Source organism: Janthinobacterium sp., from assembly GCF_009923995.1.
GTDB lineage: Bacteria > Pseudomonadota > Gammaproteobacteria > Burkholderiales > Burkholderiaceae_D > Janthinobacterium.
In genome coordinates, this window is sequence record NZ_RFSK01000042.1 from 1 (window position 1) to 54,018 (window position 54,018).

Sequence of the window (54,018 nt, forward strand, 5' to 3'; positions counted from 1 at the left end):
CGGCCTGGGCCTGTCCATCGCGCAGACGGTGGCCCTGGCCCACCATGGACAGCTGTCGCTGCGCAACGGCGAGGAACGGGGACTGGTGGTGACGCTGGTGCTGCCGCGCGCCGGCGGGCAATGGCGGCCGGAGCACGCATAGGCGTAGCCTGGATACGGCATCACTGCGTTGGCATGGCCAGCACCCCGATCACCAGCGCGCGCATGCCCAGGTCGAACTCGGCCTCGATGGCTTGGTCGTCCTCGTCTTCCCACGCCTCGCCGGCCGGCGCATACACGGTGTCGGCCAGGGCCACGCAGTGGAAGGCCACGGTCGACAGCAGCCAGCGGGCGCGCTGCTTCGGCAGTTGGTAGGCGTGCGCCACCTGCGCCTGGTGGGCGTCGATACGGGCCAGCATGGCCGGCGTCGTCGCCTTGCGGCGCAGCAGATATGGCGCCAGGCCCGGATGCGACTTGACCAGCGCGCGCAGCGAGGCGCTGAAACGCAGCAGGTAGTTCTGCAGCTCATCCGCGCCGGGCGCCGGCAATTCCCAGCGCGCAAATATTTCCTCCGCCACCAGCAGCTTGAGCGCGGCCAGGTGCGCCACGTGCTTGTACAGGGCCACGTGGCTCACGCCCAGCACGGCGGCCACGCCGGTAAACGTCATGGCGGGCAAGCCCATGGCGATGCCGGCGTCCGCGATGCGCGCGCGCGTGATGCTGGGGGGACGCCCGGGACGGGGCAAAGTGGGTGAAATAGTCATCGTGATTGTCCGTGGCGGCAGCTGCGTTGTCGTTTTACGGCAATTAGTTTAGCATGATGAAACTAATTACCCAAGACACAGGAGTATTTACCATGGCAACACCCCCGGAACAACCATCGGGCGGCGCCCTGCGCAACGCCGAACATGACCGCAGCCTGCATGAAGTCACGGCCAGCGTCACGGCCATCGCGCGCCCCGTGCCCAGCGTGCTGCGCGTCACGGCCACGCTGGACCGCTCGGGCGACGATCCCCACTGGGCGCTGCCCAACGTGGCCTTCCGCATCCATCTCGACGGGCCAGCGTATGACGGCGCCTCGCGCATCTACACCGTGCGCAGCTTCGACGCGCCGGCCGGCGCGTTCACCTTCGACATCGTGCTGCACCACCACGCCAGCCCGATGATGCGCTGGGGAGAAAGCCTGCACACGGGCGACGTCTTCCGCCTGACGGGGCCGCGGCCGCAGTTCACCGTTCCTGCCAACGCGGACAAGAAAATTGCCCTGTTCCTGGACGAGACGGGCATCCCCGCCCTGCATGCCATGCTGCAACAGTGGCCCGCCGGCGCGGCCGGCATCGGCTGGGTGGTGACGGACGACGCGCAGGCCTTCGACGAATTGCCCGCCGTGCCGGGCCTGGCATTGCAGCGCCTGGACACGGCCCACGTGGCGCCGGACGGGCCGCTGGCCGCCCAGGCCCGGGCCTTGGCCGACCCGCGCGATTACACCATCTGGGGCGCCGGCGAACGCGACGAGATGCGCGCCATCCGCCAGCACTTCCGCAACGTGGCAGGCCTGGACAAGGAACGGGTGCTGGTGGCCGGCTACTGGAAACGGGGCGTCAGCAATACGGACATCGACGCGCGCCGCAAGCACAGCTTCGAGCAGCTGATCGCCAACGGCGGCACCCTGGCCGACTTCGACGACCTGGCCGTCGAGGTGTAAGCGGCGCCAGTCGGGGCGCGTGCTAGCGGGCGGCGAAGTCGAAGCGCCACGCGTCGTCGCTGCGGTGCAAGGTGACGTCCACTTCGGTGGCCGTCACCGGCATCGCATATTGCGTCATGTCCGGGAAACTCTCCAGGCTGTAGGTCTGGCCCGCCGCCGGCCGCATGGCCACGACGAAATACAGGCTGGGCAGGTATTCGAAGCCGACCGTCATGTGGGCATCGACATCGGGCATGCTCGCGACCGGCCGGTCGTTCACGTACCAGTTGCAGCAAAATGGGATGAATGGGCTCGTCTCGTTCATGACGCCGCACTGCGCCGGCGTCAGCTTCGATTGGGCCAGCGAGGCGGCGGCCGGCTGCAGCAGCGGCGACAAGCCATGCGGGCTCACGGCCGACAGCAGCTGGCCCGGCGCGATGACGTGGCGGCCCGAGACGATCTTGTTGCCCGTGATGCCCAGACTGTTCACGTCGGCCGAGATCCTCTCCTCGTAGCGGAACGATTCGGTGGCGCCGGCCGACCCCGTCAACACCTGCCAGGCATGGCTGCGGTAATGGCCGTGCGGGTTCTGCAGCTTCAGGAACACCAGCACGGAGTTGCCTTGCAAATCGTCTGCTTCCACGTTGTAGCGGACGTTGAATTGAATGCCCATTGCTTGCTCCCTGCCTGGAATCTGCACGAACTCAATAAAGACAGCGCCGGAGGACGAGTCCACGATTTCCTCCGGCGCCGGTGGTCACGGCCCATATTCGCCCAGCACCAGGCCCGGCAGATGCGGGGCCTGCGCACGGCACCGGCGGACGATGGGCGCATTCGCCGTGCCGGCGACAGGATGGCTGACAGCGGCGCTGGCATCGGTGAGCTGCCTGACCGCCGTCACCGGGGCGCCACTCGGCGCGGCACCGAACAACGGCCGGGTTTGTTCCTGCTCATGCTGCCCTGATGAGATGGACGATCAGCAGCAAGCTGCAAAATTGATTGCAGACAATTTAATTTTCAAATTGCAATTATATTGTATTGCATGTTTCGCAATTCCATCCAAAAGTAACGACAATGGGATGGCATTGCTCCTGACGTCGGGCAGGTGTAAGGCATGCCAACAGGCTTGGGGAAAGGAAGCGGCGCCGGCTTGACTTCTGCAGTCCAATTCATTAACTTAGCAGCAAAAACCGGCCTGCGGCAAGCGCCGGCTTGCAGTGCCACCGGCAGACCCTGTCCGCCGGCCTGCCCCACCCGGGCGCCAACTCCACGGTACGTTTTCACTTAGATGGGTCATCAGGCCATGCCGACACACGCTCCCTCCCCGGCCCATCCGCTGGCTACCGCCCTGGCCCTTTCGCTGGGCGCCGCCGTCGCCCTGGGATTGTCGCGCTTTTCCTACGGCTTGCTGCTGCCGCCCATGCGCGCCGACCTGGGCTGGTCCTACCTGCTGGCCGGCTCCATGAATACCTTCAATGCGCTCGGCTACTTTCTCGGCGCCCTGGCGACGCCCGCCCTGATGCGCCGCCTGGGCGTGTGGCGCCTGCTGATGGCGGGCTGCGTGCTGGCCAGCCTGTTCATGCTGATGTCGGGCCTCGTCAGCGACACCACCGCCCTGTTCCTGCAGCGCGTGTGCGCGGGCGTGGCCAGCGCCTTCATCTTCATCGCCGGCGGCGTGCTGGCGGCCAGGCTGGGCGCCATGCACAGCCAGCGCGCGGGCTTCTATATCGGCCTGTACTACGGCGGCACGGGCTTCGGCATCGCCCTGTCGGCCCTGCTGGTGCCGGCCGCCCTGGGCGCCGCCCATGACCACGGCGCCGCGCATGCCTGGCAGTGGCCCTGGCTGGCACTGGGCATCGCCTGCCTGCTGGCCACCGCCGTCATGGCGGCACCGGCCAGGGCCATCGGCGAAGCGCCGCGCGCGCCCGACGCGGGCCGGCGCTTCGCCTGGCGCGATTTTGCCCCCAGCCTGGCCGGCTATTTCATGTTTGGCGTCGGCTACATCGGCTATATGACCTTCGTCATCGCCCTGCTCAAGCAGCAAGGCATGAGCGCCACGCTCGTCACCGTGTTCTACACCTTGCTGGGCCTGGCCGTGGTGGCGTCGTCGCGCATCTGGGCGCGCATGCTGGACCGCTACCGGGGCGGCGAATCGCTGGCCATCCTGAACGCCGTGCTGGGCGCCGTCACCATCCTGCCCGCGCTGACCAGCTTTGTGCCCGTCGTGTTCGTCTCCGGCCTGGTCTTCGGCGCCGTCTTCTTGTCGGTGGTGGCCTCGACGACGGCCCTGGTGCGGCATAATTTGCCGCAGGAATCGTGGACGGCCGGCATCAGCGCCTACACGACGGTCTTCGCCCTGGGCCAGATCGCCGGTCCTGTCGCCGTCGGCTGGATCGCCGATGGCCCGGCGGGACTGGAGCGGGGATTGATCGCCTCGGCCATCGCCCTCTTCATCGGCGCGGCCCTGGCAGCGCGGCAAAAGGCGCTGGCGCCAGCCGCGTAGTAGACTGCCACCGTAAGCCACTCCCCCGGAAGGAAGACGATGAACGCAGATGCACGGAAAGTCCCGCCCGCCATGGATGCCGACACCCTGGCATTCATCCAGGGCCTGTTCGCCCTCGTGCGCGAAGGCGATACGCAGCAGCTGGGCGCCATGGTGGCGCAGGGCGTGCCTGTCAATTTCCGCAACGAAAAAGGCGACAGCCTGATCATGCTGGCCGCCTACCACGGCCACCTGGAAACGTCGCGCCTGCTGCTCGAGGCGGGCGCCGACGCCAACGTGGCCAATGACCAGGGTCAGACGCCGCTGGCCGGCGTGGCCTACAAAGGCTACCTGGAAATCGCCGAACTGCTGCTGCGCCATGGCGCGCACGTGGAAGGCGCCAGCCCGGACGGCAAGACGCCATTGATGATGGCGGCCATGTTCAACCGCCTCGCCATCTTCGAGCTGCTGCTGCGGCATGGCGCCCGCCTCGACGCCGTGGACAGCCGCGGCATGACGGCCGCCACGCTGGCCAGCAGCATGAATGCGCAGGAGACCCTGGCCCGCCTGGCCAGCCTGGGACAGACGGACTAGCCGCAGCGCGGCTTACTGCTTCAGCGTCCTGGCGTAGAAGCCGGCCAGCTTGGCCACGGCCGCGTCCACGTAGCGGGGCACCCAGTAGGTTTCGATGTGCGTGGCGCCCTCGATCAGGTACAGTTCCTTGTCGCCGGTGCCTGTCGCCTTGGCGAACGCGTCTTGCGTCATGTACAGGCTGTCGGCCTTGCTGCCGGCGATCATCAGCAGCGGCTGGCCGATCAGCGCCATCTGGTCGGCGGCGTCGAAGCGCATCAGGTCGAGCAGGCTGCTCACGGTGTAGCGGGCGCTCGAATTCGGATGGGCATGGGTTTTTCCATAGTATTCAAAGCCCTGGCGGTACATTTCAAACGGCAGCTTGGCGATCTGCTCGTCGCTCAGCTGCACGTCGTTCGCGTACAGGATCTTGCCGCCGGCCGCTTCCTGGGCACGCGCGTCGGACGCCTGCCGCAGGCGCTCCTGCACCGTATCGAGCTGGGAATCCATGAAGCCGTTGCGGCGCACGCGGCCCGAATTGAACATGCTCAGGGTGGCGACCGTCTTGAAGCGCTTGTCGCTCTGCGCCGCCTTCAGCGAGTAGCCGCCCCCGCCGCAGATGCCCAGCAAGCCCAGCCGGGCCTGGTCCACGCCCGCGTACTGGCTGAGGAAATCGGCCATGCCGTGGATATCCTCGACGCGGTTGGCCGGCTTGTCCACATTGCGGGGCTGGCCGCCGCTGGCGCCCTGGTAGGCGGCATCGGCCGTGATCGTGATGTAGCCCAGTTCGGCGAGCCGCTGGGCATACAGGCCCGCTACCTGCTCCTTGACGCCGCCGTTCGGATGCGCCACGACGACGGCGGGATAGCGGTGTTTCGGGTCGTAATTGGCCGGGGTATAGACATTCGCGGCAATGTCCAGATTGTTCAGCTTGTAGGTGACGGGATGGATATTCACCTTGCCCACGGCGTTTTCCGTGATGGCCCCCTGGTACGTCAATGTAAATGGATTCATCCGGTAATCCTCCGCATGCGCTTGGTTGATCGAGACGGCCACGGCCGAAGCAAAAAGAACAGACTTGATGAAGGTGGTTGTTGTCATAGGAGAATATTCCTCTTTGTAAAAACATGGTTTCAGGCGTGCGTCGCCTTGCCGGCAGGCAGACAGCGCACTTCGAGCCTTCGAGCCTGTCTGCATGGACGATTGCATGCGCTGCTGACGGCCCTAGGGGACAAGCGCTTCTTATTTGCCGCCCTGCGCCAGCTGCTCATCGAGCGCCGCCTGCGCCCGTGCCGCGGCCGCCGCTTCCCCGCTGCCGCGCAACAGCTGTATCACTTGCCGCAATTGCGCCACCGTCAAGCCGACGTTCAGGCTGGCGCGCATGTGCGAGCGCAGCTGGGCTTCCACGCCGGGCGTCACGGCCAGGGCCGCCACGGTGGCCAGTTCGCGCTCCTGCCAGCTCAGGTTGTCGCGCTCGAAGATGTCGCCAAACAGATGCGCCTGCAGGAACTGGTTGATGACGGGCGCAAAGTCGAACACGGGTCCCTGGACGGTCGCGCCGGCCACGCGGGTCTGGTTGGCGGCACCGGCCGCCAGCAGGGCGTCTCCCGTGGGAGCGGGATGGCTAGGCTCGCGGCCAGGCGCATCGGCGATGCCGCGCGCACGGCGCTGCGCGAGCACCTGCATCAGCTCGTTGAGCGCATTCAGGCTGCGGGGAAAGCCCACGTAGGCGTACAGGTGGACGAGGATTTCCTTCGCTTCGCTCACCGTCAGGCCCGCATCGAGTCCCTGGTTCAGCGCCGCCTGCAGGCTTGGCATGTTGCTCGTCGCCATGGCCGCCGCGATCAGCGGGATGGCTTGCTGGCGCGCCGGCAGCGCCGCTGCCGCCTGCGCAGCCGCAGCCGGGCCGCTGGCCTGCGCCAGCGCCAGCCTGGCGCCCGGCAGGCACAGCAGGGCGCCCGCCAGCAGGCTGCCGGCCAGGCGTCTGGTCCGCGCGCTAGGGTGCATCGCTCACCCTTTCCATCCATTGCACGCTCTTGCCATCGGCCACGCCGGTGACGGCCAGGTGCGTCATGGCGCCGCCGGGCGCCGCGCCGTGCCAGTGCTTGACGCCCGGCGGGCACCAGACCGCATCGCCGGGACCGATGGTCTGCACGGCCTTGCCCCATTCCTGCGTCAGGCCCGTGCCGGCGATCACCACCAGGCGCTGCCCTGCGGGATGGCTGTGCCAGGCCGAACGGACGCCCGGCTGGAACGTCACATACGCGCCGGCCGCCGGCAAGCCAGGGCTGGCGGCAAACAGGGGTTCGACGCGCACCTGGCCCGTGAAATGATCGCCGGAGCCGGTCATGGCCGCCTGGCTGCCCGCGCGCACGATCTGCTGGCCATCCGCGCCGGCGGCGCCAGCATGGGCGCTGGCCAGGGTGCCGCCTGCAAGCAAGCTCAGTGCCAGGGTGGTACACCGCCTGCGCATGCTGCCAGGCTGCCGTTGATTGCTCATTACCATACCTTTCACGGGGTGGGTTGCTTGGCATCGAGTATAGGTCCATGTACTATCCTCAACAATCCCGAAAAATCTGTACAAGTTAATGAAGGAAATTCACCTATGCAAGCCGGCATCTCCGAATTGACGGCCTTTATCGCGATTGCCGAACAGGGCAGTTTCCGCGCCGCCGCGCTACGGCTGGGCGTATCGCCGTCGGCACTGAGCCATGCCTTGCGCCATCTGGAAGCGCGGCTGAACGTGCGCCTGTTTAACCGCACCACGCGGTCGGTGGCCTTGACGGAGGCGGGAGAGAAATTGCTGCGGCGGGTGGCGCCGGCGATGGCCGACCTGTCGGAAGCCATGGATGAAGTGGCGTCCGCCGTGAACCGCCCGTCCGGCAGCATCCGCATCAGCGCGGCCGAGGCAGGCGCCAAGCCCCTGATCCGCCACGTGCTGCCCGGCTTTCTGGCGAAATACCCCAATATCCACGTCGAATTCGTCGTCGATACGCGCTTTGTCGACATCGTGGCCGACGGCTACGATGCGGGCATCCGCGTCCACGACGACGTGCCGCGCGACATGGTGGCCGTGCGCTTCGGGCCGGAAATGCGCTTTGCGGCCGTCGCCTCGCCCGCCTACCTGGCCGCCCACGGCACGCCCGCCACGCCGGAGGAGCTGGCCCGCCACCAGTGCATCCGTTTCCGTTTCGCCAGCGGCACGCTGTACCGCTGGAACCTGGAACGGGGGGAAAAGAACGTGAATATCGATGTGGCCGGTCCCATGACGCTGGGCAACACCACCCTGATGATCGAGGCGGCGCTGGGCGGCATCGGCATTGCCTGGGTACCCAGCTACCACGCCAGCGAGCATGTCGCCGCCGGCCGCCTGGTGCAGGTGCTGGAGGAATGGAGCCCGGCCATGCCGGGCTTTTGCCTGTACTACCCGGCCAACCGCCATCCGCCCATCGCCTTGCGGCTGTTGACGGAGGCGATCCGGGAATGGCATCAGTCCACGGCAGCGGTCGTGGCCTGATGCAGCGCCGCCGTCAGTACGAGAAGTTGGCGGTGATGACGGCCGAGCGGCCCGCGGCCACGGACGCATAGTTGCCGTAGGCCTTGTCGTAATACTTCTTGTCCGTCAGGTTGTACAGGTTGAACTGCAGGGCCAGGTGCTTGCTGACGGTATAGCTGGCCATGGCGTCAAAGCGCGTGTAGCCCGGCACGCCCGTCGTGTTGGCCGCGTTCGCATACATCTTGCCGACCGAGCTCAGGCCGCCGCCGACTTTCAGCTGCGGCAAGACGCGGTAGGTGCTCCACACGGTGGCGCTGTTGCGCGGCGTCAGCGGGAATTGCTTGCCCACGTTCTGCTGCGTGGGGCCGCCATCCTTGACCTTGCTGTCCAGGTAGGTGTAGCCGGCGAAGATGTCCCAGTCCGCCGACAGCTTGCCGGCCACGCCCAGCTCCACGCCTTCCACGTTTTGCCGGCCCGCGTTGACGGTATGGCCCATGCCGTCGGGAATGCGCGCATTCGTCTTGGCTGCCTGGAACACGGCCGCCGACAGCGACAGGCGCTGCTCCAGCACTTCCCACTTGGTACCCAGCTCGATGTTGCGGCTGCGCTCGGGCGACAGGTCGGCCGTGGCGGCGCCGATCGCGTCACCGCCCTGCCCGCCGTCGACGCCCACCGGGTTCGACGACGTACCCCACGACGCGTACACGCTGCCATTGGCGGCCGGCTTGTAGACGACGCCCAGCTGGTAGTTGGCAAAATTCACGTCATTGCGCAAGGATGTCGCCTTGACGAGCGCGTTGGCGTCCGTCGTCGCCCTGGTACGGTAGCTGTCGAAGCGCACGCCCCCGTTCAGCAGCCATTGCGCATCGAGGGTTAGCGTGTCGAAGGCGTAGGCCGACGCCGTGTCGGTGGTCGTGTCGAGCACGGGATAGGCCGGCTCCGTGCGCGTGTACGAGCCCGTCCACGGATTGGCCGGATTCCAGCCGCCGGCCGGGGTGCAGTTGTAGGCCACCTTGCAGGGCGCGCCCGGGCGCAGGTTGTTGCCGGCGCTGTCGAGCACATAGTAATTGTCGCGCTTGCTCTTCTCGCGGCTCAGCTCCAGGCCCGTCGTCACGCTGTGCTGCATGCCGCCGAGCAACATCTTGCCCGTCAGTTCCGTCTGGTTGGTGAACGATGTCATGTCGAAGATGCCGCTCTTCGCTTCCAGCAGCAGGATATCGCCGCTGCTGCCCGACCACTGCGGGTTGGTGGCGATGTAGTCGAGGCTGGTCTTCGCCACCTGCGTCACGTTGCGCAGCTTCCAGTTGCCGCCCAGGTCATGCCGCACTTCGCCCTGCGCGATGTCGGCCGTGTTCTTGATGAAGTCGCGGCTGGTCAGGCCAAAGAAGCGGCTGCGCGGCACGTCCAGCGGTTCGCCGCCGGAACGGGCATAGGGCACGGCATAGTCGGGCATGTCATGCGACTGCATGTGGTAGTAGCTGAGGATGACCTGCGTGGGGCCGCCCAGGCCGAAGGTGACGGACGGCGCGATGCCCCAGCGGCTGTAGTCGACGGCATTGCGGCCAGGCATGTTCGCCTCGTGCCACATCAGGTTCAGGCGGCCGGCCGCATTGGCGCCCAGCTGGCGGTTGGCGTCCAGCGTGCCGCGCAGATAGCCGTCGCTGCCCACACCCACGCCCGCATTCGTGAAGTCGTCCGCCTTGGCCGTCTTGCTGATGATATTGATGCTGCCGCCGACGGAACCGCGGCCCGTGTACACGGAACTGGGGCCCTTCACCACTTCGATCTGTTCGATGTCGAAGGTTTCCCGGCTTTGCGCGCCGGCGCTGCGCATGCCGTCGATGAACAGCGAGCTGCTCGAATCGAAGCCGCGCATGCTGGGATGGTCGCCGCCCGGCGCGCCGAACGCGTCGCCGCCCTTGAAGCTGATGCCCGGCACGGTGCGCAAGGCATCGCTGAGGCTGGCGGCCTGGGTTTCCTTCAGCAGGGCGGCGGGGATGACGGTGACGCTGCGGGGCGTATCGACGAGGGGCGCGGTGAACTTGTTCGAGGCCGAGGACGTCACTTGCATGCCCTGCTCGGCCTGGCCCGTGATGGTGATGGTGGGCATGGTGACGTCCGTAGCAGCCGCAGCGGCGGCATGCACGGCCAGCGGCGACAGCATCGGCATGGCGATAAACACGGCGCGGATGGCGCGGGCCATGGGAGTGGCTGGCAGCGCCACGCAATGATTCAAATACATCTTCTGGATTCTCCGGAAAAACGGACCCACGCAAAGGGTGGGCCAACTGGGTAGCGGCCGGTCAAGCCGGCCCGGCTTGCCGAACGGTGCGCGGCGCCAGGGCGCGCCTGGCATGCACCGGCATCACGCCCGCTTCGGCCATCTCAAATGAGAATGAACCGCATTATCATTTGCGAGCCCGCCGGCACGAAAGCATAGAAAAATATATTTCATAAATGTAGTATTTCCGCGACGCCTTCATGTTCCCTTCATCTTCGCTCTGCTAGGGTTTTTCGGGCGCCGGCACGTGGCGGAGGACATGGCTGATGTATCTGGACTTTTTTCATCACAATTAGATCGTAATGATTCTCATTTCGGTTATAGTGCGTGCAGTTTTCTATTTACCAACCTTGCACGCCACTGACAATGACCACTCCCTATTCCGCCCCTGCCCATCCCCTCCTCACCACCCGTCTCATCCTCGCCGGCCTGCTCGTGGCCAGCGTGACGCCGCAAGCCATCGCCCAGGCCAGGTCCGAGCCTCCCGCCACGCTGGCCACCGTGGTCGTCACGGGCCAGGCGGAAGCCGACGCCGGCGGCCAGATCGCCAAGAGCGCGCGCGCCGGCATGCTGGGCGAAAAGGACTTGCTCGACACGCCCTTCAGCGTCAACAGCTACACGAGCCAGCGCATGCTGGACCAGCAGGCCCTGACCCTGGCCGAGGTGCTGGGCGGCGACCCGTCCACGCGCTTCACGGGCCAGATCGGCGGCGTCACGGATTCCTTCTTCATCCGCGGCTTCCCCCTCAACGAGGGCAACCTGAGCGAAGTGGCCTTCGACGGCGTGTATGGCGTCTCGCCCAACTACCACCTGTTCACGGAATACCTGCAAAGCGTGGAAGTGCTCAAGGGCCCGGCCGCCCTGCTGTACGGCATGTCGCCGAACGGCGGCGTGGGCGGCGTCGTCAACGCCGTGCCGAAACGCTCGCTGCCGCGCGACCTGACGCGATTGACCGTCGACTACGGTTCCAGCGCGCAGCTGGGCGCGGCCATCGACGTCAGCCGCCGCTTCGGCGAAGAGCGGCGCTTCGGCATCCGCGTCAACGGCTTGCACCGCCAGGGCAAGACGCCGCTCGACCACCAGCGTTCGCGGGCGGAAGTGGCGGCCGTCGCCCTCGACTACCAGGGCCAGCGCCTGCGCGCCTCGCTCGACCTGATCGAGCAGTACCAGTGGATCGACGCGCCCACGCGCCCCTTCCTCGTCGCCGCGCGCCTGCCCGTGCCGGCAGCGCCCGATGGCCGGCGCAACATCGCCCAGTCCTGGGGCTGGTGGAAATCCAACGACCTGGCCACCCTGGGCAAGGTCGAATACGACTTGAACGACAGCGTCACGGTGTTCGCCGACGTGGGCGGCACGCGCTCCGACGTGTCGCGCTATTCGGACCAGACGCCGACCATCACCAGCGCGGCGGGCGACATGACGGTCACGCCCATGAACTGGAAATTCCGCGTGCGCCGCGCCAGCGCCGACACGGGCGTGCGGGCGCGCCTGCGCACGGGCGGCATCGAGCATGCGCTGGTCGTGATGGGCAACGTCTACCGCGACGAATTTGGCAGCGTGGCCGATTCCGGCAAGCTCATCACCTCGAACATCTACCACCCTGTCGCCGTGCCAGATCCCGGCATTCCCGCGCCCGCCGGCGCGCCGAAGCTGTCCGCCTCCACCCTGTCCAGCCTGGCCGTGGCCGACACCCTGGACATGCTGGACCAGCGCGTGCAGCTGACCCTGGGCGTGCGCCGCCAGCTGGTCGAATCGAAGAACTACAGCGCCGCCACGGGCGCGCTGACCACGCACTACAAGCAGGGCGCCCTGACGCCGCTGGCCGGCATCGTCGTCAAGCCGCTGCGCAACGTGTCGCTGTACGCGAACTATATCGAGGGCTTGAGCAAGGGCGATATCGCGCCGAACATCGCCGACAACGCGGGCCAGGTGTTCGCGCCCTACAAGAGCAAGCAGTATGAAGTGGGCACCAAGGCCGACCTGGGCGTGGTGCTGGCGACCCTGGCCGTGTTCCAGGTCAGCAAGCCCAGCGGCGCACTGTATGGCAAGGTGTACAGCATGGACAGCGAGCAGCGCAACCGGGGCCTGGAGTTGAACCTGTCGGGCGCCGCCAGCAAGGCCGTGCGCCTGCTGGCCGGCATCACCCTGCTCGACGGCCGCCTGGTGAAGACCAACAGCGCCGCCACCATGGGCAAGCGCCCCGTCGGCGTGCCCACGGCCATGGCCAACCTGGGCGGCGAATGGGATTTGCCGTACTGGCCCGGCCTGACGGCCACGGGCGCCGTCAGCTACACGGGCAAGCAGTATGTCGACCAGGCGAACGTGCAATCCGTGCCGTCATGGACCAAGGTGGACCTGGGTCTGCGCTACCGCACGGTCATCGCCGGCAAGGCGACCACCGTGCGCGGCGGCCTGATGAACGCCTTCGACCGCCACTATTGGGCCGGGGTGGCGTCGTACAGCACCATCTCGCAGTCGGCGCCGCGCACAGTGCAGCTGTCGGCCGCCGTGGATTTCTGACGCGGCGAACGGTCAGGCATCGCCCGGCATGGCGCGGCGCAGGCAGTAGCCGGCGCCCGCCACCGTGTGCAGCAGCGCTTCCCCGTAGCCGTGGTCGACCTTGCGCCGCAGGCGGTGCATGTGCATGTCGATGATATTGCCGCGCGGTTCGAAATCGTAGTCCCACGCCGCTTCCAGCAGCATGGCGCGCGTGACGACCTGGCCGGCGCGGCGCATCAGCAGTTCCAGCAGCAGGAATTCGCGCGGCTGCAGCTCCAGCTCGCGCCCGTCGCGCCGGGCCGTGCGGGCGGCCGTATCGACGCGCAGGCCCGCCAGTTCCAGCACGGGCTGGCGCCGGCTCGCATCGCCGCGCCGTCCCAGCGCCTCGAGGCGCGCCAGCATCTCGGCAAACGCGTAGGGCTTGACCAGGTAGTCGTCCGCCCCGGCGCGCAGGCCCGCCACGCGCTCCTCGGTGCTGCCCAAGGCGCTGACCATCAGCACGGGCGTGTGCGCGTCGCGCTGGCGCAGCTGGGCCAGCAGCGCCATGCCGTCCATGCCCGGCATGCGGCGGTCGACGATCACCACGTCGTAGATGCCTTCGCCCGCCATGGCCAGGCCCGTCGCGGCGTCGCCCACCTGGTCGGCCACGTGGCCGCTCTCGGCCAGGCCCCGTGCCAGGTACTGGGCCGAGCGGCGGTCATCCTCGATTACCAGTAGACGCATTGCGCGATTCTTTCCATAATTGCCAGGCAGTGGCCCAACATGAACGATTTTTAATCCGGGCGCGAAGCGCCTGTAGCCGGCGGCACGGCATAATGGCCAGTATATATCAGGGGCGCGCGGCGATATGCCGCCGCCACGCACAAGGAGGACAACATGGCCAGGGTGCTGGTAATCGAAGATGACGCGCAGACGGCCAGCGAGATCGACGCGGCCCTGTCCGACTATGGCCACCAGGTCGACCTGGCCGGCAATGGCCGCGACGGCCTGCTCAAGGCCGTCACCGGCAGCTATGACGTGATCGTGCTGGACCGCATGATGCCGGGCGGCCTCGATGGCCTGGCCGTGCTGTCCACCCTGCGCACGGCCGGCACCACCACGCCCGTGCTGATCCTCAGCGCCCTGTCCGCCGTCGACGAACGGGTGCGCGGCCTGCGCGCGGGCGGCGACGACTACCTGGCCAAGCCCTTCGATTTCATCGAACTGACGGCGCGCCTGGATGCCCTGCTGCGCCGCCGCGACGCGGCGCCCGCCGTCACGGGCTTCCAGCTGGCGAACCTGGAAATGGACCTGCTGACGCACACCGTGCGCCGCGCCGGCCAGACCATCGACCTGCTGCCGCGCGAATTCCGCCTGCTCGAATACCTGTTCCGCAACGCGGGCCAGGTACTCACGCGCACCATGGTATTCGAAGCCGTGTGGGATTACCGCAGCGACGAGCGCAGCAACGTCATCGACGTGCACATCAGCCGCCTGCGCAAGAAGATCGACCCGGACGGCACGGCGCCGCTGATCCACACCTTGCGGGGCTCAGGCTATGTCTTCCGTGTCCCCGACTAAATGGTGGCAAGCCGCCCCCGGCGGCCCCACGGCCCTGCTGCACGGCCTGCGGCGCGCGGCCAGCTTCCGCATGGCGCTGCTGTTCCTGGCCCTGTACGGCCTGATTTCGCTGCTGCTGTTCGCCTTCCTGTACGTGCAGATCTCGGCCTACGCCCTGGGCCGCATCGACGACTGGCTGGCGCGCGAGCGCAATGGCCTGATGCGCGACGGCATCGCCGAACTGCATGCGCGCGTGGATTTCCACGCCCGCCTCGACCCCGACAACGTGCGTCCCTTCGGCCTGTACGACGCGCAGGGCCGCCACCTGGCCGGCACCTTTCCCGGCCCCCTGCCCCCGCTGGCCCGCGACGGCCGCGCCGTCAGCATGGCGGTGCAGGGCGGGCAGCGCGAACTGCGGGCGGCCGCCTTCGCGCTGGAAAACGGCCAGACCCTGCTGCTGTCGCAGGACCTGCACGAGTTCAAGGAATTCGATGAAGTGCTGGTGCGTGCCCTGGCGTCGGCCGCCGCGCTGGCACTGCTGCTGGGCATGACGGGGGCGGCCATCATCGGCCGCGGCTCCGTGCGCCGCCTGGACGCCATCACGCGCGCCATCGAAGCCATCGTCTCGGGCGACCTGAGCCAGCGCCTGCCGCAGCGCCCGGCACAGGGCGCCAACGACGACGTGGACCGCCTCGTCATCGTCGTCAACGGCATGCTGGACAACCTCGAACGGCTGATGCGCGAAGTCAAGGGCGTCTGCGACGGCATCGCGCACGACCTGCGCACGCCGCTGGCGCGCCTGCTGGCCGGCCTGGAACGGGCCCAGCGCCGCGCCGGCAGCGCCGCCGACTACCATGAAGCGGTGCAGGCGGCGATCGGGGAAACGCTGTCGCTGCTGGCCACCTTCAACGCCATGCTGCGCATCTCCGAGGTGGAAGACGGCATCCGCCGCGCCGGTTTCACGAACGTGGACCTGGCCGCCGTGCTGGACGACGTGATCGAATTCTATGAACCCAGCGGCGAGGAAAAGCACTTGGCCATCGACTATGCGCGTCCGGCCGACCTGCGCCTGCCCCTGCGCGGCGAAGCGAGCCTGCTGTTCGAAGCCTTCGGCAACCTGCTCGACAACGCCATCAAGTTCACGCCGGACGGCGGCCGCATCGCCGTGCGCCTGTGGCGGGACGACGCCGGCTACGGCATCGATATCGAGGATACGGGTCCCGGCATTCCCGCCGCCGAGCGCGAAGCCGTGTTCCGCCGCTTCCACCGCAGCGAGGCGAGCCGCCACCTGCCCGGCAACGGCCTGGGACTGAGCCTGGTGGCCGCCGTCGCGCGCCTGCACGGCTTCAGCATCGCCATCGCCGACAGCCAGGCCGGCTGCCGCATCGAACTGCGCCTGCCCATGTCCCTGAATACCCCCGTGCCTGAAAGGATGCCCGCCCCATGACGCCCCAATCGAACTGGATCACCTTCGCCCTCGCCTCCGCCGTGTTTGCCGCGCTGACGGCGCTGTTCGGCAAACTGGGCGTGGTGGGCCTCAATTCCAACCTCGCCACCTTCATCCGCACCGTCGTCATCCTCGCCGTCATCGGCGGCATCGTCTCGCTGCGCGGCGAATGGCAGAACCCCGCCACCATCAGCGCGCGCAGCTGGCTGTTCCTGGTGCTGTCGGCCATCGCCACGGGGCTGTCCTGGCTGTGCTACTACCGCGCGCTGCAGCTGGGACCCGTCAGCCGGGTGGCGCCGCTCGACAAGCTCAGCGTGGCCCTGGCCATCGTGCTGGGCGTGGTCTTCCTGGGCGAGACCCTGACCTGGCCCGTGGCGCTGGGGGCCGCGCTGATCGTCGCCGGCTCCATCATCATGGTGATCTTCTAGGTTTTCTCCCGAAGCCGCGGCGCGCTCAGTGACAGCTAAGTCTCGCGCCCTATGCTCTCCCTGGCGCACCCCACGCGCGCCACCACAGGAGGAAACCATGTACCGCCATACCAAACTGATATTACTCGTCGTCGCCCTCGCCACGGGCGGCGGCGTGGCCTGGGCCGTGACGGGCCAGCAAGCCGCCATGGACAACGACGCCCTGGCCATCGCCAAGGCAAAAATCTCTCTCAGCCAGGCCGTCGCCACGGCCGAGCAGCATGCGGGCGGCAAGGCCACGCGCGCCGAATTCGAACATGAAAAAGGCAACTGGGTCTTCGACGTGGAAGTGGCCAGCGGCGCCAGGGTCTTCGACGTGCGCATCGATGCCGACAAGGGCGCCGTGCTGTCCTCGCACGAGGACAAGGCCGACCGCGACGGCCGCGAACACGAGCACGACGACGACTGATACCGCCAACCCGCCGGCCCGACCCAGTCGGGCCGGCCTGCCAGCTAAACTATGGAACACCTCAATTTCGCCCTGTTCGCCCTGCTCAACGGCCCGGCGGCGCCCTCCCCCGTTACCCTCGCCCTGGCGCTGCTGTTCGGCGAATGGCTGATCTGGCTGCTGCCGGCCGCCGCCATCGTCGCCTGGCTGCGCGGCGGCGAGGCGCTGCGCGCACGGCTGCTGGCGGCCACCGCCACGGTGCTCGCCGGCCTGTGCCTCAACCAGCTGATCGGCCTGGGATGGCAGCATCCGCGCCCGTTCATGCTGCACCTCGGGCATACCTTCATCGCGCACGTGGCCGATTCCTCGTTTCCCAGCGATCACCTGACCGTGCTCTGGTGCGCCGCCGGCGCCCTGCTGCTGCAGCCGTCCACGCGCGCCACCGGTGCCGCCCTTGCCCTGCTGGGCCTGCCCGCCGCCTGGGCGCGCATCTACCTGGGCGTGCATTTCCCGTTCGACATGCTGGGCGCGGCGCTGGTCGCCATCGTCAGCACCGCCTTGCTGGCCTGCCTGCCGCAGCGCATCGCGCAGGCGCTGGCGCGGCAAGGCATCCGCCTCTACCGCGCCCTGTTCGCGCCCCTCATCGCGCGCGGCTGGCTGCGTCCCTGAAGCCTATGGCTGGCCTAAGTCTGGCGCCCCACACTGGCCGCACCATCACTGAACGGAGTCCGCCATGCCCCAGCCATCCCCCGCCGCCAGCCACGCCTGGCTGAACAAGGTCCCCCACGCCACCGTGCTGTTCTGGATCATCAAGATGATGTCGACCACCGTGGGCGAGACGGGCGCCGACTACCTGAACGCCGACCTGCACTTCGGCCTGGGCGGCACCACGGCCCTCGTCGGCGCCCTGCTGGCCCTGAGCCTGTGGGCGCAGCTGCGCGCCAGCCGCTATGTTCCCGTGCTGTACTGGCTGGTGGTGGTCTGCGTCAGCGTGTTCGGCACCCTGCTGACGGACAACCTCACCGACCAGCTGGGCGTGCCGCTGGCCGCCTCCACGGGCGCCTTCTGCGCCGCGCTGGCCGCCACCTTCCTGCTCTGGTACCGCAGCGAACGCACCCTGTCCATCGACAGCATCGTCACGCCGCGCCGCGAATGGTTTTACTGGGCCGCCATCCTGTTCACCTTTGCCCTGGGCACGGCCGCCGGCGACTGGGTGGCCGAGGGCATGCAGCTCGGCTACGCGCACGCGGCCCTGCTGTTCGGCGCCCTGATCGCCGCCACGGCCGCCGCCCGTTACCTGTTCCAGGCGAATGGCGTGGCCTGCTTCTGGGTCGCCTATGTGCTCACGCGCCCCTTCGGCGCCGCCTGTGGCGACTTGCTGTCGCAGCCGGCCGGCAACGGCGGCCTCGGTTACGGCACCGTCGCCACCAGCGCCCTGTTCCTCGCCACCATCGTCGCGCTGGTGGCCTATCTGTCGGCCACGCACAGGCCTGCCGCACCGCGCTGAGGACAAATATGTGAAAATCGCGGCAGGACATTGAAGAAAGACAGCCATGCGGGTACTGCTGGTGGAAGACGACGCCATGATAGGCGCGGCCGTGCAGGCGGCGCTGCGCGACGCCGCATACGCGGCCGACTGGGTACGCAACGGCCAGACGGCGCTCGACACCCTGGCCTGCCAGCACTATGACCTGGTGCTGCTGGACCTGGGCCTGCCCGGCAAGGATGGCCAGGACGTGCTGCGCGCCATCCGCGCCAGGAACAACGTGCCGCTGCTGGTCATCACGGCCCGCGACGCGCTGGAACAGCGTTTGCTGGGCCTGGACGGCGGCGCCGACGACTATGTCCTGAAACCGTTCGAGATGGCCGAACTGCTGGCGCGCATGCGCGCCGTCCTGCGCCGCAAGGGCGGCGCGGCCGCCCCCGTGCTGGGCAACGGCAGCGTCTCGCTCGACCCGGCCACGCGCGAAGCGACGGCCGGCGGCGCGGCGCCCGTGCAGCTGTCGAACCGCGAATTCGCCCTGCTGCATGCCCTGCTGCTGCGCCCCGGCGCCATCCTCTCGCGCAGCGAGCTGGAAGAACGCATCTACGGCTGGGGCGAGGAAGTGGAAAGCAATGCCGTCGAATTTCTCATCCATGCGCTGCGCAAGAAGCTGGGCACGGCCGTCATCAGGAATGTCAGGGGCGTGGGATGGATGACCTCCAAGGGCGCGTAAGCCGCGTCGGCAATGCCCTGCGCACTTCGCTGCGCTGGCGCCTGTCCCTGTGGCTGGCCCTGGCGATCTGCTGCGTGGCCGTGCTGGCCGGCGCCTTCGCCTTTTATTCCGCCTTCCGCCAGGCGCACGCCCTGCAGGACGACATGCTGCGCCAGGTGGCCGCACTGGCCAGCCGCCAGCCGCTGGCGCCAGCGGACAGCGCCGAGGCGCAAGACGACGGCGACAGCGACAGCAAGGTGTATGTACAGCTGCTGGGGACGCACGCTGCCGGCGAACCTGCCCTGCCCGCCAATTTGCCGGCCGGTCTGCAGACGGTGCGCGCGGATGGCGAAACCTACCGCGTGCTGGTGCGCGCCAGCGGCGGACAGCGCCTGGCCGTGGCGCAGGAAACCTCCGTGCGCGATGAAATGGCGCGCGACAGCGCCCTGCTGACCCTGATCCCCTTCCTGCTGCTCGTACCCGTGCTGCTGCTGGTCGTCACGGACCTGGTGCGCAAGGTGTTTGCGCCCGTGCGCGACGCCGCCAGCGCCGTCGATGCGCGCGGCGAAGACGACTTGCGGCCCGTCGCCAGCGCCGCCCTGCCCGCCGAAATCCGTCCCTACGCCGATGCCATCAACCGGCTGCTGCGGCGCGTGGCCCGCTCGATGGACGAACAGCGCCGCTTCATCGCCGACGCGGCGCATGAACTGCGCACGCCATTGACGGCCCTGTCGCTGCAGGCCGAGCGCCTGGCCGCCACGCCGCTGCCCGCGGAAGCGCAGGCGCGTCTCGTGACCCTGCGCGCAGGCATGGCGCGCAGCCGCGCCCTGCTGGAGCAGCTGCTGTCACTGGCGCGGGCGCAACAAGCGCCAGAGGTGGCGGCCGCGCCGGCCACTTCCGTGCATGCCATCTGCCGCCAGGTGCTGGAAGAGCTGCTGCCCCTGGCCGAGGCCAGGCAGATCGATATCGGCATGCTGGCCGGCGGCGACGTCCTGGTGCAGGCCGGTGCCACCGACCTGGCCACGGTGCTGCGCAACCTGGCCGGCAATGCCATCCGCTACACGCCGCCCGGCGGCAAGGTCGACCTGTCGCTGCGGCGCGAAGGCCGGTTCGCCATCCTCGCCGTGGCCGACAATGGCCCCGGCATCGCTGCGGCCGAACGGGAACGCGTCTTCGACCCGTTCTACCGCGTGCTGGGCAGCGGCGAGGACGGCGCCGGCCTGGGCCTGTCCATCGTGCGCGCCATCTGCCAGCGCCTGGGCGCCAGCGTCACGCTGGGCTGCGCCGATGCGGCCGGCGGCACGGGCCTGCTGGCCGAAGTACGCCTGCCGGCGGCCCATTAAGCCTGACTCTCCGCCAGCGCGCCATGGCGCGCGTCGCGCCGGTGTTCCAGCGCCTTGGCGGCGCGCTCGAAGTACAGGTAGATGACGGGCGTGGTGAACAGAGTCAGCGCCTGCGACACGATCAGGCCGCCGACGATGGAGATCCCCAGCGGCACGCGCAGTTCCGCGCCCGCGCCGTGTCCCAGCGCCAGCGGCAGTGCGCCGAACAAGGCCGACATGGTGGTCATCATGATGGGCCGGAAGCGCAGCAGGCTGGCCTGGCGGATGGCGTCGACGGGCGACAGTCCCTGCTCCCGTTCCGCCACCAGCGCGAAGTCGATCATCATGATGGCGTTCTTCTTGACGATGCCGATCAGCAGGATGATGCCGATCATGCCCATGATGGACAGGTCCTGGCCGCAGACGATCAGCGCCAGCAAGGCACCCACGCCGGCCGACGGCAAGGTGGAGATGATGGTCAGCGGGTGGATCGGGCTTTCATACAGCACGCCCAGCACGATGTACACGGCCACCAGCGCCGTCAGGATCAGCCACGGTTCGCTCTTCAGGGAGCTCTGGAAGGCCTGCGCCGCGCCCTGGAAGGTGCCGTTCAGGGTGGCCGGCATGCCGCTGGCCACTTCCGCGTCGTGGATGGCCGTGACGGCGTCGCCCAGCGCGTAGCCCGGCGCCAGGTTGAACGAGATGGTCACGGCTGGGAACATGCCCTGGTGGTTGATGGTGATGGGCGAGACGCCCTGCGTCACCTTGGCCAGCAGGTTCAAGGGCACCAGCTGCTGCGTCAGCGGCGAGCGCACGAACAGGTGTTCCAGCGCCTGCGTGGACAGCTGGAAGGCCGGGTCGACTTCCTGGATCACGTGGTACTGGTTCAGCTGCGTGAACATGGTGGCCACCTGGCGCTGGCCGAAGGCGTCGTACAGGGTGTCGTCGATGGCTTGCGCCGTGATGCCGAAGCGCGACGCCGTGGCGCGGTCGATGGTCAAGGTGGCGCTGCTGGCCGACGACTGCAGGTCCGACGACACGTCGCGCAGCTGCGGCAGCGCCGCCAGCTGCTTCGTCAGGGTCGTCGACCACTGGTTCAGGCTGGCCACGTCCGTGCCCTGCAGGGTGTACTGGTACTGCGCGGCGGAGATGCGCCCGCCCACCTGGATATCCTGGCGCACCTGCATCTGCAGCACGATGCCGGGCACCACGGCCGTGCGCGCCTTCAGGCGCGCCATGACCTGGTCGGCGCTGGCTGTGCGCTCGCCGAAGGGCTTGAGGTTGATCATCATGCGTCCCTGGCTCAGGGTCGGGTTGGCGCCGATCCAGAAGTACACATTGTCGACGGCGGGGTCGCTCTTGACGATGCGCCCCAGCTGCTGGATGCGCGCCGACATGGCGTCGAACGAGGTATCGGGCGCCGCCTGCGCCAGGCCGACGATCAGGCCGGAATCGGCTTGCGGGAAGAAGCCCTTCGGGATGGCCACGAACAGGGCCGCCGTGGCGAACACGGTGGCGATCGTCACGGCCAGGGTCAGGCCCCGGTGGCGCAGCACGATGTCGAGCAGGCGGCCGTAGCCGGCCGTCATGCGGTGGAAAAAGCCCTCGCTCCACTGGTAGAAACGGCCCTGCTTCGCCTTTTCCTCGGCGCCCGGTTTGATCAGCCACGCGCACAGCATGGGCGTGACGGTCAGCGAGACGAAGGCCGACATGACGATGGCGACGCTGACGGTGACGGCGAATTCGCGGAACAGCCGCCCCACGATGCCGCCCATCAACAGGATGGGGATGAAGACGGCGATCAGCGAAATCGTCATCGAGACGATGGTGAAGCGCACTTCCGTCACGCCTAGCACGGCCGCTTCCAGCCGCCCCTTGCCCTCTTCGATGTGCCGCATGACGTTCTCGATGACGACGATGGCGTCGTCGACGACGAAGCCGATGGCGATCGTCAGGCCCATCAGCGACAGGTTGTCCAGGCTGTAGCCGCACAAATACATCACGCCGAAGGTGGCGATCAGCGACAGCGGGATGGTCAGGCTGGGTATCACCGTGGCCCACAGGTTGCGCAGGAAGGAGAAGATCACCAGCACCACCAGGCCCACCGTCAGCATCAGGGTGAACTGCACGTCGCTGACGGAAGCCTGGATGGTCTGCGTGCGGTCGCCCACGACGTCCAGGCGCGCGGCCGGCGGCAGGCTGGCCGTCAGCTGCGGCAGGCTGGCCTTGACGTTGGCGATGGTGTCGATGACGTTGAAGCCGGGCTGCTTGTGCACGTCGAGGATGATGGCGCGGCGCCCCTGCAGCCACGCCGCCTGGTGCGTGTCCTCGGGCGCGTCGAGCACCCGGCCCAGGTCGCCCAGGCGGATAGGCGCGCCGTTCTTGTAGGCCACCACCATGGCGCGGTAGCCGTTGGCGTCCGTCAGCTGGTCGGTGGCGTTCAGCACCACGGCCTTGTCCCGGCCGTTCAGGGTACCCTTCGGCGCGTTCACGGTCTGCGTGCCGATGATGCCGCGCACGTCTTCCAGGCTCAGGCCCAGCGCCGCCAGCTTGTCCGGGTCCACCTGCACGCGCACGGCGGGCCGCTGCTGGCCGTGGAAGTCGACCAGGCCGACGCCGTTCATCTGCGAGATCTGCTGCGCCACGTGGTTTTCCGCGTAGTCGTCGAGCTCCGTCAGCGGCATGGTGTCCGAGGTCAGGGCCAGCGACAGCAAGGTGAAGTCGGCCGGATTGGTCTTCTGGTAGGTGGGCGGGCTGGGCAGGTTCTTCGGCAGGCTGCCGCCGGCCGCGTTGATGGCCGTCTGCACGTCCTGCGCGGCGCCGTCGATATTGCGCGCCAGGTCGAATTGCACCGTGATCGAGGTGGTGCCCAGCGAGCTCGATGAAGTCATCTGCGTGATGCCGGGAATGGCCGACAGCTGGCGTTCCAGCGGCGTGGCCACCGAGGTGGCCATGGTGTCGGCGCTGGCGCCGGGCAGCTTGGCCTGCACCTGGATGGTGGGGAAATCGACTTGCGGCAGAGGCGCCACGGGCAGCATGAAATACGCCACCAGGCCCACCAGCAGCACGCCGATGGCGAGGAAGGAGGTGCCGACGCGGCGCTGGATGAACAGTTCGGTAAGCGACATTATCGTGCTCCCTGTACGACAGCAGCCGTGGCCATGGCCGTGACCGGCGTGCCCTGCGCCAGCCGGCTCTGGCCGTCGAGCACCACCTGTTCGCCGCCCTGCAGGCCGGCCGTGATGGTGGTGTAGGCGCCGTCGCTGGCGCCCGTGACCACCTTGCGCACGCTGGCCTTGTGATCAGGCCCCGTCACGTAGACGAAATTGCCATCCTGGCCCGTCATGATGGCGGCGCTGGGCACCGCGACGACGCCATGGTCCGTGCGCAGCAGCAGGCGCGCCGTCACCAGTTGGCCCGGCCACAGGGCCCGGTCGGCGTTGGCGAAGCCCGCCTTCAATTTGATCTGGCCCGTGGCCGCGTCGACCTGGCTGTCGATGAAGGCCAGCCGGCCATCGGCCAGGGGCTTGCCGCCCGACGCGTCGGCCACGGCGACGGCCAGCGGCGCCCTGGCCTGCTGCTGCGCCAATTCGCCCAGGTTTTCCTGCGGCACGGAGAACAGCACGGTGATGGGAGCAATCTGCGTCAAGGTCACCAGGCCGGCCGCATCGGCCGCCTTGACCATGGCGCCCACGTCGGCCTGGCGCATGCCCAGGCGGCCGCCGAACGGCGCGCGGATGGTGGCGTAATCGAGCTGCAGGCGCGCCGTTTCCACCTGCGCCTGGTCGGCCGCCACGGCGCCCAGCTGAGCAGCCAGCTGCGCCTGGCTGGTATCGCGGCTTTGCGTGCTGCCCGCGCCGATCTCGGCCAGTTTCGCGTAGCGCTGCGCGTCGAGGCGCAGGCTGGCCACGGAAGCCGCATCCTTCTGCAAGGTGGCTTGCGCCTGCTGCAGGGCCGCGCGCAAGGGGCGCGGATCGATCTGCGCCAGCAACGCGCCGGACGCCACTTCCTGGCCTTCCGCAAAGGCGATCTTCTGCAGCTGGCCATCGATGCGCGTCTTGATGTCGACGGCGTTGAGGGCCGTGACCGTGCCCACGGACGACAGCCAGACGGGCATGTCGCGCCGTTCGGCCACGCCCAGGTGGACGGGAATGGCGGCCCTGGCGGCCGGCGCCGGTGCCGGTTTATGCAGCGCATACGCGCCGCCGGCGGCCAGCGCCGCGATCAGCGCGGCCAGCAGCCAGCGGCCGCGCCGCGCTCCCGCGGCAGTGCTGCTGTGTTCTTCTTGGTTCACGGTGTGACTCCCGAAATGGATGAAATGAATGGCGTATCGCTGGCGGCGTCGAAGCCGCCGCCCAGGGTGCGGAACAGGCCCACGGCCGCCTGCAAACGGCCCAGCCGCGCTTGCAGCAAGGCGTCCTGCGCCTGGGCCCGCGTGCGCTGCGCCGTCAGCACGTTGAGGAAATCGCTGCTGCCCAGCCGGTACTGCGCCTCGGCCAGGGTGCTGGCACGCTGCGCCGAGCTGGCCGCGTCCTGCGCCGCCGCTTCCAGCTCGCGCTGGTGCACGGTGGCGCTCAGGCCATCCTCGACTTCCTGCAAGGCGCCCAGCACCGTGCCACGGTAGGCGGCCGCCAGTTCCGTGGCGCGGCCCCGGCTCACCGTCAGCTGGCCCTGGCGCTGACCGCCGTCGAACAGGGTCTGCGCCAGCGCGGCGCCGATGTCGAGGATGGGGTTGGACGACAGCAGTTGGCCCAGCGCGGCGCTGGTCACGCCCGCGTTGGCCGTCAGGGCGAGGCTCGGGTAAAAGGTGGCGCGCGCCACGCCGATGTCGAAATTGGCGCCCTGCAGGCGCGCTTCGGCGGCGCGGATGTCGGGCCGGCGCTGCAGGATGCTGGCCGGCAAGCCTGCCTGCGGCTGCGGCACGGCGACGGCTTGCACGCCGCCGTCGGCCAGCGCGAACTGCTCCGGCGTGGCGCCCACGAGCACGGCCAGCAAATGGCTGTTCTGTTCCAGTTGCTGCTGCAGCGGCGGCAGCGCCGCGGCAAAGCTGGCCGCCGCGCTGCGCTGCTGTTCCACCTGCAGGCTGCTGGCCACGCCCAGGTCGGCCTGGCTTTGCACCAGCGCCAGCAGGCGCTGCGCGTCGTCGGCGATGCCCTGCGCCAGGCGCAGGCGTTCACGCAGCGACAGCAGCTGGAAATAGGTATCGGCGACGGAGGCGGTCAGCGTCAGCGCCACCGTGTCGGCGTCATACACGCTGGCCTGCGCCAGCGCCTGCGCCGCGTCGCCGGCCGCGCGGTTTTTGCCCCAGAAGTCGAGCTCGTAACCGGCCTGGGCAAACAGGCTCTGCGTGTTGCTGCTGCTGCCGCTGCCCACCTTCGCCGTCGTGCCGCTGCCGTTGTGCACGCGGTCCACCGTGCCGTTCAGGCTGACCGTGGGATACAGCGCGGCACCGGCCGACTGGGCCGTGCCGCGCGCCTGTTCGATGCGCGCCCTGGCCTGCGCCAGCGTGGGGCTGTCGCGCAGCGCGCGGTCTTCCAGCGCGGACAGCGCGGGGTCGCCGAAGCTGCGCCACCAGCCGCTCTGCACGGGCACGGTGGCGCCCAGCGGTGACGCCTGGTAGCTGTTCCAGCGGGGTGCCAGGTCCACCTGGGGCCGCTCGTAGGCGGGCACCAGCGAACAGCCGCCCAGCAGGACGGCGGTGGCGGCCAGGGTGGCCAGGGCCAGCCCCCTGGCCGGTCGTGATGGGAATGTCATGGTGATGGCCTCGTTCTGAACTGGTGTCCAGAATAGGCCGCAGGGGCTAAAACCCCCTTCGCCGCCAGATGAAATTTAATTCATGCTTTCCAGGCAGGCCGCCGCAGTGCCGCGCCGCGCCCGTCCCTGCACGTGGCCGCCATCGGCAGCGGGACCCGGCGCCCCTCACCGAATTGCCTGTCTGGCAAGAATATGCTGCCGGCGGCGTGCAAGGAGACGATTCTAGGTGGCAAGCTGCAAGCTACCATCCAGGCGACGGGCCAGGCCCAGCGGATTGTCCGCCTGCAAGGCGGCCGGCAGCAGCGCGTCCGGCATGTCCTGGTAGCTGACGGGGCGCAGGAAGCGCGCGATGGCGCAGCTGCCCACCGAGGTGCTGCGGCTGTCCGAGGTCGACGGGAACGGCCCTCCATGCACCATGGCGTGCCCCACTTCCACGCCCGTGCCGAAGCCGTTGACGAGGATGCGTCCCACGCGCCGCTCCAGCGCCGGCAGCAGCGCCGCCGCGGCTGCATGGTCGCCCCCGTCGATATGCAGGGCCGCCGTCAGCTGCCCTTCCAGCGCTTCGACGATGGCGTGCATGGTGGCCAGGTCGGGACAGCGCACGAGCAGCGCCGCCGCGCCAAAGACCTCTTCCCGCAGGGCCGGATCGCGTTGAAACGCTTCGGCCGTGGTGGAAAACAGGGCCGCCTGGCATTGGCAGGCGCCGCCTGCCTGGCCGCGCGCCTCGACGCGCACGTCTGCATGCCCCGCCAGGGCCGCCACGGACACCGCATAGCTGCCGTGGATGCCGGGCGTGAGCATGGTGGCGGCCGGCGCGTCGGACAGGGCGGCCACGGCGGCGCCGAGGAAGCGCTCCAGGTCCGGCCCGTCGACAGCCAGGATGAGGCCGGGATTGGTGCAGAACTGGCCCGCGCCCAGGGTCAGGGCCGTGGCGAAGGCCTTGCCGATGGCCTCGGCACGGGCCGCCAGCGCATGCGGGAACAGCAGCACCGGGTTGATGCTGCTCATTTCCGCATACACGGGGATCGGTTCCTGCCGCGCCGCCGCCAGCCGCATCAGGGCCGTGCCGCCGCTGCGCGAACCCGTGAAGCCCACGGCCTTGATGCGATGATCGCTGACCAGGCCCTGCCCTACCTGGCGGCCGCTGTCGAACAGCAGCGAGAACGTACCTTCCGGCAAGCCGCAGTCGAACACGGCCTGCTGGAGCGCCCGGCCCACCAGGGCCGACGTGCCCGGGTGCGCGGAATGGGCCTTGACGATGACGGGACAGCCGGCCGCCAGCGCCGACGCCGTATCGCCGCCGGCGACGGAAAACGCGAGCGGGAAGTTGCTGGCGCCAAACACGGCGACGGGGCCGAGCGGGATCTGGCGCATGCGCAAGTCCACGCGCGGCAGCGGCTGGCGCACCGGCTGGGCCGGGTCGATGCGCAGGTCCAGAAAATCGCCGGCGCGCACGACGGCCGCGAACAGGCGCAGCTGGCCCACCGTGCGGCCCCGTTCGCCTTCCAGGCGGGCGCGCGGCAGGCCGCTTTCCGCCATGCAGCGCTCGATCAGCGCATCGCCGATGGCCAGGATATTGGCGGCGATCTGTTCCAGGAAAGCGGCCCGCTCTTCCAGCGTGGTGTCCCGGTAGGCGTCGAAGCCTTGCCACGCCAGCGCGCACGCCTGCTCCAGCTGCTCCAGCGTGGCACCGCCAAAAGCGGGGGCCAGGATGGCGCCCGTGGCGGGATTGGTGGCGTGGATGGCGCCGTTGGTCCCGGCAACCTGGCGGGCGCCGATGAGTAAATCAGTCGAAACAGACATATTTTCTTTCAGTGAAATAAAATCGAAAGGCTCTCAGGGCATGAAACTGAGGTTGACGGGCGTGGCCACGGCCACCGAAATGCCGGCGTCCGACAGCCTGCCGCTGGCCGTATCGACGCCGAAGACGTGCACGCCGCCGCTGCGCTGGTTGGCCACCAGCAGCCATCTGCCCGATGCGTGCAGGGCGAAGCTCCACGGCGTCTCGCCGCCCGAGCCGATGCGCTGCAGCAGGGCCAGCTGGCCCGAGGCCGCATCGACGCCATACACGAGCAGCGCGTGCTCGCCCCGGTTGGCGACGTACAGGAAGCGGCCGTCGGCCGAGCGCGCGATTTCCGCGCCGCTCTTCGTGCCGGTGAACCCGGCGCTGCTGATGGCCACCGTCTGCAGCAGCGACAAGCGCCCCCCGTCCGCGTCCCAGCCCAGCGCCATGACGTCGGCGCTCAATTCATTGAGCAGGTAGACGAAGCGCCCGTCCGCGCCAGCCACCAGGTGGCGCGGGCCGCTGCCGGGCGGCGCGCTGAAGCCCTGCCCCGGCGACAGCACCCGCGTGGCGGCGTCGTAGCCATACACGAAGACGCGGTCGGCGCCCAGGTCCGGCACCAGCAGGTGGTGGCCGCCGGGGGCGATGGCGCTGGCATGCGCGTGCGCGCTGGCCTGGCGACGGTGCGGGCCGGAACCGTGGCCTTGCAAGGTGGACACCAGCGGCCCCAGGCTGCCATCCGGCAGCACGGCGATGCTGGCTGTGGAGCCGCCGGCGAAATTGGCGGCGAACAGGGTGTGCGACGGCACGTCCAGCCACAGGTGGGTGGCGCCGTTACCGCCCGTGGGCGCCTCGTTCAGCTTGCGCAAGGCGCCGCTGGCGCGCTCCACGGCAAAGGCGCTGACCGTGCCTTCCTTGCCGCTGTCGTCATCGACGACGTAGAGGATGGGCAGTTGCGGGTGCGCCAAGGTCCAGGTGGGCCGCAAGCCCCCGGCCACGGGGCCGATCAGGTCCAGCTGGCCGCTGGCGGGGTCGAAGCGCAGCGCCTGGATCTGCCGGCCCTGCGAGCCGACGTACACGAGTTCGGCGTGCGCGGCGGGCAGCATCAGCAAGAGCAGCAGCAGGGCCAGGGCACGCGCGCAGCGGGCCAGCAATCGATAGCAACAAGGCAAGATCATGAAAGCTCCAGTATTAAAAGGGAATGAGCAAGGAATGCCCGGCTGCGTGGCTGGCCGGCGACGCCTGGCGGAAGACGGCCACGGCCTGCACCAGCTGCGCCGCCTGCCGCTTCAATTCTGCAGCGGCGGACGCGCTTTCTTCCACCAGCGCGGCGTTTTGCTGCGTCGTGCGGTCCATCTGCGCCACCGCCTGCCCTACTTCGCCCACGCTGCCGGCCTGCTGCGCGCTGGCCGCGCTGATTTCGGCGACGATGTCCGCCACGCGGCGGATCGATTGCACGATTTCCTGCATGGTGGCGCCCGCCTCGCCCACCAGGGCCGCGCCCTCCCCCGCCTGCGCCACGCTGCCGCTGATGAGGATCTTGATGTCGCTGGCGGCCGCCGCGCTGCGCTGCGCCAGGCTGCGCACCTCGCCCGCGACGACGGCAAAGCCCCGTCCCTGCTCGCCCGCGCGCGCCGCTTCCACGGCCGCATTCAGCGCCAGGATGTAGGTCTGGAAGGCGATGCCGTCGATCACGGCGATGGCTTCGGCGATCTTGACGGAACTGCCCTGGATGCCGTGCATGGTCTGCACCACCTGCCCCACCAGCGCGCCGCCGCGCTCGGCCACGCTGGACGCGCCCTGCGCCATCTGCCGGGCCTGCTGCGCGTGGTCGGCGTTGTGGCGCACGGTGGCGCCCAGCTGTTCCATGCTCGCGGCCGTCTGCTGCAGCGCGCTGGCCTGCTGTTCCGTGCGCTCGCTGAGGGCCAGGCTGCCCTGCGCGATGCGCGCGCTGGCGCAGGCCACGGCCTGCGAATTGCCGCGCACCTCGCCCACCACGCGCCCCAGCGCCTGCTGCATGTCGCGCAGGGCCGCCAGCAGGGGAGAAAATTCATCGCGCGCGTCGTCCAGCACGGCCACCGTCAGGTCGCCGTCGCGCACGCGCTCGGCCACGGCGCGCGAGACGGCCACGCGGCGTCCCAGCACGCTGGCCACGTGCCAGGACAGCAAGCCCAGCCCGCCGATGGCGCCGGCGGCCAGCGTCAGCAGCACGAGCAGGGTGCGGCGCGCCTCGTCCACCACTTCGCCCAGTTCGCCCCGCAACGCGCCCTCTTGCGCCTTGACGGCGTCGCGCAGGGCCGCCAGCAATTGCGTGCGGGCCGGCACCGTCTTGTCGACCAAAAAGGCGAACGCCTCGGCCGCCTGTCCCTGTTCGATCAGCGCCACGTCCTGCGCGGCCACGGCCCAGAAGGTGTCGAGCAAGGGCGGCACCGTGGCGTAGCGCGCGCGATCCGCATCCGTCAACAGCGCGCGCTGGTAGTCGGCCATGGTCTGCGTCACCTGGCCGCGTTTTTCCGCGATGCCCGCCAGCGCGCGCTGCAATTCCGACGCATTGCGCGCCAGTACGGCGTGGCGCAACAGCAGCAGCACGCGCGTCACTTCCAGCTCCGTGGCCGAGACGCGCTGCAATTGCGGCACGCGCACGCTGGCCGTGCGCTGCGCCACGGCCGTCACGTGGTTCAGGGTCAGCCAGGCAAACAGGGCCACGCCGGCGAAGGCCAGCGACAGGACGCCGGCCACTAGGTGCAGGCGCCGGGCGATGCCCGGCGAATTAAAGAGTGTCATGTCAGTGGGTTCCGGGTAAAGGCATGGCTGGCGCCGCCGCTTCGGGCGCCAGGTCGTTGGCGCGGGGCGCCCATTTGCGCCGCATCAGCACCACGGTGCTGGTCGCCCCCGTCAGCAGGAAGCCGAAGATGGCCAGCATGGGCAGCTCGTAGCTGCCGCCCAGGTGCAGCAGCCAGCCCGACAGGCTGGCCGAGACGCCGCCCGCCAGGCTGGTCGCCACCTGCTGCAAGCCCGTGTTCAGGCCCACGGCCTGCGTGGGGATCAGGGTCAGCTTGCACAGGGCCAGGTTGTTCGCCGTGGCCAGCCCCAGCAGGGACAGCGACAGCACGTTCCAGAACAGCGCCAGCGGCAGGCTGGGCGCATACGCCCCCAGCAGCACGGTGGTGCCGCCGATGAAGCCGGCGACGACGAAGCACTTGCGCACCAGCACGGCATCGTGCCCGCGCGCGATGATGCGGTCGGCCGCCCAGCCGGCGACGGCGGCGGTGAGCGCGATGCCGGCAAAGCTGAAGAAGGTGTACAGGCCCGACTGTTTCATGGACAGGCCCCGCTGCTCCACCAGGTAGGCGGGCATCCAGCTCATGCAATAGAAGGTGAAATAGCCATAGCAGAAGTTGTTGATCAGGCCGCCCCACACGACGGGACTGGCCAGCAGGTTCGACAGCGGCACGGAAGCGGCGCGTCGGCCCGCCGCGGCCAGCTGCCCCGGCGTGGGGAAATCGTCGCGCACGAGGCGCAGCCAGGGCGCCAGCCACAGCAGTCCAGCCAGCCCCGTGACGATGAACATCCATTGCCAGGAATACGTGACGATCATCCACGCCGCCAGCGGCGCGCCCAGCGCCGGGCCCATCTTGCCGCCGATGGAAAAGATGCCCAGCGCCGTGCCCTTGTTCGTTTCATCGAAGTTGTTGGCCAGGTAGCGGTAGGTGGCGGGCACCACCACCGCTTCCGTCACGCCGATCAGCAGGCGCATGAGGATCAGCGCCGACAGGGTCGTCACCAGCCCCGTGGCGGCGGCGGCCAGGCACCACAGCACGAAGCAGATGGCGTACGGCCGCTTGACGCCATAGCGATCCACCATCCAGCCCATGGGCAGCTGCACCAGGCCGTAGGACCAGAAGAAGGCCGAGGCGAGCCAGCCCCGCTCCACGTTCGTCAGCGCGAACTCGCGCACGAAGCCGGGGTCCGCCAGCGCCGACGACAGGCTGGTGCGGTCGACAAAGGCGATCATCAGCCCCAGTGCCAGCAATGCCAGGATGGCCCAGGGGTTTTCCGCCGCCCGCGCCGCCTGGCCGCGCGCCGCGCCCGCCCGCTTCTCCGCTGGCACGGCTCAGCCCTGCGGCAGGTACAGCGGCATGGAGTCTTCCCACTTGCTGTCCGTCAGGATGCGCTTGTCGCTGCCGTCCGCGTTCATCACGTAGATCTGGCCGTACTGCTGGAACGTCTGCTCGTACAAGGCCGCCTCGTCGCGGAAGCCGTGCTGCGAGCCGCTCCACAAAATGCGGCCGTCGGCGCTCCACACGGCATGGCCGTCGCTCGACTCGTGGTCGGTGCAGCGGTACAGGCCCGTGCCGTCCGGGCGGATGGTGTAGACGTCGTAGTTGCCCGTGTCGTCGCGGCGCGTGAACACGATGCGCTGGCCGTCCGGCGACCAGCCCGGCATGTTGTCGAGCGCCGTCGTCAGCACGCGCGACTTGCGCGTGGCCAGGTCCAGCACGCGGATGCCCTTTTCCTGCGCGCTGAAGACGCGGTAGGCCAGCGCCTTGCCATCGGCCGAATAGCTGGGGAAGCCCGAGTGCAGGCTGCCGTCCGTCAATTGCTCGGCGCCCGTGCCGTCGCGGCGCACGCGCCACAGGGCCGCCGTCATGGTGCTGCGCTCGGCGAACCAGTAGCCGAGGCCGAAGGCGATCCACTCGCCATCGGGCGACCAGCACGGCTGGAAGGCGCCGGCCAGGCCCATGCGCACCTTCGCCTCGTTCAAGCCATTGCCCTGCGACTCGAAGACCTTGCGCTTCTCGCTGCCGTCCGGACGCATGACGTAAATGGAACTGTTGCCCAGCTGCTTGTCCGTAAACACCACCCAGCCGTCGCGCGACATGAGCGGATACACGTCGACATGGCGGTAATCCCAGTCCTTGTCCCAGCTGAACAGGGGTTTGAGCAGCGGGCGCACGGGCTTGAAGGCCACTTTTTCGTAGATGACGGACTGGCCGTCGGCCGTCCAGCTGGGCGAACGGATGAAGGCCTGCTTCACGGGCGCGCGCTGCGAGGTGTACGCCAGGCCCTCGTTCGGCCCGTACTTGATCAGGTAGGCGATCTCGCCATCGCCCAGGTACTGCGGCTGCAGCTTCAGGTCGGTGCCCGTCGTGTGTTCCTGGCGCGCGCCGCTGGCCACGTCGACGGACACGATCTGCGAATACGCCTTGCCGATGTAGTTCGGCCGCCGCGCGCCCCAGGTCGCTTCCACCGTCATTTCATAGAAGACGATGCGCTTGCCGTCCGGCGACCATTTCGGCGAACCGAGGCAATAGCCGGGACGCGTGGCCACCCGGCGGAAGCCGCTGCCGTCGGGACGGATGATATAGATGCTCAGTTCCTGCGTATGCTCCCAGCCGTGGCCCTGGTCGTGGCCCGTCCATTCCGTGTCGCGGTCGCTGGAAAAGGCGAGCCACTGGCCGTCCGCCGACCAGGCCGGGCGGAAATAGCAGTCGGGCTTGCCCGCCTTGCCCTGCACCGCGCCGATGCCCGTCAGCTGGCGCAGCTGGCCCGTCGCCATGTCCTGCAGCCAGATATTCGCGCGGTAGCCATTGCGCGTGGACACGAAGGCCAGCGTGCGGCCGTCCGGCGACAGCACGGCCGCGTCATCGACGGAATCGCTGGCCACCACGGGCGTGATGGCGCTGCCGTCCGGACGCGCCCGGTAGACGTCGGACTGGCCGTCGCCGCGCCGCTCGGAGGTAAACAGCAGCCACTCGCCATTCGGCGACAGGCTGGCGTTGTATTCGAAGGCCGTGTCGCCCAGCAGCTTGCGCTCGTTCGTGCCGTCCAGCCTGGCGATAAACAGCTGGGAAACGGAGGGGGCGATGCGGTTCATCAGCATCACGCCCTTCTTTTTCACCGCTGCGCCGGCGGTGCCCTGTGCCCGGGCCAGGGCGGCAAACGGCAACTGGCTGGCCAGTGCGGCCGAGCCGAACAGGCGCAGGACTTTTCGACGATCCATGAAGTGCTCCTTTATAGTAGTTGTTAAATTCACGGTATTGCTTAGGCGCACTATTTTCGTGCCCCACTATACGTAGTTGCTGTGTGACAAACATCGTGCAGCGCATCATTACGTGCCGGCACGGCAGCCTGCGGTTTGAGCAGGAAGCTGGCCAGCGCGGGCAGCAGCACGAGGGCCCCAACCATGTTGACGATGAACATGAAGGCCAGCAAGATGCCCATGTCGGCCTGGAACTTGATGGGCGAGAAGGCCCAGGTGGCCACGCCCAGGGCCAGGGTCACGCCCGTCAGCATCACGACCTTGCCCGTCAGCAGCAGCGCGCGGTGATACGCCTGCGCCAGCGGCAGACCCAGGCGCATCTGCGCCAGCATGATGCTCAGCACGTACAGCGCGTAGTCGACGCCGATGCCCACGCCCAGCGCCGTGACGGGCAAGGTGGCCACTTTCAGGCCGATGCCCAGCCACACCATCAAGGCTTCGGCCAGCACCGAGGTGAGCGCTAGGGGGATGATGGCGCAGGCCACGGCGCGCCAGGAACGGAAGGTGAAATACGCCAGCGCCACGACGGCCGCATACACGAGCAGCAGCATTTCATGGTTGGCCTTTTCCACCACGGCATTCGTCGCCGCCTCGAAGCCCGCATTGCCGGCCGCCAGCAGGAATTGCGCATCGGCGCTGTCGTTGTCCCTGGCGAAGGCCGCCACCTCCGCGCTGACGCGGCGCAGGGTGGCCGCCTTGTGGTCGCTCAGGTACACCTGCAGTTGCAGCAGGGAAAAGCCGGCATCGACCAGGCTGCGCGGCGCGCGCGAACTGGCCGTGTTCAGCGCCGCCTGGTTCGGCTGCAGCTCGTACCAGCGCGGATTGCCTTCGTTCATGCCCACGGCCGTCTGGCGCGCCAGCGAAGCCAGCGACTGCGTCGTTTCCACGCCCTCGACCTGGCGCAAGCGCCATTCCAGTTCGTCCACCTTCGCCAGCACGGCGTGCCGCATGGCGCCCTGCACGGGCGTGCGCACCATCACCACCAGCACATCGCTGCTGGTGCTGTAATGGCGCGTCAGGTAGGCGTTGTCGAGGTTATAGCGCGACTGCGGCCGCAGCTCGGGCGCGCCCGCGTCCAGGTCGCCAACCTGCAGTGCGCGGCTGGCATGCAAGCCATAGCCGCCCAGCAAGACTGCCGCCCCGATGGTGGCGATGGCCCAGCGCCGGCCCGTGAACTTGCACAGGAAAGTCCACAAGGTGCGGCCGCCAGCGTCCTGGCTGTCGGCCAGGGCGGCGCGGCGCGCGGCGCGGGGACTGACGCCCGTGTAGCTGAGCAGCACCGGCAGCAAAATCAGGTTGGTCAGCACCAGGATGGCCACGCCCAGGCTGGCCGTGATGGCCAGGCGGCGGATGGAATGGATGTCGAGCATCATCAGCACGGCGAAGCCCACGGCGTCGCAGGCCAGCGCCGTGAAGCCGGCCATGAACAGGCGGCGGAAGGTAAAGCGCGCCGCCACCAGGCGCGGCATGCCGCGGCCGATGTCCTGCATGATGCCGTTCATCTTTTGCGCGCCGTGGCTCATGCCGATGGCAAACACGAGAAACGGCACCAGCACCGCGTACGGGTCCAGGGTAAAGCCCAGCAGCGGCAGCATGCCCAGCTGCCAAACGACGGCCACCAGCGAACAGGCCACCACCAGCAAGGTGCTGCGCAGGCAGCGCGTGTACCAGAACACGACCACCGTGACGATCAGCGCGGCCAGGGCGAAGAACAGCGCCACCTGGCGCAGGCCGTCCAGCAGGTCGCCCGCCACCTTGGCAAAGCCCGTGATGTGCAGCGCCACATGCTGGCCCGCGTACCTGGCGCGCAGGCTTTCCAGCTGCCGCGACAGGGCCGCGTAATCGAGTTCATGGCCCGCCTCGTCGCGCTCGGCCAGCGGCACGATCAGCGCGCTGGACTGGAAATCGCGCGCCACCAGCTGCCCCACTTCGCCCGAGCGCTCGATATTCAGGCGCACGCGCTGCAAGGCGGCGGGCGAGCCGTCGTAGTCGTCGGGGATCACGGTGCCGCCTTCGTAGCCCCGTTCCGTCACGGCTGTCCAGCGCGTGGACGGCGTCCACAGCGACTTGAGCTGGCCGCGCACGACGCCATCGAGCAGGAAGACGTCGTCATTCACGTGGCGCAAGGTTTCCAGGTAGCCCGCGTCGAGGATGCCGCCGCTGCCCTGCTGCTCGACGACGATGCGCAGGCTGTTGGCCTGCGACACGAGTTTTTGCCGCTCGGCCTGGTAATTCTGCAGGTACGGGTGATTCATCGGCAGCATGCCGTCGAAACTGGCATTGGGCACGATGCGGGCCGCCTGCCAGCCCAGCAGCACGGTGATCAGCAGGCACAGCGCCAGCAGCCAGCGGCGGTGGCCGAAGACGAAGCGCTCCAGGCGGCTGCCGGACCGCGGGTCGAAGGGAGTATTGCGTTCGGCGTGCGTTGCTACGGTATCGGGATGCATGGCGTTCATGGTTGTGCGGTTTTCGTGAAACTGGCGCGGGCGCCCTGTGGCGCCAGCGCGCGGGACAGCTCGGCCGGGGACAGGCGCAGCAGGCCGCGCGTGCCGGTGATCAGCAGGCCGCCATCGGGCGCCAGGGCCGCGCCCGTGAAGGGAAAGCGGGTGTTCATGGGCAACGCGGCGAAGGTCTGGCCCTGGTCGCGGCTGGCCACCACCTGCCCGGCGGCGCCCAGCAGCAGCACGGTGTCATCGGGCAATTGCAGGCCCGCCAGCAGCGAGGCGTCGACGGGCGTGGCCACTTCCTGCCACGGCGCGCCGGGCCGGGCGCTGCGCAGCACCTTGCCGCGCAGGCCGAACAGCACCAGGGCGCCGCCTTGCAGGGGCAGCGCGCCGAACAGGCTGCCTTTCGCGGGCGAGGCCTGCGCGGCAAACGCCGCCGCGTCCGGCATGCCCTGCCCCGCCGCGCGCAGCAGCAAGCCCTGCTCGCCGAACAGGAACTGCTCATGCTGGCGTTCGGCGATGCCGTAATACGTGCCGCCTTCCGGATTCGGCAGGTGGCGCATCTGCGCCTGCCAGCTGGCGCCACCGTCGCTGCTGGAAAAGGCCAGGCCGTAGGCGCCCACCACCAGCACGCTGCCGTCGGCGCGCAGGCCGATGTCGAGGAAGGGCTTGTCGGCGCCTTCGTCGACGAAGCGCTGCGCATCCTGCAGCAGCAGGTTCAAGGGGTGTTCGGCTTGCGCCGGGTCGGGCTTGACGGCGTCCCACGCCTGCCGCGCCGCCTCTTCGGCCAGCGCGGCGGCGCGCAGGCCGTCGAACACGCGCGTCCAGCTGGCGCCGCCATCCGTCGTGCGCAGCACGGCGCCCATATTGCCCACCGCCCAGCCCTCCCTGCCATTCGCAAAGCGCACGGCCGTCAGGCTGACGCTGACGGGCACTTTCGCTTGCGTCCAGTGGCGGCCCGCATCGTCCGTGTAGATGACCAGGCCCCGCTCGCCGACGGCCACCAGGCGCTCGCCGGCCCGCGCGATGGCCAGCAGATGGGCCGCCGTCGGCCGGGCCACCGCCAGGGCGGGCCGCTGCAGCGCGGCCGGCAAGGCGCCGGCGGCCTGGACCAGCGGGACGGCAGCGGCCAGCAGCGCCAGCATGCCGGCGCACAGGCAGGACTTGCTGCTCAACGCACGCCTCCGCTGGCCAGCGCGCCCGACGTGAAGCGGCTCAGCTGCTTGCTGTCGAAATCCTGGTAGGACACGCCGCCCGTTTCATTGATGGCCGCCGCATACACCCAGCCGCCCGACAGCAGGTCGTGCCAGGTGTAGCTGAGGGTGCTGGCGGACGGCTCGTCGCCGGCCAGCAGGGTGTAGGCCTGGCCCGTCTTCCACAACTTGCCCTGCGCATCCCAGGTGTCGGCCAGCACGGCTTGCCACGTGTCCTCGTCCAGGTACAGGCGGCGCTTGGCGGCCACGTTGCGCTTGCCGGACGCCAGGGTGGCTTCCAGCACCCACACGCGGTGCAGTTCCCAGCGCACGGCGTCCGGATTCAGCGTGCCCTTGCCGATGACGGCGTTGACGGGTTTGCGGAACAGGCCGTTGTTGTTGTACGGAATGTAGATTTCCTTCTTGCCCAGCAGTTGCACCTGGTAGCGGTCCTGCGCGCCGATGAACAGGTTGACGTCGTCGAAATTGGCCAGGCCGGCGGCCGAGGCGTCCGGCGTGTCATACACCAGCGAAGGCGACTTGCGCACGCGGCGCTGGCCCGGCACATACTGCCAGCCATCCTTCGGCTTGCTGTAATTGTCGACATAGTCGATGGTCATCATGGCCTGGCCAGAGTTGGCGGGCGGCTCCGTGATGTCGAGGCGCGCGCGCGCCCACTCGCCGCTGAACGCTTCCGGCTTGCCCTTCGGGTCGTAATACGGATAGGCCAGGCTGGTGCGCTGGCGGTTGGTCAGCACGCGGTCGCCACTGGCCGTCATCACGTATTTGTCGGCCGTAAAGCTGGTCAGCTGGCCACGGTAGCTGAGCATGTGGTTCCACAAGGCTTCGTGGCCATTCTTCGGCACGGGGAACGGAATGCCGCCATATGCGCCCTCCACCGTCAAGCCGCCATTGGCCAGCCTGGCGCGCGCGGCGTTCTGCGCCACGGCGTCGTAGACGGCCGGCGCGAACACGGCGCTACGGTGGCTGGGATAGACATCGATGCGCATGGCCGGCCACTTGGCCAGCAGCGCCCGCGTGCCGTCCGTGAGCTTTTCCGCATGCTGGGCGGCATTCGCGGCCGTGATCGACAGCAGCGGCTTTTCCGCCGCGTAGGGGTCGGCGCGCTTGTTGTCGGCCCCCACCGTCATGGCGACGGGCTTGCCGTCCCAGGCGGGAATGCTGCCATCCTTGCTGGCGCCCCGTTCGGCGCCGTAGGGCGTGAGCGCGCCCGATTTCAGGCTGGCGCCCGCTTGCGCGGCGGCGTCGCCGGCGCTGGCCAGGCCCAGGGCCAGCACGAGGCTGGCGGTATGCATGATGGACGCTTTCATGATTGATTGTCTCCTTGGTATTTTTTTAGAAGCTGGTTTGCAGGCTGAAGCGGAAGTAATCGCGGTCCAGCAGCGCCTGCGACGTGGCCTTGCCCCGGTAATTGATGAACGACAGGTTGCCCGTCCACTTGGTCAGGTACACGCCCGTCACGCCGACGATGAGTTCGCCGCCGTGGTCGGGGCTGCCGGAAAACGGAAACGCCGTGTCGATCACGGAGCGGCCCTTGAACGACCAGCCCAGGTTCAGCGGCACGCTCAGGTCCAGGCCCGGCGCCACCTGGTACCAGGTGGGCGTAAACACCACGCGCCCGCCATAGCTGGTCTTGTTGAGCGTGGTATCGACCTTGGCCGCGTTGCGCTCGATGCTGTTGAGGTGGTTGGCCGACAGTTCACCCACCAGGCTGGAGCCGTCCCACAGGCTGGAAGCGCCGCCTATCATGGTGCCCGACAGGTTCAGGTGCGCCGTACGGCCCGTGGGGTAAGGCGTGTTGTCGTCAAGCCAGCTGCTGCCCGCGCCCGCCGGCAAGGTCACCGTGCCCGAGCGGGCCACCAGCGGCTGGCCGTAGCGCATCGACGCTTCCAGGCCCAGGTTGGCGCTGCCGACCAGGCGCGAGAGGCTGGCGCCAAAGGCGCGCACCTTGTTGGGCACGGCCAGGAAGTAGCGCTGGCTGGCCGCCTGCGTGACGATCTGCAGCGAGGTATCGTTGTAGCGGATCGCATACAGACCGATGTCGGCGTCGAGCAGCTCGCTGCGCGTATTCAAGGCCAGGCCGAAGTTGTTCGGCAGGTCGCCCTTCACCTGGCCCGCATACTTGAGTTTCAAGGGACCCGCATACATCGATTCGGCGCCGTCGCCCAGCATGTCGGTCGCGCTCAGGTAGCTGCCGGCCGGATGCAGACGCGTGGGCCGGTACTTGAACTGCACATACGCTTCCACGCTGGTGTCGTTGCTCAGTTGCAAGGTGCTCGACAGTTGCGGCACGGGGATGGTGGTTTCCTTCGCCTGCGCGCCGGGAATCGACAGCTTGTACAGGTCGATGGGCGCCATGCCCTTGGCGATGCCGTTCATGCCGAAGAACAGGGTGGTGCCCCAGATCAGCGAGTGCTGGCCCAGGCGGTAGGACAAGGTGGCGTCGCCCAGCTGGTTCCTGCCGAAGACGAACCAGTCGAGCATTTCCGCATTGCGCCCGCCGATGCGCCGCGTGTCGGGGGAAAATGCGTTGTAGGGAGCCGACACATTGTTGCTGGTCGCCTTCGAAGTGTTCGAGGTGCCGCTGTTGTAGACCGTGTCATACCAGGCGGCGGCGCTCAGGCGCAGGCCGAAGCCGTCCTTCTGCACGTCGAACTCGGACAGCAGGTCGGCGCGGTTCGAGATCAGGCCCTTGCTGAAATTGCGATCGCCATCGTCGTTGTTCACCTTCGCGGCGCCGCTGATCAGGGCGTCCGAGGGCGCATCGATGCGGTAGCCGGCGCTGTATTTGATGGTATTGTCCCAGCGGATTTGCCACTCGCCGCCGGGATTGAGGTCGGCCGCGCCGGCCGGCGCGCCGATGGCCACCAGCATGGCGGCGAGTATCGTGAGCGCGTGGCGCGGTGCTGCGGAGGTACTGCTTCCTGCGTGCTGTTTCATCGTGTCTCCTTGATCGTTCTTATAGTTTTGGCTACTGCACCGGCGCCCGCCGCCTCTGTGGGCGGGTGGGCTGGTCCTGCATGGCTAGAATATGGGACGCGCCGGCCGGCGTCTCTGCACAAAAGACAGATTCACTGGCACTTTTGGACACGCTTCACCCGAGCGCGCGCGTCACGTCGTCGAACAGCGCATCGACTTCCAGGCGGTGCGGGATGATCTTCTGGTCGAGCGACCAGTCGATGGCCAGCTGCAGGCCCTTGCGGTTCGCTTCCAGTCCCAGCGGCGGGAAGACGGCCGGCACGCCTTCGGCCAGGGCGCGGCTCTCGGCCAGCATGCGGTACAGTTCGCGCACGATGTCGGGCCGCTGGCGCGACAGCTCCTCATGCACGACGAACATGTGGTTGATCGGCACCACGTTTTCGCGCGCGAACCAGTCCTTTGCGGCCGCCTGGGCATCGGGCACCAGGGTGCGCACGCGGGGGTCCTTCGGCATGTCCTCGCCCAGCAGCGCGGCCGCCAGTTCGCCGTGCATCATCATGTCGGGAATCGATGCGCCCTTCGGCAGGCGCTCGCAGTTGGCCGGGTCGCTGTACTCGGCCAGGTGGCCGTCGCCCAGGGTCATCCACGTCACCTTGTCCAGGTCGACGCCGTATTCGTGGCGCAGGATGCCGCGTATCCACAGCGCCGTCGTCTGCGTATAGGTGCGCACGCCGACGCGCTTGCCTTCGATATCCTTCGGCGCCAGGTGGCCGAAATCGCTGTTGAAGCCGGCGCAATGGTGCTGGAAGCGGCCCGAGACGGGCGCCGGCAGCATCACGTAGGGCTTGCCGTAGGCCCTGGCCTGCAGGAAGGTGACGATGGCCAGTTCGCCCGCGTCGAAGGCGTTTTCGCGCACCATCGCCTTGAAGCCGTTGTGCGCGGGCGTGGGGCCGCAGAAATCGAGCTGGAACAGCGCGGAAATGACGCGGCCGTCGCGCAGCGCGCGCGTGACGGGATACTCGGACAGGTTGATGCGCAGCGTCGGCACGCCGCTATAGTCGTGACTCATGGTGTTTCCTTTCAAGAGGGTTACAAACGCACTTCGATCAGCGAGGGACCCGGCTCGCGCGCCAGGTCCAGCATGGCCCGGTGGAAGCCTTCGGCCGTGTCGACGGCCACGCTGGGCACGCCCATGCTTTTCGCCATGGCTTGCCAGTCGATGCGCGGACGGTCGATGTCGATCATGGCCAGCGCCTGCGGCCCCGGCGCGCCGGCGCCCATGTTGGCGTATTCGGCCTTCAGGATGGCGTAGCTGTTGTTGGCGAAGATGATGGTGGTGATATCCAGGCCTTCGCGCGCCTGCGTCCACAGCGACTGGATGGTGTACATGGCGCTGCCGTCGCCCACCATGCAGAACACGCGGCGTTCGGGACAGGCCAGCGCGGCGCCCGTCGCCATCGGCGTGCCGTAGCCGATGGAGCCGCCCATGTTGTTGATCAGGTCATGCGGCGCGGCGCCCACCGTCAGGCCCATGGTTTCGCGCCCCGTCGTCAGCGATTCATCGACGAGGATGCAGTTTTCCGGCAAGGCGGCCGCCAGCGCCTGGGCGATGCTGGCCGGCGTCAGCGCGCCGCTGGGGGCCACCGCCTCGGCGCGCGGCTGGATGGCGGCCGGCGTGTGCGTGGCGCCCAGCGCGTGGACCAGCATTTCCAGCCCCGCCTCGCAGCTTTCGCCGCTCTCGACCAGCGCATGCACGCTGGTGCCGGGCGCCTTGAGCAGGCTGGGCTTGTCGGGATAGCTGAAGAAGGCGATCGGCTCCGTCGTGTCCACCGTGATGATGTGCTTGAAGCCCTTCAGGTAGTCGACGGCCGGGCCGACCGCATATGGAATGCGCTCCAGCGTGACCCGCCCCGCCCCGCGCTCGATGCGCGAGGTGAAGAACTGCGTGGCCAGGCGGCAGCCCGTGGCCGCCTTCAGCTTGCCCGCCAGCGCCAGCGCGCGTCCGCGCGTGGCGCGGCCCGCCAGGATCACCAGGGCCGGTTCGCCCGAGCGCAGCACCCTGGCCACGTGCTCGATGCGCGCCGTATCGGGCAGCCTGGCCAGGCTGTCGGCGCGCGGCAGCGCCTGAGCCGGCACGCGCGGCGCGCCCGCCTGCTGCCACGAGGCGTCGCCAGGCAGGATCAGGGTGGCGATCCGGCCCGGCTGCTCGCTGGCCTTCGCCACGGCGCTGGCCACGTCCCAGGCCACGCTGCCGGCCGATTCCACGCGGCGCACCCAGTGGCTGAGGGGGCGCGCCAGGCCCTCGATGTCGGACATCAGCGGCGGATCGTATTGCAGGTGGGCCGCCGAATGCTCGCCGACGATGTTGAGCATGCCCGACGAGGCCCGCTTGGCGTTGTGGATGTTGGCCAGGCCGTTCGCCAGGCCCGGCCCCAGGTGCAGCAGGGTCGACGCGGGCGTGTCCTTCATGCGGTAGTAGCCGTCGGCGGCGCCCGTGCAGACGCCCTCGAACAGGCACAGCACGCTGCGCATGCGGGGGTTTTCCAGCGCCTTCAAAAAATGCATCTCGGAAGTGCCCGGATTGGCGAAACAGATATCGACCCCCTGTTCGGTGAGGGTCTGCACCAGGCTTTCAGCGCCGTTCATGTCAGTACCCCGCCATCTCGCGCGCCTTGCCGATGACGCCGTAGCTGCGCTGCGGCGCCGACATGAGAAAGCCGTAGCCTTCCTGCAGCAGGCGCTCGTAATTGCTGCCCGTGACGTGGGGATTGCCCACCTTGACCTGGTGCTTGTGGCAGGTGGCGACGATCTGCGCCATGGCCGCCAGCACTTCCGGATGCTCGTACTGGCGCGCCAGGCCCAGTTCCTGCGACAGGTCGCCCTCGCCGATCAGCACGAAGCCCACGCCCGGCACGTTGGCCAGGATATCGTCCAGGTTCCCGATAGCCTGCGTGCTTTCGATCATCAGCCCGGCAAGCAGCTCGCCGTGCGGCGCCAGCGGCCAGACGTCGGCCTTGGCATAGTATTCCTGCTGGCTCAAGCCCCAGTAGCGGGCCGCATTGGCCGGGCCGTCGCCGCGCACGCCGCGCGGCTCGTACAGCGGCGCGTGCTTCGGCCGCGCATAGCGGCACGAGGCGACGGCGTTCCAGGCTTGCTCGACGGTGGCCACGTGCGGCGTGATGACGCCGTACACGCCGCGGTCCAGCACCTGCTTGGCGAAGGACTGGTTCATCTCGACGCCGTTGGCGGGTATGCGCGCCAACGGCGTGACGCCCGGCGCCACGGAGCCGGCCGCCGCGATCTGCTTGCGGTTGAGCATGTACTGCAGCGCATCGCCCAGCGCGGCCACATCGTAGGGGTTGTGCTCCATTTCAAAGACGATGCCGTCATACGGCGCTTCGCTCATGTCGATGGCCGACTGGCGGTCGATCTTGGAAAAGGCGGTGAAAGCGGGCTTGCCCTGTTCCCAGGCGCGGATGATGCCGTTCAGGCGGTGCTTGCTCATGTTGTTCCTCGTGGTCTGAAGTGGATGATTACTGCTTGCTGTCCCAGTACATGAAGCCCATGCCCTCGCCCGTGCCGGCCGGCGTGCGCCAGCACGGCACGTAGTCGACCAGGGTCATGGCGGCCCCCGTGTCCTGCATGGCTTTCATGACGCTGACATACAGCTTGATTTCGGAAGTGCCCGACTGGTAGTAGCCGTCGGGGATGGCGGCCAGGCCGTCGTAGTCGTAGTCGCCCAGCATCCGCATGACCTTGTGGTCGAACTCTTCGTCGTTGACGAAGTGCGACAGGCCGCCCGAGGCGAAGATGCCGACCCGCACGTCGGCCGGCCAGGCGTTGATGGCGTCGCGCAGCACGCGGCCAAATTCGATGCAGCGCGCCATCGACGGCTGCGTGGGCGGATAGAAGCAGTTCATGATGACGGGCACGTGCGGCGGCACCTCGTCCTGCATGATCTGGTGGTAGACGAAGCTGTAGGCGTGCGGCGCCACCGGATACTCGGGCAAGGGCTTCATCCACACGTTGTCCGGCCAGGCGAACAGGTCGGTCAGGTCGAAGCCCTCTTGCTGGAAGGCGTCGACCAGATGGGCGGCCAGTTCCGGGTGGCAGGGGTGCGTCACGTGGTGGTCCGGCGCATACACGGCGCGCTGCGGCGGGCCGTTATGCACCTCGGCGCCCGTGTAGATGGCGATCGAGGGCGAAAACTGCGTAAAGATTTCCTTCTGGTCCTTGCCCAGGATGATGGCCACGTCGATCTTCGCCTCGCGGTAGGCCGCCGCCATGGTGTCGAGCGCCGTGCGGCAGCGTGCCGCCCGCTCCGCGCGCTCTTCCAGCGTCAGGAAGGGCTCGAACGCCGCCTCGCGGTGCGCTTCCAGTTCCGGATAGGTCCAGGTGCGGTTGCGGAACCACAGTTCCGGGTTATTGCGGTCGCGCTCGCCATTCGTCAGCCAGTCTTCCGGCTTCTGGCCCAGCATGCCGCTATGCGGTACCGCCATGCCGAATACAATTTTTGCCATCGTGTTCCTCGTATAGGTGTTGGGATGTGTGAAGGGGGCAGCCGCGTCAGACCTTGCCCAGCGCGTCGTGCAGCGGCGCAGGCGCGTCCTGCGATTCCTGCGCTAGCTGCGCCGCCGGCTCGCCCACCCTGGGCGCCCATTTGCGCTGCAGCAAGATGACGGAACTGCCGGCGCCGATCAGCAGGAAGACGAAGATCGCCAGCATCGGCGCCGTGTAGCTGCCGCTGACATGCAGCAGCCAGCCCGACAGGCTGGCCGAGATGCCGCCGGCCAGGCTGGTGGCCACCTGCTGCAAGCCCGTGTTCAGGCCGATGGCCGGCTTGGGGATCAGGGTCAGCTTGCACAGCGTGGTGTTGTTGGCCGTGACCAGGCCCAGCAGCGACAGCGACAGCACGTTCCAGAACAGCGCCATCTGCAAGGTCGACGCATACGCCCCCAGCAGCACCGTCGTGCCGCCGATGAAGCCGGCCACGACAAAGCTCTTGCGCACCCGCACCGCATCCCTGCCCCGCGCGATCAGGCGGTCCGCCGCCCAGCCGGCGATGGTGGCAACGATGGCGATGCCGGCAAAGCTGAAGAAGGTGTACAGGCCGGACTTTTCCAGCGACAGGCCGCGCTGCTCGACCAGGTAGGCCGGCATCCAGGTCATGCAATAGAAAGTGAAATAGCCGTAGCAAAAGTTGTTGATCATGCCGCCCCACACCACGGGGCTGGCCAGCAGGCTGCCGAAGGTGACGGAAGCGGCCGTGTGCCGGCGCGTGACCAGTTCCGCCTTCGAGGGAAAATCGTTCTTCACCATCAGCAGCCACGGCCCCAGCCACAGCAAGCCCACCAGGCCCGTGGCGACGAACATCAGCTGCCAGGAATGGTGGACGATGATCCAGGCGGCGATGGGCGCGCCGATGGCCGGGCCGAACTTGCCGCCCATGGCGAAGATGCCGACGGCCAGGCCTTTCTGGCTTTCGCGGAAATTGTTGCCCATCCAGCGGTAGCTGGCGGGGATCACCACGGCTTCGGCCGCGCCCACCAGCAGGCGCATGAGGATCAGCGCGCCCAGGGTCGTCACCATGCCGGTGGCGGCCGAGGCCAGGCACCACAGGGTGAAGCACACGGTGTACGGCCATTTCACGCCGTAGCGGTCGACCACCCAGCCCATGCCCAGCTGGCACAGGCCGTAGGACCAGAAGAACGAGGAATTGAGCCAGCCCCGCTCGACGCTGGTGAGGGCGAATTCCGCGACAAAACTCTTGTCGGCCAGCGCCGACGACAGGCTGGTGCGGTCCACGAAGGAAATCAGCAGCCCCAGCGCCAGCAGCAGCAGGATGCCCCAGGGGTTGACGGCGCCTGCGCCTTTTGCCTTACTTGTCTCCATCTTTCTCTTTCGGTAATGTGTGCAGTTTCCGGGCCGCTCTGCGGCGGCTTGCCCGGCGTTGGCCTGGTCTTACGCCAGGCTGGGATACAGTTGCTGCGCCGTCTTGCCGAAGATCCAGGCCCGGTCGGCGTCGCCGAGGCAGGCCAGGCCCGCCTGCGCCGTGGCCAGGATGGCGGCCAGGCTGCCCGGCGAGGTCGGGTAGTTCGAACCCCAGGCCATGCGCGACGCGCCGAAGGCCTCCACCACGCGGGGGAAGAAGGTCTCGGCGCTGGCCTTGTCCCTGCTCACGTCGTTGAAGATGCGCGGCGTCAGCTTCAGGTAAATGCTGGGCAAGGCGGCCAGCTCGAACAGGCTGTGCGCCCTGGCGTATGGCGCGCCGTCGGCCACGTCCGGACGGCCCAGGTGGTCGAGGATGATGGGCACCGTGGGAAAGCGCTTGGCCAGCGCCGTCACCTGCGGCAGGCCGACGGGCCCCGTCTGGATGCACATGGTCAGGCCCAGTTCGGCGCACAGTTCCCACGCGGCAAACGAGCGCGGATCGTCCAGTTCGCTGGGGTCGAATTCCTTGGTGCTACCGCCCGTAAACAAACGCAGGCCGGCCAGGCCGCGCGCCTGCCACTCGCGGATGCGCTGCGGCGCGTCTTCCTGCAGCACGTCGACGGAGCCGACGGCCGCGAGGCGTCCCGGGTACTGGCCGCAGCCTTCCACCACATAGCTGTTATCAAAGCCATACGTGGTGGACGAATGCACGACGGCCGCCTTGGCAACGCCGGCCGCGTCCATCTGGGCGATCAGCGCCTCGACGGTGCTGGGGCGCTCCTGCGACCAGTCCGAGCGCTTGCCGAACAGGGGTGCCGGCGGATAGCGGCCTTCGTCGCCGGAAATGATGTGCGGATGAATGTCGATGATGGTCATGCTGGCTCCTTATTTGCCTTGCGCCTTCAGGCGCGCGTCGAGACGGGGGAAGACGCGGCGCGCATTGCCCTCGAAAATCTTGTAGCGGTCTTCCTCGCTCAGCGAGGCAATGCCGTCCACATAGCGCTTGGTGTCGTCGAAATACTGGCCCGTGGCCGGGTCCTTGCCGCGCACGGCGCCGATCATTTCCGAGCCGAACAGGACGTTGTCCGCCGGAATCACCTTGGTCAGCAGTTCCACGCCCGGCTGGTGGTACACGCAGGTGTCGAAGAAGATGTTGTCCAGCAAGCCTTCCAGCGGACGGTGCTGCATCTCCAGCGACATGCCCCGGTAGCGGCCCCAGTGGTAAGGCACGGCGCCGCCGCCATGCGGGATGATCAGGCGCAGCTGGGGGAAATCCTTGAACAGGTCCGACTGCAGGATCTGCATGAACACGGAGGTGTCCGCGTTCAGGTAATGCGCGCCCGTGCCGTGGAAGCACGGGTTGCACGAGGCGGCCACGTGGATCATGGCGGGCACGTCCAGCTCGCACAGCGCCTCGTACAGCGGATACCATTCGCGGTCCGTGACGGGCGTACCAGTCCAGTAGCCGCCCGTCGGGTCGGGATTGAGGTTGCAGCCGACGAAGCCCAGTTCCTCGACGCAGCGGCGCAGCTCGGGAATGCTGTTCTTCGGCGGCGCCAGCGGCGACTGCGGCAGCTGGCAGACGGGGGCAAAGTTGTCCGGATACATTTCCGTCACGCGGTGTACCAGGTCGTTCGAGATTTCCGCCCATTCCAGGCTGGTGCGCTCGTTGCCCAGGTGATGGCTCATCAGGCCCGCGATGGGCGAAAACAGGGTCAGGTCGCCGCCCCGCTCCTGCTGCAGGCGCAGCTGGCCATTGCCCACCGCCTCGCGGATTTCATCGTCGGAGACAAAGGCTTCGGCGCGCGAGGGGCCGTTGACGGGGTCATTGGCAAACTCGACCTGTTTCGCGCGCCAGTTACGGAACGAGGCGGGGACGGTGGTGAAATGGCCGTGGCAATCAATAATCATGTTCTTCTCTCGGTTCGGTTCAGCGGATCAGCGGTTCAGCGGTTCAAGGGGCGAGCGGGTCGACAAACAGTTCGGCGATCGACATGCGGCGCGGCGTCAGGCCTTGCTCGAAGGCCGTCGCTTCCAGGGTGACGATGGTTTTCATGTTTTCCTGCAAGCCGTACGGCAGCGGGTCGTGGCCGACGATCTGGCGCAGCGCCTGGTATTTCTTGTCGCTGGCCGTGGTGGCCTCGCCCGCGTCGAGGCGCGCCAGCCATTCCTGTTTCGCCCGCTCGAAGGCGTCGTACAGCGACTTGGCGATCCATGGATGCTCGGCCAGGATGGCGTCCTTGACGACGATGGTGCCGTGCATGGGATACACGCCCGTGCGCCGGTAGTAGTCCGCCTCGATCCCGGCCGCGTTCGGCAACAGGTCCGGGTAGTCGGCCTCGACTTCCTTCCAGCCGCCCGTCGGCGCGCCCGTGCGGCCGATGCCCGCCGCCCCTTCCAGGCCCGCCACCAGCTCGCCCCTGGCCATCATGTCGGCCAGCGAAGTGCCCGGCGCCGCGTGGATGACATTGCCCGGCAATTTCAGCTGCGTCACGTGTTCCTCGTCATCCACTACCCACGTCACTTTCGACGCGTCCAGGCCGAACTCGTCGATCAGCACTTGCCGGTTCCACACGCCCGTCGTGACGGAATAGGCGCGCACGCCCACCTGCTTGCCTTCCAGGTCCTTCGGGTGGCCGATGCCGGCGTCCGGGCGCACCAGCAGGCCGCCGTGGTGGAAGCGGCGCACGACGAAGATCGGCAGCGCGACGAAGGGCGCGCCATAGGCGCGGGCGATGATGTAGGTGGTGGGCGCCAGTTCGCAGACGTCGAATTCGACGTCGCGCACCATGCGGCGGAAGGCGCCGATCTGCGGCTGCACGGTGATGAATTCCGCGTCCACGCCCTCGATGGGGATGGAACCGTTGCGGATGGCCGAGGTATGCGGATGCTCGGCGATGGCGATCTTGAGGGGGACTTTCTTGGCCAACTTGATTCTCCTGTGAATGTCGTGCGCCGCGGCCTGGAGTACCTCAGCCGGCAGGCGTCATGTCTTGAGGAATCAAGAATAGGAGATGGCCGCACCCCCGTCCCTAGACAAAATTGAGATTCGCTGGGACTTTTTCTGGCACTTTTGTGCATACACGACAGATACAGTTCGGCGCTTGCCCTCGCCTCCCCCGGCGGCTATGATTGACGCCGACCAGCGCGAGAAATCGGCCCGCGCAGCCCGGCGCCAGCATGGCCGGCTGCGACACAACGATCCCGCTGTGCCTTGCCCAGGAGACCAGATGACACACAATGCAATAGCAAAGAATCAACATCATGCGGGTGGCAGAGTCACCTTGACCACCGTGCCGAAAGTGCGGCTGTACGTGGAGCGCCAGGAAAAGCGCGAGGGCTGGTTCGTGCATATCGGCCACGTCACGGAACGGGGCCGCTGGCGCACGGAGCCGCATGCGCATCCCAAGTATGGCCAGGTGATCTTCGTGCGCAACGGCCGCGGCGTGATGAACCTGGAAGGCAGCAGCGTGCCCTTCGAAGGCCCCTGCGCGCTGCTGCTGCCCACCGAATGCGTGCACGGCCTCGACTACGAGATCGACGTCGACCGCTGGGTAGTCACCATCGAGGTGGCTTATTTGACGCAGGTCAACAGCAAGCTGCACGAATTCATCCAGCTGTGGGCCATGCCCCGCGTGATTCCCCTGTCGTATGCGGACGAGGCGGCGGCGGAATTCTTTTCCCTTATTTCACGGCTGGAACAGGAAGTGGCCCTGCGCGCCACCGGCCACGTGATCGGCACGGAAGCGCTGCTGACGTCGCTGCTGCTGATGCTGGTGCGCGGCACGCGCCTGGAGCAGGTCGACAATGAAGGCACGACGCGCAGCGAGATCCGCCTGGCCGACCGTTTCCGCGAACTCATCGACGCGCATTACCACGAAGGCTTGCCGCTGCAGGATTACGCTTCGATGATGGCCGTGTCGTTGGTGCAGCTGCGCGCCGCCTGCGCCTCGGCCACGGGACAAAGCCCCACCAAGATGATCCATGCGCGCCTGATCACGGAAGCGAGGCGCCACCTGATCTTCGGCGACCAGTCGATGGAGCAGATCGCCTTCCTGCTGGGCTTTTCGGACGCCGCCTATTTCACGCGCTTCTTCCGCAAGGAAGTGGGCCAGACGCCCAGCGTGTTCCGCATCACGGCGCGCCAGCAGCCGCACCGCGCCAAGGCCGGCTGACGCGGCCGGCCATTGGCAAGCGTGCCCGGTGCCGGCATCGCCGCCGCTGCCGCTGCAGTCCGGGCGCCCTCCCCCGGCGCGGCACGCGCCAGCTAGTGCAGTTTGACCAGTGGCGTATTCTTTTTGATCAGGAAACGTGCAACCGTCAGCACCCCCGTGCGGATGCCCCCCAGCACGGCGCGATGATGCATCAGGTGCAAGCTGACATACAGCAAGCGGGCCACGTAGCCCTCGACGAACCAGCTGAAGCCCTTCAGCGAGCCCATCAGATTGCCCACCGATGTGCCCGGCCCGAAGGAAACCAGCGAACCATAGTCGCGGTAGCGGTAGGGCTGCTCCTGCAGCGGCTTGCCGGCCTCCTGCAGCAGGAAATGTCTCAACAGATAGTCGGCCTGCTGGTGCGCCGCCTGCGCCCTCGGCGGCACGGGTATGCCATCGGCACCGACGCAGGCGGCACAATCGCCCAGGGCGTACACATGGGAAAGGCCCTTGACGGCCAGCTTGCCATCCACTTCCACCTGGCCGGAACGCGTGGTCGGCAGCCCCAGCCTGGCCAGCAGTGCCGGCCCCTGTATGCCGGCCGCCCACACGCAGAGGTCGGAGCGATGCACCGTGCCATCGGCGAAGCTCACCTGATGCGCTTCGATTTTCGCCACCCGCGTACCCGTCATGACGGAGATATGGCGCCTGGCCAGCTGTTTCAACGCCGCATCCGCGACGCGTTCGGGGAGTGGCGCCAGGATGCGCGGCGCGCCCTCCAGCAGGGTGATCCGCACATCCTTGACGGGGTCGACGCGACGCAGGCCGTAGCTGGCATAGGCGCTGCTTGCTTCGCGCAGCTCGGCGGCCAGTTCGACGCCCGTCGCGCCAGCGCCGATGATGACCACGTCCACGCCAGCGTCGGGCTGCGTCGGCTTGCGCAATTCCACATGCGTGAGCAGCTTGAGCAAACTCAGACGGAACCGTTCCGCGTCCTCGGTCGCGCTCAAGGAAACCGTGTGTTCGTCCGCGCCAGGAATGCCAAAGTGATTCGAGGTACTGCCGATCGCCAGCACCAGCGAAGCGAAGCCGAGCCGCCGCTGCGGCACGATTTCCTCGTCCGCCACGCCGGACACGATGGCACCGACGTCGATCGTCCGCGCCTCGGCGTCGAAGCCCGTCAAGGGGCCATACACAAAGGTAAAGCCATTGTCATGCGCAAGCATCTGGTAGGACAGGCCCTCCCGGTGGATATCCAGCGTGCCGGCCGCGACTTCATGCAGGGAAGGCTTCCAGATATGGTAGAGCTGGCTATCCACCAGCGCCACGTCCCCCGGCCCCAGTTTGCGCCCCAGCTTGCACGCCAGTTCCAGCCCGCCCGCTCCGCCACCGACGATCACGATTTTGCTATACATGATTAAGTTCCACAGTAATGATTGATACATGCGCCAGCGACGCAGGCCGGGTGTTACGCCCGTGTCGCCGGCGCGTTCGCCTGGCCCGCCTGGCCTGGCGCCTGTCTACGGCACGGCGACGAAGCGGCCGCGCACGCCTCCCTGCTCGAGCTTTTTCAGACTCGCGGGAATGTCGTCGAAGGAGATCAACAGCACTTCCGACCTGATTTTCCCGCAGGCCATCAGCGCCAGCACGGCCTCGGCTTCGGCCTTTTCGCCATTCGCCGCGCCGACATAGCTAATTTCCTTCATGGTGATCTTTTGTGCGGAGATGGTGGCCATCTCCCTGGCCAGGCCGACCTGCACGACGCGGCCACGCGGACGCACCGCGTCAATCGCCGCCGCCGTCGTCGTGCCATAGCCGGCAAAGTCCACGATCACGTCCAGGCCCTTGTCCTCGAATGCGCGGATATCGGCAGCGACGCCGCTGGCCCCCATGCTGCGCGCCTCGTCCCACGCCGCTTCATTGACCTCGGCCACATAAACGATGGCGTCCAGGGCGTGCGCAATCTGTACCGCGAGCGAACCCAGCCCGCCGAAGCCGATAATGCCCACCGTCGTGCCGGCAGCGACGTGGCCGGCGGTGACCAGGCCACGGTAGGCCGTGCGCGCGGCATCCATGGCTGGCGCCGCCTGCTCGAACGCCACGCCGTCGGGCACGTGGACACATTGCTCGGCGATGGCCACGACCTTGTCGGCGAAGCCGCCGTCGTGCGCGGTGCCGGGCGAATGCACCGTGGCCGGGATGCCGACGCGCTGGCCCAGCCGGAACGCGGTCACGCCGCTGCCGACGGCCGAGACCACGCCGGCGATTTCATGCCCCAGCACGATAGGCACATGTGCCAGCAGGGAAGTGATGGTGCCATCCATATAGCTGACGTCGCTATGGCACAAGCCTGCCGCCTTGATGTCGATCACGATTTCACCGGGACCGGCGACAGGATCGGGTAACTCGACACGCTCAAGTGGCTTGCCCACTCCAATAAATTGCCATGCTTTCATTTTTTCTCCTGAATCTATGGGCAGTGCCCCAATTGGCCGGCCCGGCGCGCAGCACGGCCGGGCCGGCCGGATGGCGCCTCAGCGCTCCATCACCGCCTGCATGCCGCCGGCCGCCACCGACGCGCCGCCATCGATCACCTGCGCCGTGCCGGTGGTAAACCACGATTCGTCGCTCGCCAGGTACAGGACCAGGTACGCCACATCGATGGGACGTCCCATGCGGCCGAGCGGCTGTGCGGCGGCGGCCGCCGCCAGCGACGCCTGATCCGGGAAACCTTCATCCACCATGGCGGTGTGGATCACTCCCGGGTTGACCGAATTGACGCGGATATTCAGCGGCGCCAGTTCCACCGCGGCAGCGCGCGACATGGCGTCGACGGCGCCTTTGCTGGCGGTGTAGGCGCTGAAGCGGCCGCAGGCGTTGACGACCGCCAGCGACGCGATATTGACGATGGCGCCCACGCCCGCCTCCGTCATCTGTGGAATCACCGCCTGCATGCCCGCAAACTGGCTCCAGGCATTGACATCCATGGTCTTGCGCCAGTGCTCATAGCTCACCAGGTTGTAGGGAGCCGACGCCAGGATGCCGGCGTTATTGACCAGAATGGTAATGGGCCCGAAGGCGTCCCTGCCCTCCTTCACGACCCGCGCCCAATCCTCCGCCGACGCAACGTCGTGGCGCATGGCCAATGCCGCGCCCGGGCGCTCCGCGTTGATGGACGCCACCACCGCGCGCACCGCCGCGTCATTGATGTCGGTGGCGATCACCCATGCTCCCTCTTTGGCCAGCAGCCTGGCTTCGGCCTCGCCCTGGCCGGCGGCGGCGCCAGTAACCAGCGCCACTTTTCCTGTAACACGACCCATGTTTTCGCTCCTTGATATGTTTGAAATGGATACCCGGCACAAAGTGGTCATTCATGACCGTTTTGGCGCCGGCAATGGTAGCACACAAAGTGGTCATTAATGACCAC

General features: G+C 68.0%; 44 protein-coding genes. 14 read left to right on the forward strand and 30 right to left on the reverse strand.

Annotated features, from left to right (window positions below):
* Positions 1-161: 161 nt before the first annotated feature.
* Positions 162-743: a TetR/AcrR family transcriptional regulator gene (locus EBS11_RS19235; RefSeq protein WP_290605408.1), complete on the reverse strand. Its 582-nt coding sequence runs from the start codon at positions 741-743 to the stop codon at positions 162-164.
* Between the two features lie 92 nt (positions 744-835).
* On the opposite strand from EBS11_RS19235, the gene EBS11_RS19240 reads away from it, so the two are divergent.
* Positions 836-1,684, forward strand: a complete 849-nt coding sequence (locus EBS11_RS19240) for an SIP domain-containing protein (protein ID WP_290605410.1) — start codon at positions 836-838, stop codon at positions 1,682-1,684.
* Positions 1,685-1,706: 22 nt separating this feature from the next.
* Here the strand turns inward: EBS11_RS19240 and EBS11_RS19245 are convergent, their stop codons facing one another.
* The gene (locus EBS11_RS19245) at positions 1,707-2,336 is read right to left on the reverse strand and encodes a hypothetical protein (protein WP_290605412.1); all 630 of its coding nucleotides are present in this window, start codon (positions 2,334-2,336) and stop codon (positions 1,707-1,709) included.
* A gap of 630 nt (positions 2,337-2,966) precedes the next feature.
* On the opposite strand from EBS11_RS19245, the gene EBS11_RS19250 reads away from it, so the two are divergent.
* Together EBS11_RS19250 and EBS11_RS19255 are read left to right on the forward strand one after the other, a co-directional pair.
* Positions 2,967-4,166 carry a YbfB/YjiJ family MFS transporter gene (locus EBS11_RS19250; RefSeq protein WP_290605414.1) on the forward strand — a complete coding sequence of 400 codons (1,200 nt, stop codon included), beginning with the start codon at positions 2,967-2,969 and terminating at the stop codon, positions 4,164-4,166.
* Between the two features lie 39 nt (positions 4,167-4,205).
* Positions 4,206-4,739, forward strand: coding sequence for an ankyrin repeat domain-containing protein (locus EBS11_RS19255; RefSeq protein WP_290605416.1), 534 nt, complete (start codon positions 4,206-4,208; stop codon positions 4,737-4,739).
* A gap of 12 nt (positions 4,740-4,751) precedes the next feature.
* Here EBS11_RS19255 and EBS11_RS19260 read toward each other — a convergent pair whose 3' ends face one another.
* From EBS11_RS19260 to EBS11_RS19270, 3 genes are all read right to left on the reverse strand, one after another.
* A complete protein-coding gene (locus EBS11_RS19260) occupies positions 4,752-5,816 on the reverse strand; it encodes an alpha/beta hydrolase (protein ID WP_290605417.1) in 1,065 nt (354 codons plus the stop codon).
* 141 nt (positions 5,817-5,957) lie between these two features.
* Positions 5,958-6,722 (reverse strand): carboxymuconolactone decarboxylase family protein, encoded by a 765-nt coding sequence (locus EBS11_RS19265; RefSeq protein ID WP_290605419.1) that lies wholly within the window; start codon positions 6,720-6,722, stop codon positions 5,958-5,960.
* The gene (locus EBS11_RS19270; protein WP_290605421.1) at positions 6,712-7,215 is read right to left on the reverse strand and encodes a cupin domain-containing protein; all 504 of its coding nucleotides are present in this window, start codon (positions 7,213-7,215) and stop codon (positions 6,712-6,714) included. The genes EBS11_RS19265 and EBS11_RS19270 overlap by 11 nt, the downstream gene beginning before the upstream one ends.
* A gap of 105 nt (positions 7,216-7,320) precedes the next feature.
* Here EBS11_RS19270 and EBS11_RS19275 point away from each other — a divergent pair, with 105 nt between their 5' ends.
* A complete protein-coding gene (locus EBS11_RS19275) occupies positions 7,321-8,232 on the forward strand; it encodes a LysR family transcriptional regulator (RefSeq protein WP_290605423.1) in 912 nt (303 codons plus the stop codon).
* Between the two features lie 13 nt (positions 8,233-8,245).
* On the opposite strand, the gene EBS11_RS19280 is transcribed toward EBS11_RS19275, so the two are convergent.
* The gene (locus tag EBS11_RS19280; RefSeq protein ID WP_290605425.1) at positions 8,246-10,453 is read right to left on the reverse strand and encodes a TonB-dependent siderophore receptor; all 2,208 of its coding nucleotides are present in this window, start codon (positions 10,451-10,453) and stop codon (positions 8,246-8,248) included.
* A gap of 405 nt (positions 10,454-10,858) precedes the next feature.
* Between EBS11_RS19280 and EBS11_RS19285 the strand changes: the two genes are divergently transcribed.
* Positions 10,859-13,012 carry a TonB-dependent siderophore receptor gene (locus EBS11_RS19285; RefSeq protein ID WP_290605427.1) on the forward strand — a complete coding sequence of 718 codons (2,154 nt, stop codon included), beginning with the start codon at positions 10,859-10,861 and terminating at the stop codon, positions 13,010-13,012.
* 12 nt (positions 13,013-13,024) lie between these two features.
* Here the strand turns inward: EBS11_RS19285 and EBS11_RS19290 are convergent, their stop codons facing one another.
* Complete coding sequence (locus EBS11_RS19290; protein ID WP_290605429.1) at positions 13,025-13,714, reverse strand: response regulator transcription factor; 690 nt, start codon at positions 13,712-13,714, stop codon at positions 13,025-13,027.
* Between the two features lie 153 nt (positions 13,715-13,867).
* On the opposite strand from EBS11_RS19290, the gene EBS11_RS19295 reads away from it, so the two are divergent.
* The 8 genes from EBS11_RS19295 to EBS11_RS19330 all read left to right on the forward strand — a co-directional run bounded on the left by EBS11_RS19295 (position 13,868) and on the right by EBS11_RS19330 (position 20,370).
* On the forward strand, positions 13,868-14,551 hold the full coding sequence (locus tag EBS11_RS19295; RefSeq protein ID WP_290605431.1) for a response regulator transcription factor: 684 nt from the start codon (positions 13,868-13,870) through the stop codon (positions 14,549-14,551).
* Positions 14,538-15,977 (forward strand): ATP-binding protein, encoded by a 1,440-nt coding sequence (locus EBS11_RS19300; RefSeq protein ID WP_290605432.1) that lies wholly within the window; start codon positions 14,538-14,540, stop codon positions 15,975-15,977. The genes EBS11_RS19295 and EBS11_RS19300 overlap by 14 nt, the downstream gene beginning before the upstream one ends.
* Positions 15,974-16,405: an EamA family transporter gene (locus tag EBS11_RS19305; protein ID WP_290605434.1), complete on the forward strand. Its 432-nt coding sequence runs from the start codon at positions 15,974-15,976 to the stop codon at positions 16,403-16,405. The genes EBS11_RS19300 and EBS11_RS19305 overlap by 4 nt, the downstream gene beginning before the upstream one ends.
* Before the next feature lie 97 nt (positions 16,406-16,502).
* Positions 16,503-16,853 (forward strand): PepSY domain-containing protein, encoded by a 351-nt coding sequence (locus EBS11_RS19310; protein ID WP_290605436.1) that lies wholly within the window; start codon positions 16,503-16,505, stop codon positions 16,851-16,853.
* A gap of 51 nt (positions 16,854-16,904) precedes the next feature.
* A complete protein-coding gene (locus EBS11_RS19315; protein WP_290605438.1) occupies positions 16,905-17,501 on the forward strand; it encodes an undecaprenyl-diphosphatase in 597 nt (198 codons plus the stop codon).
* A gap of 64 nt (positions 17,502-17,565) precedes the next feature.
* Entirely contained in the window at positions 17,566-18,339 is a 774-nt protein-coding gene (locus tag EBS11_RS19320) for a hypothetical protein (RefSeq protein ID WP_290605440.1), read from the forward strand.
* Positions 18,340-18,385: 46 nt separating this feature from the next.
* Positions 18,386-19,048 carry a response regulator transcription factor gene (locus EBS11_RS19325; RefSeq protein WP_290605442.1) on the forward strand — a complete coding sequence of 221 codons (663 nt, stop codon included), beginning with the start codon at positions 18,386-18,388 and terminating at the stop codon, positions 19,046-19,048.
* Positions 19,024-20,370: a HAMP domain-containing sensor histidine kinase gene (locus EBS11_RS19330; protein ID WP_290605444.1), complete on the forward strand. Its 1,347-nt coding sequence runs from the start codon at positions 19,024-19,026 to the stop codon at positions 20,368-20,370. Before EBS11_RS19325 ends, EBS11_RS19330 begins: the two co-directional genes overlap by 25 nt.
* On the opposite strand, the gene EBS11_RS19335 is transcribed toward EBS11_RS19330, so the two are convergent.
* The 20 genes from EBS11_RS19335 to EBS11_RS19430 all read right to left on the reverse strand — a co-directional run bounded on the left by EBS11_RS19335 (position 20,367) and on the right by EBS11_RS19430 (position 49,366).
* Entirely contained in the window at positions 20,367-23,477 is a 3,111-nt protein-coding gene (locus EBS11_RS19335; RefSeq protein ID WP_290605446.1) for an efflux RND transporter permease subunit, read from the reverse strand. The genes EBS11_RS19330 and EBS11_RS19335 overlap by 4 nt on opposite strands.
* On the reverse strand, positions 23,477-24,643 hold the full coding sequence (locus EBS11_RS19340) for an efflux RND transporter periplasmic adaptor subunit (RefSeq protein ID WP_290605448.1): 1,167 nt from the start codon (positions 24,641-24,643) through the stop codon (positions 23,477-23,479). The genes EBS11_RS19335 and EBS11_RS19340 overlap by 1 nt, the downstream gene beginning before the upstream one ends.
* Complete coding sequence (locus EBS11_RS19345) at positions 24,640-26,103, reverse strand: efflux transporter outer membrane subunit (protein WP_290605450.1); 1,464 nt, start codon at positions 26,101-26,103, stop codon at positions 24,640-24,642. The genes EBS11_RS19340 and EBS11_RS19345 overlap by 4 nt, the downstream gene beginning before the upstream one ends.
* 222 nt (positions 26,104-26,325) lie before the next feature.
* Positions 26,326-27,906 (reverse strand): aldehyde dehydrogenase (NADP(+)), encoded by a 1,581-nt coding sequence (locus EBS11_RS19350; protein WP_290605451.1) that lies wholly within the window; start codon positions 27,904-27,906, stop codon positions 26,326-26,328.
* 33 nt (positions 27,907-27,939) lie between these two features.
* Positions 27,940-29,064: a lactonase family protein gene (locus EBS11_RS19355; protein ID WP_290605453.1), complete on the reverse strand. Its 1,125-nt coding sequence runs from the start codon at positions 29,062-29,064 to the stop codon at positions 27,940-27,942.
* Positions 29,065-29,077: 13 nt separating this feature from the next.
* The gene (locus EBS11_RS19360) at positions 29,078-30,670 is read right to left on the reverse strand and encodes a methyl-accepting chemotaxis protein (RefSeq protein WP_290605454.1); all 1,593 of its coding nucleotides are present in this window, start codon (positions 30,668-30,670) and stop codon (positions 29,078-29,080) included.
* A 1-nt stretch (position 30,671) separates the two neighbouring features.
* Entirely contained in the window at positions 30,672-31,928 is a 1,257-nt protein-coding gene (locus EBS11_RS19365; protein WP_365955770.1) for an MFS transporter, read from the reverse strand.
* Positions 31,929-32,000: 72 nt separating this feature from the next.
* On the reverse strand, positions 32,001-33,890 hold the full coding sequence (locus EBS11_RS19370; RefSeq protein WP_290605458.1) for a hypothetical protein: 1,890 nt from the start codon (positions 33,888-33,890) through the stop codon (positions 32,001-32,003).
* Between the two features lie 50 nt (positions 33,891-33,940).
* On the reverse strand, positions 33,941-36,376 hold the full coding sequence (locus EBS11_RS19375; RefSeq protein ID WP_290605460.1) for an MMPL family transporter: 2,436 nt from the start codon (positions 36,374-36,376) through the stop codon (positions 33,941-33,943).
* A gap of 5 nt (positions 36,377-36,381) precedes the next feature.
* Positions 36,382-37,548, reverse strand: a complete 1,167-nt coding sequence (locus EBS11_RS19380) for a YCF48-related protein (protein WP_290605462.1) — start codon at positions 37,546-37,548, stop codon at positions 36,382-36,384.
* Positions 37,545-38,897 carry a DUF1329 domain-containing protein gene (locus EBS11_RS19385; protein ID WP_290605463.1) on the reverse strand — a complete coding sequence of 451 codons (1,353 nt, stop codon included), beginning with the start codon at positions 38,895-38,897 and terminating at the stop codon, positions 37,545-37,547. Before EBS11_RS19385 ends, EBS11_RS19380 begins: the two co-directional genes overlap by 4 nt.
* Positions 38,898-38,922: 25 nt before the next feature.
* Complete coding sequence (locus EBS11_RS19390) at positions 38,923-40,527, reverse strand: DUF1302 family protein (RefSeq protein WP_290605464.1); 1,605 nt, start codon at positions 40,525-40,527, stop codon at positions 38,923-38,925.
* 154 nt (positions 40,528-40,681) lie between these two features.
* Entirely contained in the window at positions 40,682-41,575 is an 894-nt protein-coding gene (locus EBS11_RS19395) for a phosphate ABC transporter substrate-binding protein (RefSeq protein ID WP_290605466.1), read from the reverse strand.
* Between the two features lie 20 nt (positions 41,576-41,595).
* Positions 41,596-43,152, reverse strand: coding sequence for an acetolactate synthase large subunit (locus tag EBS11_RS19400; RefSeq protein WP_290605468.1), 1,557 nt, complete (start codon positions 43,150-43,152; stop codon positions 41,596-41,598).
* A gap of 1 nt (position 43,153) precedes the next feature.
* Positions 43,154-44,011 carry an aldolase/citrate lyase family protein gene (locus EBS11_RS19405; RefSeq protein ID WP_290605470.1) on the reverse strand — a complete coding sequence of 286 codons (858 nt, stop codon included), beginning with the start codon at positions 44,009-44,011 and terminating at the stop codon, positions 43,154-43,156.
* 28 nt (positions 44,012-44,039) lie between these two features.
* A complete protein-coding gene (locus EBS11_RS19410; RefSeq protein WP_290605472.1) occupies positions 44,040-45,026 on the reverse strand; it encodes a protocatechuate 3,4-dioxygenase in 987 nt (328 codons plus the stop codon).
* A 46-nt stretch (positions 45,027-45,072) separates the two neighbouring features.
* Entirely contained in the window at positions 45,073-46,398 is a 1,326-nt protein-coding gene (locus EBS11_RS19415) for an MFS transporter (protein ID WP_290605474.1), read from the reverse strand.
* A 69-nt stretch (positions 46,399-46,467) separates the two neighbouring features.
* A complete protein-coding gene (locus tag EBS11_RS19420) occupies positions 46,468-47,313 on the reverse strand; it encodes an amidohydrolase family protein (protein WP_290605478.1) in 846 nt (281 codons plus the stop codon).
* 9 nt (positions 47,314-47,322) lie between these two features.
* Positions 47,323-48,348, reverse strand: coding sequence for an amidohydrolase family protein (locus EBS11_RS19425; RefSeq protein WP_290605480.1), 1,026 nt, complete (start codon positions 48,346-48,348; stop codon positions 47,323-47,325).
* A gap of 43 nt (positions 48,349-48,391) precedes the next feature.
* Positions 48,392-49,366: an ABC transporter substrate-binding protein gene (locus EBS11_RS19430; RefSeq protein WP_290605482.1), complete on the reverse strand. Its 975-nt coding sequence runs from the start codon at positions 49,364-49,366 to the stop codon at positions 48,392-48,394.
* Positions 49,367-49,667: 301 nt separating this feature from the next.
* On the opposite strand from EBS11_RS19430, the gene EBS11_RS19435 reads away from it, so the two are divergent.
* Positions 49,668-50,612 (forward strand): helix-turn-helix domain-containing protein, encoded by a 945-nt coding sequence (locus tag EBS11_RS19435; RefSeq protein WP_290605484.1) that lies wholly within the window; start codon positions 49,668-49,670, stop codon positions 50,610-50,612.
* A gap of 92 nt (positions 50,613-50,704) precedes the next feature.
* On the opposite strand, the gene EBS11_RS19440 is transcribed toward EBS11_RS19435, so the two are convergent.
* From EBS11_RS19440 to EBS11_RS19450, 3 genes are all read right to left on the reverse strand, one after another.
* A complete protein-coding gene (locus EBS11_RS19440; protein WP_290605485.1) occupies positions 50,705-52,006 on the reverse strand; it encodes an NAD(P)/FAD-dependent oxidoreductase in 1,302 nt (433 codons plus the stop codon).
* Positions 52,007-52,111: 105 nt separating this feature from the next.
* On the reverse strand, positions 52,112-53,047 hold the full coding sequence (locus EBS11_RS19445) for a zinc-binding dehydrogenase (protein ID WP_290605486.1): 936 nt from the start codon (positions 53,045-53,047) through the stop codon (positions 52,112-52,114).
* Positions 53,048-53,125: 78 nt separating this feature from the next.
* On the reverse strand, positions 53,126-53,911 hold the full coding sequence (locus EBS11_RS19450) for a glucose 1-dehydrogenase (protein ID WP_290605488.1): 786 nt from the start codon (positions 53,909-53,911) through the stop codon (positions 53,126-53,128).
* Positions 53,912-54,018 lie beyond the last annotated feature (107 nt).

Bases quoted from the DNA above. Each gene is read 5' to 3' on its own strand.
- EBS11_RS19275 (WP_290605423.1), top strand. From the start codon at position 7,321: ATGCAAGCCGGCATCTCCGAATTGACGGCCTTTATCGCGATTGCCGAA.
- EBS11_RS19385 (WP_290605463.1), bottom strand. From the start codon at position 38,897: ATGAAAGCGTCCATCATGCATACCGCCAGCCTCGTGCTGGCCCTGGGC.
- EBS11_RS19445 (WP_290605486.1), bottom strand. From the start codon at position 53,047: ATGAAAGCATGGCAATTTATTGGAGTGGGCAAGCCACTTGAGCGTGTC.
- EBS11_RS19295 (WP_290605431.1), top strand. From the start codon at position 13,868: ATGGCCAGGGTGCTGGTAATCGAAGATGACGCGCAGACGGCCAGCGAG.
- EBS11_RS19260 (WP_290605417.1), bottom strand. From the start codon at position 5,816: ATGACAACAACCACCTTCATCAAGTCTGTTCTTTTTGCTTCGGCCGTG.
- EBS11_RS19375 (WP_290605460.1), bottom strand. From the start codon at position 36,376: ATGCATCCCGATACCGTAGCAACGCACGCCGAACGCAATACTCCCTTC.
- EBS11_RS19330 (WP_290605444.1), top strand. From the start codon at position 19,024: ATGGATGACCTCCAAGGGCGCGTAAGCCGCGTCGGCAATGCCCTGCGC.
- EBS11_RS19345 (WP_290605450.1), bottom strand. From the start codon at position 26,103: ATGACATTCCCATCACGACCGGCCAGGGGGCTGGCCCTGGCCACCCTG.
- EBS11_RS19255 (WP_290605416.1), top strand. From the start codon at position 4,206: ATGAACGCAGATGCACGGAAAGTCCCGCCCGCCATGGATGCCGACACC.
- EBS11_RS19400 (WP_290605468.1), bottom strand. From the start codon at position 43,152: ATGAACGGCGCTGAAAGCCTGGTGCAGACCCTCACCGAACAGGGGGTC.
- EBS11_RS19450 (WP_290605488.1), bottom strand. From the start codon at position 53,911: ATGGGTCGTGTTACAGGAAAAGTGGCGCTGGTTACTGGCGCCGCCGCC.
- EBS11_RS19235 (WP_290605408.1), bottom strand. From the start codon at position 743: ATGACTATTTCACCCACTTTGCCCCGTCCCGGGCGTCCCCCCAGCATC.
- EBS11_RS19370 (WP_290605458.1), bottom strand. From the start codon at position 33,890: ATGGATCGTCGAAAAGTCCTGCGCCTGTTCGGCTCGGCCGCACTGGCC.
- EBS11_RS19315 (WP_290605438.1), top strand. From the start codon at position 16,905: ATGGAACACCTCAATTTCGCCCTGTTCGCCCTGCTCAACGGCCCGGCG.
- EBS11_RS19355 (WP_290605453.1), bottom strand. From the start codon at position 29,064: ATGATCTTGCCTTGTTGCTATCGATTGCTGGCCCGCTGCGCGCGTGCC.
- EBS11_RS19390 (WP_290605464.1), bottom strand. From the start codon at position 40,527: ATGAAACAGCACGCAGGAAGCAGTACCTCCGCAGCACCGCGCCACGCG.
- EBS11_RS19305 (WP_290605434.1), top strand. From the start codon at position 15,974: ATGACGCCCCAATCGAACTGGATCACCTTCGCCCTCGCCTCCGCCGTG.
- EBS11_RS19410 (WP_290605472.1), bottom strand. From the start codon at position 45,026: ATGGCAAAAATTGTATTCGGCATGGCGGTACCGCATAGCGGCATGCTG.
- EBS11_RS19280 (WP_290605425.1), bottom strand. From the start codon at position 10,453: ATGTATTTGAATCATTGCGTGGCGCTGCCAGCCACTCCCATGGCCCGC.
- EBS11_RS19405 (WP_290605470.1), bottom strand. From the start codon at position 44,011: ATGAGCAAGCACCGCCTGAACGGCATCATCCGCGCCTGGGAACAGGGC.
- EBS11_RS19350 (WP_290605451.1), bottom strand. From the start codon at position 27,906: ATGTCTGTTTCGACTGATTTACTCATCGGCGCCCGCCAGGTTGCCGGG.
- EBS11_RS19395 (WP_290605466.1), bottom strand. From the start codon at position 41,575: ATGAGTCACGACTATAGCGGCGTGCCGACGCTGCGCATCAACCTGTCC.
- EBS11_RS19270 (WP_290605421.1), bottom strand. From the start codon at position 7,215: ATGAGCAATCAACGGCAGCCTGGCAGCATGCGCAGGCGGTGTACCACC.
- EBS11_RS19265 (WP_290605419.1), bottom strand. From the start codon at position 6,722: ATGCACCCTAGCGCGCGGACCAGACGCCTGGCCGGCAGCCTGCTGGCG.
- EBS11_RS19325 (WP_290605442.1), top strand. From the start codon at position 18,386: ATGCGGGTACTGCTGGTGGAAGACGACGCCATGATAGGCGCGGCCGTG.
- EBS11_RS19240 (WP_290605410.1), top strand. From the start codon at position 836: ATGGCAACACCCCCGGAACAACCATCGGGCGGCGCCCTGCGCAACGCC.
- EBS11_RS19320 (WP_290605440.1), top strand. From the start codon at position 17,566: ATGCCCCAGCCATCCCCCGCCGCCAGCCACGCCTGGCTGAACAAGGTC.
- EBS11_RS19245 (WP_290605412.1), bottom strand. From the start codon at position 2,336: ATGGGCATTCAATTCAACGTCCGCTACAACGTGGAAGCAGACGATTTG.
- EBS11_RS19250 (WP_290605414.1), top strand. From the start codon at position 2,967: ATGCCGACACACGCTCCCTCCCCGGCCCATCCGCTGGCTACCGCCCTG.
- EBS11_RS19335 (WP_290605446.1), bottom strand. From the start codon at position 23,477: ATGTCGCTTACCGAACTGTTCATCCAGCGCCGCGTCGGCACCTCCTTC.
- EBS11_RS19290 (WP_290605429.1), bottom strand. From the start codon at position 13,714: ATGCGTCTACTGGTAATCGAGGATGACCGCCGCTCGGCCCAGTACCTG.
- EBS11_RS19415 (WP_290605474.1), bottom strand. From the start codon at position 46,398: ATGGAGACAAGTAAGGCAAAAGGCGCAGGCGCCGTCAACCCCTGGGGC.
- EBS11_RS19420 (WP_290605478.1), bottom strand. From the start codon at position 47,313: ATGACCATCATCGACATTCATCCGCACATCATTTCCGGCGACGAAGGC.
- EBS11_RS19310 (WP_290605436.1), top strand. From the start codon at position 16,503: ATGTACCGCCATACCAAACTGATATTACTCGTCGTCGCCCTCGCCACG.
- EBS11_RS19285 (WP_290605427.1), top strand. From the start codon at position 10,859: ATGACCACTCCCTATTCCGCCCCTGCCCATCCCCTCCTCACCACCCGT.
- EBS11_RS19435 (WP_290605484.1), top strand. From the start codon at position 49,668: ATGACACACAATGCAATAGCAAAGAATCAACATCATGCGGGTGGCAGA.
- EBS11_RS19360 (WP_290605454.1), bottom strand. From the start codon at position 30,670: ATGACACTCTTTAATTCGCCGGGCATCGCCCGGCGCCTGCACCTAGTG.
- EBS11_RS19440 (WP_290605485.1), bottom strand. From the start codon at position 52,006: ATGTATAGCAAAATCGTGATCGTCGGTGGCGGAGCGGGCGGGCTGGAA.
- EBS11_RS19425 (WP_290605480.1), bottom strand. From the start codon at position 48,348: ATGATTATTGATTGCCACGGCCATTTCACCACCGTCCCCGCCTCGTTC.